Below are 55,318 nucleotides of genomic sequence, written 5' to 3'. Positions count from 1 at the left end.
GCATCGGGCCAGTTCCAGTCGGTGATCAGAACCAGATCATACAGCGGATCGGCCCGCCGAAGGCTTTCATGGCTGAACCCGTGCGGCGCCCGCACATGCCGGTTGTAGTCCGGGTCGGCGCCGTCATCCGACCACAGGTCGCGCGGCCCGATTGGCAGGGCCCAGGGGGCGGGTGGCGCGACCCGGTCGGGGCGGTACAGCATACCGACGATCCGCAGAACACCGGTCGGGGTGGCACCGTCGCCTTCGCGTTTGGCGTTGGTCAGCCCGCCTTTGCCGATCGAGCAGGGGAACGTCTTGCCGCGAAACCGCAGGCCGCGCCGGGACAGGACCAGATCGTTCGGGTTCACAGCAGATGGCCTGACTTGGCCGCCTTGGTCGCCAGATAGCCGCGATTATGCGCGGTTTCGCCGACCTTTAGCGGCACCCGTTCGGTAACGGCGATCCCGGTGCGCTCCATCATCGCGATCTTGGCGGGGTTGTTGGTCAGCAGCCGCACCGAACTGAAGCCCAGTGACTTCAGGATGTCGGACCCGAGGCGGAAGTCGCGCTCGTCATCCTCGAACCCAAGCCGGTGGTTGGCCTCGACCGTGTCGAACCCCTGATCCTGCAGGAAATAGGCGCGCATCTTGTTGGCGAGGCCGATCCCGCGGCCCTCCTGGTTCAGGTACAGCAGAACGCCGTGGCCCTCGGCTCCCATTTGAGCCAGGGCGCCGCGCAGCTGCGGGCCGCAATCGCATTTCAGGCTGCCCATCAGGTCGCCGGTGAAACAGGCCGAATGCAGCCGCGCCAGAACCGGTTTCGAACGGTCCGGCCGACCGATTTCGATGGCATAGTGTTCTTCACCACCGTCCTCGGGGCGAAACACATGCAGCCGCCCGGCCTCGGAGACCTCCATCGGCAGGCGGGCCGCGACCACCTCGTGCAGGGGGCTGCGATCGGCCAGGTGCGGGGCGGCGCGGGCATGGTCGATGCAGGTCAGCCCATGGGACGCGGCAAACGCGTGCCCGTCTTCGACCGGTACGACAACCGCCGCCGGCAGCAGGCGCGCGGTCTTGGCCAGGGCGATGGCGATTCGGTGCAGGTTGGTATGGCCGCTCCGCTGGGTCATCAGCGGACCTTTCATCGGCGCATCAAGGTCGTCGGACGGGTCTGCCACCGCCTGCACCCAGGCAAGGTCGGCATCGGCGGGGATGACGACTCGGGCCAGATCGCCGTCATAGGCGCGCGCCTTCAGGGTCTCGGCCCGGCGGTTGGTGATGGCCACCACGGGCTGATCGCCCAGACCGCGCAGATCGGACAGCCGTTGCGGCCCCAGGGTCTCGGCCGCCGCGGCCACCACGCCACCGCCGCCGTCATCGACCAGCACCACGGGAACGCCCATGCGCAGATCCGCGCGCGCGCGCGCCAGCAATTCGGTGATGTCGGGAATCAGACTCATCGATGTTATCCTGTAACGTTTGCCGGTTGTCCTACCCCGTTCGAAAGGAAATGTGAAACATTTCCGGCCCATCAGACACGAGCGCGTGAGAGCATTGCAGCAAAACTTGTGGAATGCATATTCCAAGCTCAAGTGATGCAAAAGCACAAGGAGGACCGGGACATGGCGCAACTCAAGAAAATCCTGCTGGTCGATGACGACGAGGACCTGCGCGAGGCGCTGAGCGAACAGCTGGTGATGACCGAGGATTTCGACGTGTTCGAGGCCTCGGACGGGCAGTCTGCTTTGGAGCGGGCGCGCGAGGCGATCTATGACCTGGTGATTCTGGATGTGGGCCTGCCCGATACCGATGGGCGCGAGCTGTGCCGGTTGATGCGCAAGCAGGGGGTCAAAAGCCCGATCCTGATGCTGACCGGCCATGACAGCGACGCCGATACGATTCTGGGCCTGGATGCCGGGGCCAATGACTACGTGTCGAAACCCTTCAAGTTTCCCGTGCTTCTGGCCCGGATCCGCGCGCAGCTGCGCCAGCATGAACAATCCGAGGATGCGGTTTTTGTCCTGGGGCCGTACACCTTCAAGCCGGCGATGAAGATGCTGATCACCGAAGACGACCGCAAGATCCGCCTGACCGAGAAGGAAACCAACATTCTCAAGTTCCTGTACCGGTCCACCGACGGCGTGGTGCCGCGCGATGTTCTGCTGCACGAGGTCTGGGGCTATAACGCGGGGGTCACCACGCATACGCTGGAAACCCACATCTACCGCCTGCGTCAGAAAATCGAGCCGGACCCCTCGAATGCGCGGCTTTTGGTCACAGAATCCGGCGGATATCGCCTGGTGTCCTAACGATTGGTGGATTGATGTGGATCAAAGTGATACTCTGTAGACATCTTTAGGTTACTCTCAACCCGCGCATGTCCGGGTCATGACATGTACCTCCCTGTTGGACTGCCGGGCCTTTGGCCCGGCTTTTTTCGGATGGCACCCCGGCACATGCCGCGTTAGGTTGCCCCGGTCGCGACAAGGGAATCCCGATCATGCCTTTCACCCTGGCCACCTGGAACATCAACTCCGTCCGCCTGCGCGAACCGATCGTGCTGAAACTTCTGCAGGAAGAGTCGCCGGACGTGTTGTGCCTGCAGGAATGCAAGTCGCCGGTCGACAAGATCCCGACCGAGGGATTCGCGGAACTGGGCTACACCCACATGATCGCCCGCGGGCAGAAGGGCTATAACGGTGTGGCCATCCTGTCGCGCCTGCCGATCACGGATCTGGGTGACCGGGATTTCGCCGGGTTGGGCCATGCCCGCCATGTGGCGGGGCAACTGGAAAACGGGGTGATCATCCACAATTTCTACGTCCCCGCAGGCGGCGACGTTCCCGACCGCGAGGTGAACGAGAAATTCGGCCAGAAGCTGGACTATCTGACCGACATGCGCGACTGGTTCCACGCCGAAAAGCCGCAGAAATCCATTCTGGTCGGTGACCTGAACATCGCCCCGCGCGAGGATGACGTGTGGTCGCACAAACAACTGCTCAAGGTCGTGTCGCACACGCCGATCGAGGTCGCGCATCTGGCCGAGGCCCAGGATGCGGGCGGCTGGGTCGACATCACCCGGCAGGACATCCCCGAAGGCCAGTTGTACAGCTGGTGGTCCTATCGCGCCCGCGACTGGGATGCGGCTGACAAGGGGCGGCGCCTCGATCACGTCTGGGCCACGCCCGACATCTCGAATGCGGGTCATTCCAGCCGCATCCTGCGCGACGCGCGCGGCTGGGAGAAACCCAGCGACCACGCGCCGGTTTTTGCGACCTTCGATCTGTGATCCGCCCTGATCCGGTGCGACGGCCCTTGGTTTCCGCCGCGTCCGGTTGCATATAAGGGCCAAGACTGAATACCGGAGAGTGAGTGCCATGGAACTTCTGAACGGCGCAGGCAACCCCGCCGCCACCGATCTGATCAAGGACGGAACCGAGGCCACGTTCATGGCCGATGTCGTCGAAGCGTCGCAGGAAACCCCGGTGATCGTGGATTTCTGGGCGCCGTGGTGCGGCCCGTGCAAAACGCTGGGCCCGGCCTTGGAACAGGCCGTGACCGCCGCCAAGGGCGCGGTGAAAATGGTCAAGATCAACGTGGACGAAGCGCAGATGATCGCGTCGCAGATGCGCATCCAGTCGATCCCGACCGTCTATGCCTTTTTCAAGGGTCAGCCGATCGACGGGTTCCAGGGCGCGCTGCCCGGCTCCGAGATCAAGGCGTTCATCGACCGCGTGATCGAGGCCGCGGGCGGCCAGAGCCCCGGCGGGCAGCTGGACGAGGCCGTGGAAGCCGCCGAAGAGATGCTGGCCGAAGGCGCCGCGGTGGATGCCGCCCAGACCTTTGCCGCCATCCTGGGCGAAGACCCGAACCATGCCGCAGCCTATGGCGGACTGGTGCGGGCACATATCGCGATGGGTGATCTGGAACAGGCCGAGGCCATCCTGAACGGCGCACCGGCCGAAATCTCGACGGCGGCCGAATTGGAGGCCGCCCATGCCCAGTTGGAACTGGCCAAGCAGGCCGCCGATGCCGGCCCGGTGGCCGAACTGACCGCAGCGGTCGAGGCCGACCCCGACAACCATCAGGCCCGGTTCGATCTGGCGCAGGCGCTCTATGCCAACGGCAAGGCCGCCGAGGCGGTCGATCAGCTGCTGGAGCTGTTCCGCCGCGACCGCGAATGGAATGACGGGGCCGCCAAGACCCAGCTGTTGACGATCTTCGACGCGCTCAAGCCGAATGACCCGATCGTGCTGAACGGACGGCGCAGGCTGACCTCGATGATATTTGCCTGATCGCATATCAGAGCTAGAACACAATATATGATGCATCCCGCCGATCTGCCGGACACGGTGCCCGTGTTCCCGTTGCCCGGGGCCCTTTTGCTGCCCCGGTCCCGGCTGCCGCTGCATATTTTCGAGCCGCGCTACCTGCAGATGCTGGACGATGCCCTGAAAACCAAGGAACGGCTGATCGGCATGGTTCAACCGAACCCATGCCCCGGCGACGGGGCGCGGCTGCACCGCATCGGCTGCGCCGGACGCGTCACCCAGTTTTCCGAAACCGAGGACGGGCGCTATCTGATCACGCTGACCGGCGTGTCGCGGTTCCGCATTCAGTCCGAGGTCGAGGGGTTCACGCCCTATCGTCGCTGTGCCGTCACCTGGGAGGGGTTCGACCGCGACCTGGGTCAGGGCGAGGCGGATGCCGGGTTCGACCGGTCGGCCTTTCTGCGCTTGCTCGAAAGGTATTTCTCGGCCCGTGCGCTCTCGACGGATTGGGAGACGCTGAACGAGGCGGATGACGAATTGCTGGTCAATTCCCTGTCTATGCTTCTGGATTTCGACCCCGAGGACAAGCAGGCCCTGCTCGAGGCGCCCTGCCTGCGCACCCGGCGCGAAACGCTGGTCACACTGATCGAATTCTCGCTGCGCGGGGGTTCAAACGAGGAACAACTGCAATGACTGAAACGGAACCGGGATTCGACCGCCGCATGCTCGAGGCGCTGATCTGCCCGCAGACTCATACCACGCTGGAATATGACGCCGAACGGCAGGAGTTGGTCTCGAAAGCCGCTGGTCTGGCCTTTCCGATCCGCAACGGGATTCCGGTGATGCTGGTGGACGAGGCGCGCAAGCTGGACTAGATCGGCCGACCCTGCAGCAACTTGGGCAGGTCGCCGGTCAACCCGGCGGCCTCGCGCACGAAGCCGCGGCGCAGGCCGGGCAGGGAGCCGACGATGCCCATGCCGATGTCCCGCCCCAGCCGCAGGATCGGATTGTCGTTCGAAAACAGCTTGTTGAACACATCCGTCGCCATTGCCAGGGCCGCCGTGTCGAAGCGGCGCCATTCCTGGTAGCGCTCCAGAACCAGCACCGAGCCGATGTCCTCACCGCGTCGCCCGGCCAGTGTCAGCACCTCGGCCAGAGCGCCGACGTCGCGCAGCCCGGCGTTCAGCCCCTGACCGGCGATCGGGTGCATGCCATGGGCCGCATCACCCACCAGCGCCAGCCGCTCGGCGATGAAGAAATTGGCGATGGTCAGGTTCAGCGGATAGGTGAACCGATCGCCCTGCAGGCGGATGTCCCCCAGAAAATCGCCGAATCTGGGCCGCAGAACCTGAAGGTACTTGGCCTCGTCCAGCGCGTTGATGCGCTGCGCGGTGTCAGAGCGTTCGCTCCAGACGATCGAGCTGCGGTTGCCGGTCAGCGGCAGGATCGCCAGCGGTCCGGGGGGCATGAAGAACTGATGTGCGATGCCGTGATGCGGCAGGTCGTGTTCGATGGCACAGACCAGCGCGGTCTGGCCGTAGTCCCATCCGGTCCGCTTGATCCCGGCGCGGGCGGCGGTGCCGCTGCGGCGGCCGTCGCACCCCACCAAAAGCCGACCGGACAGGGCCGATCCGTCATCCAGCGTCACGGTTACGCCGCCAGGCCCGGTTTCCTGCGCAACCACGGTTTTGCCATCCACACGGGTGATCGCCGGTTCTGCCTCCATCGCCGCAAGAAACGCGCGCCGCAGGTGACGGTCCTCGATCATATAGCCCATCGGACCTTCCTCGATCTCGGCATGGTCGAAATGCATGAAGAACGGCGAGGGTCCGGCCCCCGCATGGCCATCGGTGACCTTGATCTCCAACATCGGCTGGGCATGGTCCGCAACCCGCTCCCAGACGCCGATCGCGGCCAGCAATCGTTGCGAGGCCAGCGCCAGCGCATAGGCACGCCCGTCGAACGCCGCGTTCTTGCGCACCTTCTCGGCCAGCGCGTCGATCACGGTAACGCTGTGCCCGGTTTGCGCCAGCGCCAGCGCCAGGGCGGGGCCGTTCAGTCCGCCGCCCACGATCAAGATATCGGAAACCTGTGTCATGCGGTGCAATATGCGCGCCCTTTCGGGATTGTCCATGTGCAGTCCTGTCGCTACCGTCGCCGAAACGCGAATTTTTCCGACAAGGGGGCAAAGATGCAGGGCTGGCTGACCATGACGGCATGTGACCTGGGCCGGGGGATCGGCATGGGTCAGATCGATCCCGAGGAGCTGACCGAGGTCTATCTGGCGGCCATCGACGCCCATCCGCACCGCGACCGCATCTATGCCCGCGTCACGCATGACCGCGCCCGCGCCGAAGCCCGCGCGGCCAGGGAACGGGCGGCCCAGGGTCTGCGCCGCTCCCTGCTGGATGGGGTGCCGATCAGCTGGAAGGATCTGTTCGACACCGCCGGGATCGGAACCGAGGCCGGATCGGCCCTGCTGCGCGGCCGGGTGCCTGACCATGACGCAACCGTTCTGCGCAACGCGACGGCCATGGGCGCGGTCTGTCTGGGCAAGACGCATATGAGCGAACTGGCCTTCTCGGGGCTTGGCCTGAACCCCGTCACCGCGACGCCGCCCTGCGTGAATGACGAAAAGGCGGTTCCGGGCGGGTCGTCCTCGGGCGCGGCGGCGTCGGTGGCCTTTGGTCTGGCGGCTTGCGGAATCGGCTCGGACACGGGCGGATCGGTGCGCATTCCGGCCGCGTGGAACGACTTGGTTGGGCTGAAAACCACCTCGGGGCGGCTGAGCCTTGAGGGCGTGGTGCCGCTGTGCCTGCGGTTCGACACGGTCGGCCCGCTGGTGCGGTCGGTCGAGGATGCGGCGCAGATGCTGGCGCTGCTGGAGGGCGGAACGCCGACCGATCTGCGGGGTGCCAGCCTGAAGGGGCGGCGGTTTGCCGATCTGCAGACCATCGCGCAGGACGATCTGCGCGACGCGCCACGCCAGGCCCATGCCGAGGCGCTGGACCGCCTGCGCGATGCCGGGGCCGAGATCGTGCCGCTGGAGGTGCCGGAACTGGCCGAGGCGATGGGCCTGTCCGGTGTCCTTTACACCACCGAAGCCTATGGCCTGTGGCGCGACGTGATCGAGGCCAACCCCGAGGCGATGTATCCCGAGATCCTTGGACGGTTCCGCGCGGGCAAGGGCCATTCCGGCCCGGATTACGTGGCCGCGTGGTCGCGCCTGAAGGCCTGCCGATCGGCCTGGGACGCGGCCACCGCCGGCTTTGACGCGGTTCTGGCCCCCACCGCGCCGATCCTGCCGCCGGATCTGGATCGGCTGATGAACGACCATGACTACTACGTCACCGAGAACCTTCTGGCCCTGCGCAACACCCGGATCGGCAACCTGATGGGGCTGGCGGCGCTGTCGCTGCCCACCAAGACACCGTCCTGCGGGCTGATGATGCTGGGTTATCCGGGTTCGGAAGAGGCGCTTTTGCGGCTGGGTGCGGCGGCCGAGGCGGTTCTGACCTGAATGCCACAATCCCCTGATTCGGAACCTCTTTGTCTGGACGCGCGGGGGTTCGGCCTGTAATCTGCTGGAAAACCGGGGCGCCAATGATCCCGGTATCGAGGCAGCAGTCATGAATTTCCCCGAGCGGTTTTCGAACCTACCGGCCTATGCTTTTCCGCGTCTACGCGCCCTGCTCGACCATCACGCGCCGGGCGGCGATGTCGTGCATATGACGATTGGCGAGCCCAAGCATGATTTCCCGCCCTGGGTGACCGATGTCATCGTGGAAAATGCCGCCGGATTTCAGAAATACCCGCCGAACGAGGGGTCCGACGCGCTGCGCGGGGCCATCGCCGACTGGATCGACCGCCGCTATGGCGTGCGGATGGACCCCGAGACAAACATCATGGCGCTGAACGGCACGCGCGAGGGGTTGTACAACGCCGCCATGGCGCTTTGCCCCGAACAGAAGAACGGCCAGCAGCCGATCGTTTTGTGCCCCAACCCGTTCTACCAGGTCTACATGGTGGCCTCGATCTCGGTCGGGGCGCAGCCGTATTTCGTGCCGGCCACCGCGGCCACCGGGCATCTTCCGGACTATGCCGGCCTGCCAGAGGATGTGCTGAACCGCACCGCCGTGGCCTATATCTGTTCGCCCGCCAACCCGCAGGGTGCCGTCGCCTCGCGCGACTACTGGGCCGAGCTGATCCGGCTGGCCGAGCGGTACGATTTCCGCATCTTCGCCGACGAGTGCTATTCCGAGATCTACCGCGACGCGCCGCCCACCGGCATCCTGACCGTCGCGCGGGAGCTGGGCGCCGACCCCGAGCGGATCACGCTGTTCAACTCGCTGTCGAAACGCTCGAACCTGGCGGGGCTGCGGTCGGGGCTGATCGCGGGTGGGCCGGAAAGCATCAAGCGGGTCAAGCAGTTGCGCGCCTATGCCGGGGCGCCCTTGCCGCTGCCGTTGCAGGCCGCTGCGGCCAGGGTCTGGGCCGACGAGACGCATGTTCAGGAAAACCGCGCGCTGTATCAGGAAAAATACGCCATCGCCGATCAGGTGTTTGCGGGCGTTCAGGGCTATATGCCGCCCGAGGCGGGGTTCTTTCTTTGGCTGCCCGTCGAAGATGGCGAGCAGGCCGCATTGAAGCTGTGGCGGGAAACCGGGGTTCGGGTCCTGCCGGGCGCATATCTTTCACAAGGGGATCCGGGGCAGAACCCGGGCAAAGGCTTTATCAGGGTCGCGTTGGTGGCCCCAAAAACACAGATGCAGCGCGGGCTGATCACGCTCCGCGACTGCATCTATTCGTGAGGTACGAGGGCAGATGGCATCTTACAACGCGCGCAACCGCGACCCATTGTTGGACAGCACCACCCACGCCGCGATCGAGCGGCGCAGCAAGGAACTGATCGGGATCGCCCTGATTCTGGCCGGCCTGGCCGCCGCGGCGATGATCTGGTCCTACACGCCGGATGATCCGAACTGGATGGTCTCGACCGACGCGCCGGTGCAGAACTGGCTGGGCCGGTTCGGCGCCTCGATCGCCGCCCCGTTGTTCATGATCGTGGGTTGGGGCAGCCTTGGCATCGCGCTGGTGCTGGTCGGCTGGGGCGTGCGGTTCGCCGGCCATTTCGGCGAGGATCGCGCCGTGGCCCGCCTGATTTTCGGGCCGATCTGGATCGCCGTCCTTTCGGTCTATGCCGCAACGCTGGTGCCCGGCGCGGAATGGCGCGCGACGCACAGCTTTGGCCTGGGCGGTCTGTTCGGCGATACGGTGTTGGGGGCGCTGCTGACGCTGTTGCCGATTTCGTCGCATTTCATGGTCAAGTTGATGTCGCTGGCCATGGCGGTCGGCATGCTGGCGCTGGGCGTTTTCGTGCTGGGCTTCACCAAATCGGATGTCCGGCGCGGGGTCCGGGCTTTCCTGCTGGGTCTGGTGGTGGCCTATGACATGGCGCTGACCGCGCTGGGGCAGGGGGCCTCGGCCACCGCCCGCGCTGCGCAGGCGCGCCGGGAAAAATGGCAGGAACGCCGGGCGACGCAGGCCGCCGGTGCCGCGTTCGAGGATGACCTGGCCTATGCCGACCCGGTCTTTGAAGAGCCCGAGATCGCAGCCCCCGAGCCCGTCAAGACGGGCCTGCTTGCACGCATGCCCGGCCTGATCCGCCGCCCCGAGCCGATGCCCGAACCCGAACTGGTCGACCCGGAACCCGTCACCGGATATGACGAGATGCCGGGCGAGGACCGGATCCGCTCGAAGATTTCCGCGGTGATCCGAAACCGCAAGGTCGCCACCGGAGAAATCGCGCCCGAGCCCGATCCGAACCGCCCGCTGACCAAGGGGCGCGGCCGTGGCCCCGATCCGCTGATCCTGAACGCGCCGCGTGCGGGAACCCTCCCACCCGAGCCTCCGCTGACTGCGGACGCGCTTCCACCCGAGCCGCCGTTGACCGGTCACCCGGCCCAGCCTTCTGCGGAAATGGAGACGTTCGCGGAAGACCCGCTCTCGGCCTATGCGCCCGAGGATATCGACGACGACCAGGTGTTCGAGGATGCCTCGGAACCAGTCGCCCCACCGCGCCCGGCAATGAAGATCCCGGTTGCCGAACCGCGCAAGCCGGTTGTGGCGCAACCCGTCCGGCGCAACGTCCTGCCGTCGCGGCGGGCTCAGGCCGAGGCCCAGCCCAGCCTGTCCTTCGAAGAGCGGCATTCGGATTTCGAACTGCCGCCGCTCAGCCTGCTGACCAACCCGGCCGGCATTCCGCGCCATCACCTGAGCGACGAGGCGCTGGAGGAGAACGCGCGGATGCTGGAAAACGTGCTGGACGACTATGGCGTCAAGGGCGAAATCGTCAGCGTGCGCCCCGGCCCCGTCGTCACCATGTACGAACTGGAGCCCGCGCCGGGCCTGAAGGCCAGCCGCGTCATCGGTCTGGCCGATGACATCGCCCGGTCGATGTCGGCGCTGTCGGCGCGGGTGTCGACGGTGCCCGGGCGCTCGGTCATCGGCATCGAACTGCCCAACGAGAACCGCGAGATGGTGGTCCTGCGCGAAATCCTGGCCAGCCGCGATTTCGGCGACGGCAACCACGCGCTGCCGCTGGCGCTGGGCAAGGATATCGGCGGTGAATCCGTGGTGGCCAACCTGGCCAAGATGCCCCACCTGCTGATCGCGGGGACGACCGGCTCGGGCAAGTCGGTGGCGATCAACACGATGATCCTGTCGCTGCTGTACAAGCTGACACCGGACGAATGCCGCCTGATCATGATCGACCCCAAGATGCTGGAACTGTCGGTCTATGACGGCATCCCGCATCTGTTGTCTCCGGTCGTGACCGACCCGAAAAAGGCGGTGGTCGCCCTGAAATGGGTCGTGGGCGAGATGGAGGACCGTTATCGCAAGATGTCCAAGATGGGCGTGCGCAACATCGCCGGCTACAACGGTCGCGTGAAGGACGCGCTGGCCAAGGGCGAGATGTTCAGCCGCACGGTCCAGACCGGGTTTGACGACGAAACCGGAGAGCCGATCTTCGAGACCGAGGAATTCGAACCCAAGGCCATGCCCTATATCGTCGTCATCGTCGACGAGATGGCTGACCTGATGATGGTGGCGGGCAAGGAAATCGAGGCCTGCATCCAGCGTCTGGCGCAGATGGCACGGGCCTCGGGCATCCACCTGATCATGGCCACGCAGCGACCGTCCGTCGATGTCATCACCGGCACGATCAAGGCCAACTTCCCCACCCGGATCTCGTTCCAGGTGACGTCCAAGGTCGACAGCCGCACGATCCTGGGAGAAATGGGCGCCGAGCAGCTGCTGGGCCAGGGCGACATGCTGTACATGGCCGGTGGCGCCAAGATCACCCGCTGCCACGGGCCATTCGTGTCGGATGAAGAGGTCGAGGAAGTCGTGAACCACCTCAAGCAGTTCGGCCCGCCCGACTATGTCGGCAGCGTGCTGGACGGCCCGTCCGAGGACAAGGCCGACAATATCGATGCGGTTCTGGGCCTGAACACCGGCGGCAACACCAATGGCGAGGATGCGCTGTACGATCAGGCGGTTGCCATCGTGATCAAGGATCGCAAGTGTTCGACCTCGTACATCCAGCGGAAACTTGCCATCGGCTACAACAAGGCCGCACGGCTGGTCGAGCAGATGGAGGAGGAAGGCGTTGTTTCGGCGGCAAATCACGTGGGCAAACGCGAAATCCTCGTCCCGGAGCAGTAGGATATTCAATAACAAGGGCAAAGCGCATATCTGGGTGACATGAAACAGATTGCCTTCGCCCTTGCTTTTGCCCTGGCTGCCCCGGCGGCTTGGGCTGCCGACAAGCTGCCCTTGTCGCAGATCTCGAACTATCTGAACGGTCTGAAAACCGTTCAGACGACATTCACCCAGGTCAACGATGACGGATCGCTGAGCACCGGCAGGCTGTGGTTGCAGCGCCCCGGCAAGATGCGGTTCGAATATGATCCGCCCAACAGCGCGGTCGTGCTGGCCAACGCCGGCACCGTGATGGTGTTCGACCCCAAGTCGAACCAGCCGCCCGAGCAGTATCCGCTGAAGCGCACGCCGCTGTCGCTGGTTCTGGCGCGCAACGTGAACCTGTCACAGGCCGATATGGTGGTGGGGCATACGTTCGATGGCACCGCCACGGTCGTGACCGCACAGGATCCCAAGAACCCCGACGCCGGTCGGATCGAGCTGATGTTCACCAGCGATCCGATCGAACTGCGGAAATGGGTCATTCACGACAGCGCGGGCGGCCAGACCACCGTGTTGCTTGGGCCGCTGGACAGCAATGTGCGGGTCGACAGCGATCTGTTTTCGAACAAGGCGCGGCGCGGGTCAGACGATCGCTGACCCGCGGCGAGGTTCAATAATGGCAGTTCGACAACTGAGCCTGGTACATCCGCGCGCGTGCATCCACGTCATTGGCGACGTTCAACAACCAGGTCTTGCCGTAATGGCTGCCGCGGGCATATCCGGTGTGCCCTTCGTGATAGGCCAGGTACTGGTTGCGCGCATCGGCGGGCGAGATCCCGTTCCGCTCGCGGCTTTTGTTCATGTACCAGCCCACGAAATCCGACGCGTCGCGGATGCGGTCCCGTTTGGCCCGACGCTTGCCGGTTTCACGTTGATATTGCTCCCACGTGCCATCCAGCGCCTGGCTGTAGCCATATGCGCTGCTTTGACGACCCATCGGGATCACGCCCAGCACGTATTTGTGCGGGGTCCGCGCGTCATGGCGATAGCGGCTTTCCTGATAGATGGTGGCCATCTGGACATGAACGGGCACGCCCCATTTGCGCTCGGTGCTTTTGAACGCCTTGATCATGTCGGGCCGCTCGCGCGCGATGGCGCAGGCGTCGTCAAGATTTGTCGGCGGACGCTGCCCGCCGCCACAGGATGCCAAAAGCAGCACCCCGAAGAGTACGAGAAGTTTTCTGCTCATGTGCCTCGTGCCTTTTTGGCTATTCTAGCGCAGATTGAAGGCCGGGGAAACGACAATCGTCGCGGAATCTCCGCTGGAAATGGGCGCTGATCAACGGGTTGACCGGGTGTTCAGCCACTTTGCGGCAGGGGACTGTCACTATTGCCGCCACAGACTGTTTCCTGCAGATTTGGATCAATTATTGGCATTTCCGCCCCGAAACGGGTAGAAAGGTATGTGGGGGCAAAAGAAATGTTGAAGACGCAAGCCAAGTACTGTCTGGGTCAGGTGGTGCGCCACCGGAAGCATCCTTTTCGAGGGGTGATCTTCGACGTGGATCCCGAGTTTTCCAACACCGAGGAATGGTATCAGGCCATTCCCGAGGAAAGCCGCCCGGTCAAGGATCAGCCATTCTACCACCTGCTGGCCGAGAACGACCAATCCTTTTATGTTGCTTACGTTTCCGAACAAAATCTGGTGGAAGACCAGTCGGGAGAACCGGTGGATCACCCCGATATTCCCAATATGTTCGGGCCGTTCCAGGATGGTGCCTACCCGCTGCATTTCCAGCTGAACTAGGCTGCGCCGAGGGGCTGAGAACGTCAGAACCCCAGGGCGCACCCATCCTTTCGCGGGTCGCTTGCGCCTTCCAGAATGCCGTCGCTTCGGATTCTGATCGCTTGGGCGCCCCCCAGTGGCGTTTCTGTAATCGTCACATTGTGCCCAAGATCTGCCAATTGTTTCCTTGTTCTGTCTTGATATCCCGGCTCCATTTTCAGAACGCCGCCGTCGGCAAAGGCTCTGGGCGCGTCGATGGCGGTTTGAAGGTCCAGCCTGAAATCGGTCAGGTTTGACACAAGCCTGGCGTGCCCGGTCGGTTGATAGGCGCCGCCCATCACGCCGAAGGGCATGGCGGGCTCACCGTCGACGCACAGCATGCCGGGGATGATCGTGTGCATGGGGCGTTTTCCGCCGCCCATTTCGTTGGGGTGGCCGGACTGCAGGGTGAACCCGGCTCCTCGGCTCTGCAGCAGGATGCCGAACCTTTCCGAGGCGATCCCCGAGCCGAAACCGTTGAAGATGGAATAGATCAGCGAAACGGCCATCCGGTCGCGATCCACGACCGTGACATAGACCGTGTCCTTGTGAACGGCCTCGACGATCGGGGCGGCCGACGGCATGGCCCGATTGGGGTCGATCCGGTCGGCAAGCTCTGCGGCGGTCTTCGGGTCCAGCATCCAATCCAGTTGCTGCGACCGGTCAGGGTCCGCGATGAAGCGGTTGCGCGCCTCGTAGGCCAGCTTGGTCGCTTCGGCTTCGATGTGAACGCGGGCGGCCCCCCACGGGTCCATTTTGGCGATATCGAAATGCCGAAGGATGTTCAGCAGCAGAATGGCCGTCGCGCCCTGTCCGTTGGGCGGGTGCTCCAAGAGTTCGACGTCCTTGTAGGTTCCGCCGATGGGCAGCGTCGGTGTGCAGGTCGTCCGTTCGAAATCCTCGCCCGTGTGGACACCGCCAAGATTTTGCAGCGTGGTCAGCATGTCGTCGGCGATTTCGCCGGTATAGAAGGCATCCCTTCCGTCGCGGGCAATCCGGCGCAGAACTTCGGCCTGGCCGGGGGCGCGGAACATTCGCCCCACCTGCGGGGCCTTGCCGTCGATCAGAAAATGGCTTCGGGCGGCCCCTTGAAGGGTTCCGGCGTCGCGCGCCCAATCATGGGCGACGCGCGGCGCAACCGGTATGCCGACCTCGGCATAGTGTATGGCGGGCTTCAGAATCTCATCGAGCCCCAACCGGCCCTCGGTGCGGGAGAGATGACAGAATGCGTCCACGGCCCCGGGGATCGTCACCGCATGCGGGCTGGTCAGCGGAACGGCGTCAAAGCCCTGCTGCCGCAGGCGCTCGGCCGAAGCGGCCGCCGGTGCGCGGCCCGATCCGTTCAATGCGTGGACGTCGCTCTCGCCGGCACGGTTGTACAGAACAAAGCAGTCGCCGCCCAAACCCGTCATCTGCGGCTCGCAGATGCCCAGAAGCACGGCGGCGGCAATGGCCGCATCCATGGCGTTTCCGCCTTGGCCCAGTATGTCCAGGGCGACCTTGGCGGCCAGGGGATGCGAGGTCGCGCACATTCCGTCGGTTGCCAGAACCTCGGACCGGCCGGGAAAATGAAAGTCGCGCATGATGCCCCCTGCGGTTGTCGCGACGACACTAGTCGGCTGTGCATCTTTGTCCATAGGGGGGAGGGGGGAAGTCCTCGGCGCCATTCACTGGGTGGGGGCTGTGACAGTGGCGCCGAGGGAAGCTATCTGAGCTACCCTTTTTGTATGATCCCGCTTTTGGGCGCAACAATGGTTCGATCTGGGCTTTATTGTGGCCGCTTTTCAGCCGGCGAGAAGGCGAAAGACAGCCTCAGGCGGTTTTCACCGTCGGTCCGATCGTACCGAACATTGTCGCAGAGCTGACGGATCAAGAACCAACCGAATCCGCCTTCGGGCAGATCCTCGCGTGCTGTCTCGACGCTGGCCGGAATGCCGTCCGGGATGCGCAGTCCGGGCAGAGGTCGGCCACGATCGGTGATCAGGATGCTCAGGCCGTTTCGATCCATCGTGGCCCGCACCTGCACGCGGCCTTGAGGATTGCCGGCATAGGCGTGCTCGACGACGTTGTTGATGGCCTCGGCCAGCGCGATCTTCACGTCGCAGTTGCGCTGATGCGGCACGCCAAGCGCGGCGAGGCTGCCATGCAGACAGGCGATTGCGGTGCTTGCATCGGCCTCGTTGGCGGCAAAGCTCAGATCCATTCCGCCGTTCTTGCAGTTGACAGTCACGCAATCTCACCCAATGTGCCGTTTCACTCCGATTGCGCGGCCAGCGCGTCGTCCAGGTTGGGAAACAGTCGAAAGACGGTGTCCATTCGGGTCAGCCGAAAGACCTTTTCGACCACCGGCTGAAGCCCGGCCAGATCCAGCCTGCGATCGCCGCCCAGTTGCTTCATGGATGCGACGATCGCGCCCAGCCCGCTCGAGTCGATGAACTCTACCGCCGACAGGTCCAGGATCACGCGCCGCGCGCCGGAGTCGGTTTCAAGGCGCATGTTCTCCTTGAACTGAATCGCCATGGCAGCATCGATTCGGTCTGCATCGACCCGGATCACCTGAGTTTCGCCGGTCGTATTGCTGCTCAGTGCCAAAAGGCCACCCTCCACAATTGAAAGTCGATCGTAGAAATACGCTAGACGGCAATTCTTACGATTCTGTATCCAAGGGCCCAACACAGGAGGAGTCGCATGAAAGAGGTCGTGATCGCCGGGGCCGCCCGGACCCCGATGGGTGGTTTCCAAGGAATGTTTGACGGGGTGCCCGCGGCCGAATTGGGCGGTGTTGCCATCCGCGCTGCGTTGGACAACGCCAACACGCAGACCGTGGATGAGGTTCTGATGGGCTGCGTCCTGCCCGCCGGGCAGGGCCAGGCGCCGGCGCGTCAGGCCGGGTTCGCGGCGGGGCTGGGCCAAGAGGTTCCGGCCACGACGCTGAACAAGATGTGCGGGTCGGGCATGAAGGCCGCCATGATGGCGTTTGACCAGATCGCGCTGGGCCATGCCCACCTCATGGTCGCCGGCGGCATGGAGAGCATGACCAACGCGCCCTATCTGCTGCCCAAGATGCGCGGCGGCGCGCGGATCGGGCATTCCCAGGTGATCGACCACATGTTTCTGGACGGGCTCGAGGACGCCTATGACAAGGGCCGCCTGATGGGCACCTTTGCCGAGGATTGCGCCGAAGCCTATCAGTTCACCCGCGAGGCTCAGGACGAATACGCGCTGAAATCGCTGTCGAACGCGCTTGAGGCGCAGGCCAGCGGTGCGTTCGACGGTGAAATCGCGGCGGTGACGGTCAAGACCCGCAAGGGCGAGGTCACTCAGGACGCGGATGAACAGCCCCAATCGGCCCGCCCCGAGAAGATCCCGACGCTCAAGCCCGCCTTCCGCAAGGACGGTACCGTGACGGCGGCCAACGCCTCGTCGATCTCGGACGGCGCCGCGGCGCTGGTTCTGGCGTCGGCGGATGTGGCCGAGGCTCGCGGCCTGAACGTGCGCGCGCGCATTCTGGGCCATGCCAGCCACGCCCAGGCGCCGGGCCTGTTCACCACCGCCCCGGTTCCGGCCGCGCAGAAGCTGCTGGAGCGGATCGGCTGGAGCAAGGATGACGTGGACCTGTGGGAGGTGAACGAGGCCTTTGCCGTCGTACCCATGGCCTTCATGCACGAAATGGGGCTGCCACGCGACAAGGTGAACGTGAATGGCGGGGCCTGTGCCCTGGGTCACCCCATCGGGGCTTCGGGCGCGCGGATCATGGTCACGCTGCTCAACGCATTGGAAAAACGCGGCCTGCGGCGCGGCGTGGCGGCCATCTGCATCGGCGGGGGCGAAGGCACCGCGATCGCCATCGAACGGGTTTGACCCTTCGCCCGTTTGCACATAGTGCGTAGGTGACTTGAGCCTCAGGCTCGGCAGGGGGCGGCGCCCCCAGCACCGTGTTTACGACAGGCCCGACCATGACCGCAGACTATGACACCCTTGCCAAGACCATCGCCGCGCTGACCGAAGGCGAGACCGATCCGATCGCGCTGATGGCCACCGTCACCTGCGAGGTGCATCACGCCGATGATCGTTTTGACTGGACCGGTTTCTACCGCGTCACCGAACCCGGAGTGCTGAAGATCGGGCCTTATCAGGGCGGACACGGATGCCTGGTGATCCCGTTTTCGCGCGGGGTCTGCGGGGCGGCGGCGCGCACCGGCGAGGTACAGCTGGTTCCGGATGTGGACGCGTTCGACGGCCATATCGCCTGTGCGTCCTCGACCCGGTCGGAACTGGTTTTGCCGGTGCGGGACGGCGCGGACCGGATCATCGCCGTGTTCGACATCGACAGCGACCAGCCCGATGCGTTCACCCAGGCCGATGCGGATGCGCTGTCGCAAATCCTGGCGCAGGTCTTCGGGCGGATCTGAGGCTTATTCCGGCTTGATGCCGGTCGCTTCCAGCTTGGTGTCCGGCTCCACGTGGATGACGGTGCGGGCCTCGGGCAGCTTCTCGGCGATGGCGTCCTCGATCGCGTCGCAGATGTCATGCGCCTCGCCCACCGACATGTTGCGGTCCACCACAAGGTGAAATTCGATGAACACCGCCTTGCCGGCCCGGCGCGTGCGCAGGTCGTGGATCTGCAGCGCGCCTTGGGACGAGTTGCGCACGGCCTCTTCGATGATGTCCGTGTCGTCTCTGTGGGCTGCGGAATCCATCAGGTCGCCGGCCGAATGGAAGATGACCTTCCAGCCCTCGCGCAGGATGTTTGCGGCGACCACGATGGCCAGCAGTGGATCGAGAACGGCCCAGCCCGTCAGCAGCACCAGCACAAGCCCCAGCAAGACCCCGGCCGAGGTCCAGACATCGGTCATCAGGTGGCGTCCGTTGGCCGTCATGGCCGGTGACCGCCGCCGCCCGCCCGCCGCGATCAGCACCCGCGCCCAGATCAGGTTCAACACCATGGCCGCGGCGTTGACGGCCAACCCGACCGGACCAAGCTGATCGAGATGCGGGGCGAACAGCGCGCCCCAGGCTTCTTGCAGGATCAGGATCGCGGCCAGCACGATCAGGGTGCCTTCGGCGATGGCCGAGAAGTTCTCGGCCTTGTGGTGCCCGAACGGGTGGTTGGTGTCGGCCGGGCGCTCGGCCATGCGGATGGCAAACCACGCCAGCAGTGCGGCCACGACATTGACCAGCGATTCCATCGCGTCGGAATACAACGCGACCGATCCGGTCAATCGCCAGGCCCAGATCTTGAGCGCCAGCACCAGCAACGCGACGGCCACCGACCCGACGGCCAGCGATTGAGAGGAAGTTCTGTCGATCATGCCGCAGCTTTGCCCGATCCGGCCCGCGATTGCCAGTTCAAGCCGCGCCGTGCGTCAGATACAGCCACGCTGCGGCGACCTGCAGCAGCACGATGGCATACAGGCTGATCCTGATCCGCGATTTGCGGGTCTTGTGGTTGAACACCCAACTGCCCAGCAGCGCGCCGGGGCTGCCGCCCAGCAGGGCCAGCCGCAGCAGCCACCGCTCGGGCACGCGCCGCCTGCGCCGGCGCGCCTGCAGCTTGTCCCAGCCGAAAACCACAAGGGTTAGCCCGTTGATGGCCCACAGATATGCGATGGCGATCCACATGTCCGCGCCTTACCCGAGTGGCCCCATGTTCGGAAGTGAAAAATTGCTTGGTTTTTTCATCGATTCGGGTGATCGTGAAAATCAACGCGAAAATTTCACGAGGGTGACGTGGACGATCAGGGGCAGACCGGGGCAACATTGGGGGCCGACATCCGGGCCTTGCGCAAATCGCGCGGGCTGACGCTGACGGATGTGGCCAGGCGGCTGGATCGGTCGGTTGGCTGGCTCAGTCAGGTCGAGCGCGATCTGTCCGAGCCGTCGATTTCCGACCTGCGCCAGATCGCGGAATGTTTGGGCGTGCCGATGTCGATGCTGTTCGCGCATACAGGCGTAACACCGGACGAGCTGGGCTATGTCGTGCGCGCCGGATCGCGCCGTCCGATGGGCTCGGGCGAGGAAGGGCTGATCGAGGAATTGCTCTCGCCCGATCTGACCGACGATTTCGAGATGGTGCATTCGACCTTTCAGCCCCGTTCGCGGATGCAGACCCCGGCCGACCGGCCGACGCAAGAGGTGGGCTACATGATTTCGGGCCACCTGGATCTGACGATCGGCGGGCGCAGCTTCACCGTTGGGCCGGGCGACAGTTTCCGCATCAAGCACGAACCCTATCACTGGGCGAACCCATATGACGAACCCGCCGTCGCCATCTGGGTCATCGCCCCGCCGGTGTACTGATGAGCTTTGAGGCCTGGACCATATTCGCGCTGTTCTGGGTGGTGTTCGTCACCACGCCGGGGCCGAACGCGGTCAACTGCATCTCGAACGGGATGAGCCTGCCCTTGCCCAAGGCGATGCTGGGGGTGCTGGCGATCCTGACGCAGGCCGGCGCCTTCCTGATCCTCTCGGCGCTGGGGGTGACGGCGCTGATCGCGGCCTCGCCCACCGGGTTCTTCATCGCCAAGCTGATCGGGGCGGGGTTCCTGATCTATGTCGGCGTGCGCGGCTGGATCAACGCCGGGCAGCCCGCCCCCGCAGCCGAACGTCCGGCGCGGCATGTCTATCTGCACGCGCTGGCGGTGGCGACGATCAACCCCAAAAGCGTCGCGGGCTATCTGGCCGCCTTTTCGCAATTCGTGCAGCCGGACGTGCCGATCTGGCAGCAGATGGCCGTGATCGTGCCGACCGCGCTGACCGTCACCACGCTCAGCTATACGGGCTTCACCCTGCTGGGTGCGCTGATGGGCAAGGCGGCGCTGGGGGCGGTGTTCAACACATGGGTGCGCCGGGTCATGGCCACCTGTTTCATCATCTACGGGATCTTGCTGGGCACCAGCACGACCCCGGCGGGAAAAACGTGATGCCGCGCGCGGCAGTCTGACAGGGAGCAAAACCAATGAGTGATTTTCCGACAAAGGCCCGCGTGGTCATCATCGGTGGCGGCGTGGTGGGGGCCTCGTCGCTGTACCATCTGGCCAAGAAGGGCTGGACCGACTGCGTTCTGCTGGAAAAGAACGAGCTGACCGCCGGCTCGACCTGGCACGCGGCGGGCAACGTGCCGACCTTCTCGACCTCGTGGGCGATCATGAACATGCAGCGCTATTCGACCGAACTGTATTCGCGCCTGGCCGACGAGGTCGATTACCCGATGAACTACCACGTCACCGGCTCGATCCGGCTGGCCCACAGCAAAGAGCGGATGCAGGAATTCGAACGCGCCGCCGCCATGGGCCGCTATCAGGGCATCCCGATGGAGATCTGGACGCCGGAACAGGCCAAGGAGCGGTACCCGTTCCTGGAACTGCATGATCTGGTCGGGGTTCTGTATGACCCGACCGACGGCGATATCGACCCGGCGCAGCTGACCCAGGCGCTGGCCAAGGGCGCGCGCGACATGGGGCAGAAGATCATCCGCTTCTGCCCGGCCACCGGCGTCACCCAGCACGAGGACGGCACCTGGACCGTGCATACCGAAAAGGGCGACATCGACTGCGACTATGTCGTCAACGCCGCCGGCTACTACGCACAGCGCGTGGGCGAATGGTTCAAACCCTTCGGCGGCCGCACCGTGCCCGCGATGGTCATGAGCCACCAGTACCTGCTGACCGAGGAAATCCCCGAGGTCGAGGCTTGGTCGAAGAAAAACGGCGGCAAGTTGCCGCTGCTGCGCGACGTGGATGTCTCCTACTACCTGCGGCAGGAGAAGAACGGCTTCAACCTCGGCCCCTACGAGCCCAACTGCAAGGGGCACTGGATGACCGAGGACGACCCGATGCCCGAGGACTTCAGCTTCCAGCTGTGGAACGACGATCTGGACCGGATCGAGGACATCGTCACCGACGCGATGGAGCGGGTGCCGCTGATGGCGACCTCGGGCGTGGGCCGCGTGATCAACGGGCCGATCCCCTATGCGCCCGATGGCCTGCCGCTGATCGGGCCGATGCCAGGGGTCAAGAACGCCTTCGAGGCGCACACCTTCACCTTCGGCATCGCCCAGGGCGGTGGCGCCGGCAAGGTGCTGGCCGAATGGATCGTGGACGGCCACACCGAATGGGACATGTGGGCCGTCGATCCGCGCCGCTACACCGACTACACCGGTCAGGACTACTGCAACCAGAAGGGCATGGAGGTCTATGGCAACGAATACGCCATGCACTTCCCCCATCACGAATGGCCCGCCGCGCGCGACAAGAAGCTCTCGCCGGTGCATGCCAAGGTCAAGGAACTGGGCGGTGTCATGGGGGTCTACAACGGCTGGGAGCGCGCCAACTGGTTCGCGCAGCCGGGGGATGACACCTCCGAGGAAAGCACCCACACCTGGGGCCGCTCGGGCCCGTGGGAGCAGCGCATCAAGGAGGAGTGCGAGGCCGTGCGCGACCATTGCGGCGTGCTTGACCTGCCGGGTTTCTCGCGCTTCGTCGTCAAGGGCGAGGGCGCGGCCGAGGCGCTGCGCGGGCTGGTCACCGGCGGCTTGCCCAAGGTGGGGCGGATCAACCTCGTCTACATCGCCGACGACCGCGGCCGCATCCTGACCGAGATGTCCTGCATGCGTCTGGGCGAGGATGACTTCGTGATGATCACCGCCGCCACCGCGCAATGGCATGACCGCGACATCCTGATGAACGCGATGCCCGCAGGCGTCACCGTCGAGGACGTGACCACCACCCGCGACACGCTGATCGTGACCGGGCCGAAATCGCGCGAGATCCTGTCGGGCCTGACCGATGCCGACCTCTCGCTGGGCTGGCTGACCCATCAGGCCGCCACCGTGGCGGGGCAACCCGCCCACCTGATCCGCGTCTCCTTCGCCGGTGAACTGGGCTGGGAGGTGCATGCGCTGAACGAGCACATGCCCGCGATCTATGACGCGATCCTCGCTGCCGGGGCCAGGCCGTTCGGCATGTATGCGCTGAACTCTCTGCGCATCGAAAAGGGCTATCGCGCGTGGAAGGGCGATCTGAGCACCGACTATTCGCTGCTGGAAGGCGGGCTGGAGCGCTTCGTCAAGTTCGACAAGCCGCAGGATTTCCCGGGCAAGGCCGCGTTGCTGGCCGAAAAGCAGCAGGGCGTCAAGAAACGCTTCGTCACCCTGATCGTCGAGGCCGGGGATTGCGACGCGCCCTACATGTCCTGCATCTGGAAGGATGGCGAGATCGTGGGCGAGACCACCTCGGGCGCCTGGGGCTATCGCGTGAACGCCTCGATCGCGCTGGGCATGGTCCGCAGCGATCTGGCGGTGCCGGGCACCGAACTTGAGGTCGAAATCTATGGTCAGAAATGCCGCGCCGTGGTTCAAGAGGACAAACCCCTCTGGGACCCCGAGAACGAAAGCCTGCGGGCCTGACCCCCGGCCCGGCCCGCCATTGCCGAAAGGACACGACCGATGAGCAAGACCATGCAGGGTGTCTATCTGACCCGGCACGGCGGGCTAGAGGCGCTGGAATGGCGCGAAGACATCCCTGTTCCGGCCCCCGGGCCGGGGCAGGTGCTGGTGCGGGTCGCCGCGGCCGGCGTCAACAACACCGACATCAACACCCGCATCGGCTGGTATGCCCCCGAGGTGACCGGCGCGACCGACGCGGTGGATCAGGATGTCGAGGCCGGAGGCTGGGGCGGTGCCCTTTCGTTCCCGCGCATTCAGGGGGGCGACCTGTGCGGCATCGTCGAACAGGTCGGCCCCGGTGCCGGCTTCAAACCGGGCCAGCGCGTGACCTGCCCGATCAACCTGCCGCGGCCGCGCCCCGGCAACCCGACGGGGTTCATCGCGCTGGGCTCGGAAATCGACGGGGCCTTTGCGCAATATTGCCTGCTCGAGGCCGATGACCTCTATGACGTCACCGCCTCGCCCCTGTCGGACGTGGAAATCGCCGCTATTCCTTGCGCGTTCGGCACGGCCGAGAACCTGCTGACCCGTGCGGGCGTGACCGCAGGGCACAAGGTGCTGATCACCGGCGCTTCGGGCGGCGTGGGGCTGGCGGCTGTGCAGCTGGCCGCCCTGCGCGGGGCCTCGGTTGCGGGCGTCACCAGCGCCGCCAAGGCGGACACCGTCCGGGCGCAGGGGGCCTCGGAAACCTTCGAGCGCAACGCGCCGCTGCCGCAGGACAGCTTCGACGTGGTGATCGACGTGGTCGGCGGCCCGGCTTTTCCCGGCCTGATCCAAGCGCTGAAACCGGGCGGCCACTATGCCGTCTCGGGCGCCATCGCCGGGCCGATCGTGCAGGCCGACCTGCGCGAGATCTACCTGCGCGACATCACCATCCACGGCTGCACCCATCAGGCTTTCGAGGTCTTTGGCCGGCTTGTCGAACTGATCAATGCAGGCCGGATCCGTCCGCTGGTGTCGAAAACCTACCCCCTGCGCGCCATCGCCAAGGCGCAGGAAGATTTCCAGTCCAAGGCCTTTCCCGGCAAACTGGTGCTGATCCCGTGAGGAGGCGCGCATGACCGATATCACGCTTCTGGATGGCTCGGTCGGGCAGGAACTGGTGAAACGCAGCGGCGACCGGGCGACGCCGCTCTGGTCCACGCGGGTGATGATCGACCACCCCGACCTGGTGGGCGAGGTTCACGCGGATTACTTCCGGCGCGGGGCCACCATCGCGACCACCAACACCTACGCCGTGCACCGCTCGCGCCTTCTCAGGGTGGACATGGAAGACCAACTGCCCATCTTGATCGACACCGCGCTGGCCCAGGCCGAACGCGCCCGCGCCCAGTTTCCACAGGGCCGTATCGCGGGCGCTCTGGGGACTTTGCTGGCCTCCTACCGCCCGGACCTGAACCCCGACCCGGCCGAGGCGGCGGGAAAGTTCCGCGAACTCGTGCAGTTGATGGCCGACCGCGTCGATCTGTTCCTGATCGAAACCGTGTCCTCGGTGCAGGAGGCCGAGGGCGCGCTGCGCGGCACCCAAGCCTGCGGCAAGCCGGTCTGGCTGGCGCTGACCGTGACGGATGACGACGGCACCCGCCTGCGCTCGGGCGAGGCGCTGGGCGACATTGCGCCCTTGGTGGACCGCTACGACCCCGAGGCGGTGCTGATCAACTGTTCCCGTCCCGAGGCGATCCCGGCGGCGCTCGAGATCATCAAGGGGCTGGGGCGGCCCTTCGGCGCCTATGCCAACGGCTTCACCCGCATCTCCGAGGGTTTTCTGCAGGACGCGCCCACGGTGGATGCGCTGGAACAGCGGCAGGACCTGGGGCCAGAGGCCTATGCCGATCACGCCATGGGCTGGGTGGCGCAGGGGGCCACGATCCTCGGCGGCTGCTGCGAGGTCGGCCCCGACCACATCGAGGCACTGGCGGGCCGCCTGCGCGCGGCGGGGCACCGGATCGTCTGAGGAGGAAGGGCTTGGCAGAGCGGACGGCACCCTATCCCGAACGGCAATGGCAGGTGGACATCCTTGTCGCCGACGGTTTCGTGCTGACCGAACTGGCCGGGGTGGCCGACGTGCTGCGCATCGCCAACCGGGTCTGCCCGGTGCCGCCCTTCACCTATACCTACCGCTCGCTCAGGGGCGGCACGATCGCCTGCCGCGCCGGGGCCTGGGTCGAGACCGAGCCGGTGATCCGGCAGCCTTGGGCGGATTACCTCTTCGTCATCGGCAACACCGACCCCGACCACCCCGACCTGTCGCTTGCGCGGGTGATCTCGGACTATACCCATCGCGGCGCGCAGGTGTTTCTGCTGGCCGAGGCCGCCAGCCGCTACATCAAGGACAAGGGCGCCGAGGACCACGCGACGCATTGGGAAAACGCCTCGTTCCTGCGCGAGCGCGGGGCGGGTTTCGACGCCAAGTTCTCGATCGCGACCGAACACGGCCTCGTCGTCACCTGCGCCGGAATGGGCGCGACCGTGGACGTGACGCTGGCGCTGATCGGCCGGCATGTCTCGGGCGCGGCCAAGATGACCGTCGCCGACATCATGCTGCACGAAAACATCCGCGATTTCGGCTCGATGCAGCCCTTCTCGGGGGTCAAGACCACCACCACCGGCGACGACAAGCTGGACCAGTGCATCAAGATCATGCAGGCCAATATCGAAGACCCGGTGCCGATCAACGAGATCGTCGCCGCACTCGGCCTGTCGAACCGCTCGCTCGAGCGCAAGTTCAGGACTTATCTCGGCGCCACGCCCAATGGATTCTATCGCGAAATGCGTCTGGCCAAGGCCAACAACCTGCTGCTGAACACCACCCTGAGCGTGCGCGAGATCGGGCTGGCCTGCGGGTTCCCGAACGGGTTCTCGACCATCTACAAAAGCGTCTACAGCGTCACCCCCTTCGCCATGCGACGTCGGAGGCGGGCACCCGGCTCACGGTGATTATCGCCGATTTCGTGACGTTTTTGATGGATTTCCTGCCGCCTTCCCGTGGCAGACTTCGCGCAATACCCAAGATTCGGAGACATCGGCATGGTTGATCTTCCCAGCAAGGCCCGCGTGGTCATCATCGGCGGCGGCGTGATCGGATGCTCGGTCGCCTATCACCTGACCAAGAAGGGGTGGAAAGACGTGGTGCTGCTCGAGCGCAAGCAGCTCACCTCGGGCACCACCTGGCACGCGGCCGGCCTGATCGCGCAGCTGCGCGCCACCGCCAACATGACCAAGCTGGCGAAATACAGCCAGGAACTCTATGGCGCGCTCGAGGAGGAAACCGGCGTCGCCACCGGCTTCAAACGCTGCGGCTCGATCACCGTGGCCCTGACGGACGAGCGCCGCGAAGAGATCTATCGCCAGGCCGCCATGGCCCGCGCCTTAGGGGTCGAGGTCGAGGAGATTTCGAACGAGCGCGTGGCCGACCTGTATCCGCATCTGAATCTGGATGGGGTCAAGGGCGCGGTCTATCTGCCTCTGGACGGGCAGGGCGACCCGGCCAACATCGCGCTGGCGCTGGCCAAGGGTGCCCGTCAGCGCGGCGCCATCGTCAAGGAACGGGTCAAGGTCACCGAGATCGCAAAGCAGGGCCGCAAAGTTACCGGCGTGGACTGGGTGGCCGATGACGGCAGCGCCTCGGGCCATATCGAGTGTGACATGGTGGTCAACTGCGCCGGCATGTGGGGTCATCAGGTGGGCCGCATGGCGGGCGTGAACGTGCCGCTGCACGCCTGCGAACATTTCTACATCGTTACCGAGAACATCGACGGCCTGACGCAGCTGCCGGTGCTGCGGGTGCCGGACGAATGCGCCTATTACAAGGAGGACGCCGGCAAAATCCTGCTGGGCGCCTTCGAGCCCAACGCCAAGCCCTGGGCGATGGACGGTATCCCCGACAGCTTCGAATTCGACCAGCTGCCCGAGGATTTCGACCATTTCGAACCGATCCTCGAGGCCGCCTGCAACCGCATGCCGATGCTGGCCGAGGCAGGTATCCACACCTTCTTCAACGGCCCTGAGTCCTTCACGCCCGACGATGCCTATCACCTTGGGCTTGCGCCCGAGATGGACAATGTCTGGGTCGCCGCAGGCTTCAACTCGATCGGGATCCAGTCGGCGGGTGGCGCGGGCATGGCGCTGGCCGAATGGATGGATTCGGGTGAAAAACCCTTTGACTTGGGTGACGTGGACATCAGCCGGATGCAGCCCTTTCAGGGCAACAAGCAGTATCTGTTCGAGCGGTCCAAGGAAACGCTGGGCCTGCTCTATGCCGACCACTACCCCTATCGCCAGAAGGCCACGGCGCGCGGCGTGCGCCGGACGCCGTTCCACCACCACCTGAAAGAACACGGGGCCGTGTTCGGCGAACTGGCCGGCTGGGAACGCGCCAACTGGTTCGCCAATGAGGGGCAAGAGCGCGAATACCGCTACAGCTGGAAGCGCCAGAACTGGTTCGAGAACTCGGCCGCCGAACACCGCGCGGTGCGCGAGAACGTGGGCATGTATGACATGTCTTCCTTCGGCAAGATCCGGGTCGAAGGCCCCGACGCGCAGGCCTTCATGAGCTATGTCGGCGGCGGCGACTATGCGGTACCCGTGGGCAAGATCGTCTATACCCAGTTCCTCAACCGCCGCGGCGGGATTGAGGCCGACGTGACCGTCACCCGCCTTTCCGAGACCGCCTATCTGTTGGTCACCCCGGCAGCGACACGCCTGGCGGACCAGACATGGATGATGCGTCACGCGGGGAACTTCAACGTGGTCATCACCGATGTCACGGCGGCCGAGGGCGTTCTGGCGGTGATGGGCCCGAATTCACGGGCCTTGCTGGAGAAAGTCTCGCCCAACGATTTCTCGAACGCGGCAAACCCCTTCGGCACGGCGCAGGAAATCGAGATCGGCATGGGCCTCGCCCGTGCCCACCGCGTGACCTATGTGGGCGAGCTGGGCTGGGAGATCTACGTCTCGTCCGACATGGCGGGCCACGTCTTTGAAACGCTGCACGAGGCGGGGCAGGACATGGGGCTGAAGCTGTGCGGCATGCACATGATGGACAGCTGCCGGATCGAAAAGGGCTTCCGCCATTTCGGCCACGACATCACCTGCGAAGATCACGTGGTAGATGCCGGGCTGGGTTTTGCCGTCAAGGTGGACAAGGGCTGCGATTTCATCGGCCGAGAGGCGGTGATCGCGCGCAAGGAAAGCGGCCCGAAATCGCGCCTGGTGCAATTCCGCCTGACCGATCCCGAGCCGTTGCTGTTCCACAATGAACCGATCATTCGGGACGGTGAATATGTGGGCTATCTCAGCTCAGGCAATTATGGCCACATGCTGGGCGGCGCCATCGGTTTGGGTTACGTGCCCTGCGAGGGGGAAAAGGCCGCGGACGTGCTGGCCTCGACCTACGAGATCGACGTGTGTGGAACGAAAGTCCGGGCGGAGGCGTCGCTCAAGCCAATGTATGATCCCAAATCCGAACGGGTGAAAGTGTGACCACGGGGTTAGGTGGGGGCTCTGCCCCCGACGCCTTCGGCGACTCCCCCGGGATATTTGGGGCCAGATGAAGAAAAGGCGGCCCACTTCATCTGGCTCAAAATATCCCGGAGCGCGAGGCAGAGCCTCGCAAAATATTCTTAAGACAAGGCTGTATGTGTCGTGTCCGATCAGGATCCGTGATGGTTGACGCAACAGAAATCCGTATTTCCTTCGCCGCGCAACCTGCCATATGAACCGGGTACAACGCTCGGAGAAACTGCATGGCACAGCCCGCATTCACCACCGACTCCGCCGACACGCCCAAAGGGCTGGCCCTTGCCGTTACGGCCTATCTGCTGTGGGGGTTCCTGCCGCTTTACATGAAGGCCATGGCGCACATTTCTCCGGTCGAAGTGGTGGCCCATCGGATCATATGGTCGGTACCTGTTGCAGGGCTGCTGATGATCGCGCTCGGTCGGACTGGAGATCTAAAGGCTGCTCTGCGTGATCCGGGCATGTTGGGAATGGCTTGCCTGACAGCTGCGCTGATCTCGGTGAACTGGGCGATCTATGTCTGGGCCATTGCCAGCGGCAACGCTTTGGATGCTGCGTTGGGGTATTACATCAACCCGCTGTTCAGCATTGCGCTGGGAGCGATCCTTTTGCGCGAATCCTTGACACGTACTCAAAAGATCGCCGTTGGCCTTGCGGCCTTGGGCGTGCTGGTTCTGATCTTCGAGGCTGGACGCCTGCCCTGGGCGGCCTTGGGACTGTTGGTCAGCTGGGGGTTCTATGCCTTTTTCAAACGGTCTCTGCCTATCGGGCCGAATCAGGGGTTTCTGCTTGAGGTTCTGATCCTGTTGGTGCCGGCGCTGGCCTATGTGACTTGGCTGGGTGCCATGGGCGAAGGGCATTTTGGTTTGGTGGCCAGCGACACGTTGCTTTTGGCGGGGGCGGGGATCGTCACGGCGGTGCCTCTGCTGGTCTATGCCAACGGGGCCAAGCTGGTGCGGCTGTCGACCATGGGCATCCTTCAGTACATTGCGCCGACGATGATCTTCGTCACCGCGATCACCGTTTTCGGCGAGCAGGTCGACCGGGGCCGGATGATTGCATTTCCGCTGATCTGGTCGGCGCTCGTGGTGTATTCGCTGCCGATGATCCGACAGGCGCGCGGTCAGGTCTGATCGAGGATCGGCCGAGCCAACTGCTGCGCCCAGAGAGCATAGGCCTTGGGGCCGGGGTGATACCCGTCCGGTGCGGCCAGGGCCGGATCGTCCGGCAGAGTCAGGGCCAGGTGCCGCGCCTGCGGATACCGGCTTACGACCTGTTGCAGCCCGCTGTCCAGACGCGCCGCTTGTCGGCCCAACACCCAGGCCAAAGGCTGTGGCAAGGCCGGGAAGCGCTCCATCTGTGGGACGCCAGTTGCGATGATGCGTCGGACGCTCAGGTTGCGGGTGAGGCAATCAAACAGATTGGATTGGTGTTGCTGGAACTGTCTGGCCGTCACGCCACGGGTCACGTCATTCACCCCAAGCGCGGTGACGGCAACGTCGAAGGCATCGGTCACGTCGCGCAGCGCCTCGATCGTGTCCCGCGTGGTGTGACCGGTGGTCGCGATCAGGCGCCACTCGACGCTGAAATGCGATTCAAGCTGGCGGATCAATTGCCCCGAGAGCGCCTGATCCTGGGTGCCGGCGCCGACGCCCGCCGCCGAGCTGTCGCCAGCAATCAGCAGGCGTAGACGGGGCCCTTTTCCGTGACGCCCCTGGCGTGGCCCCGACGGCTCGGGCAGGCGCAGCGCGCGTCGGCGCACCAGCAAGGCCTGCGCCACCAGCAGCGGAAGCAGCGGCAGTCGGGCGATCTGATCCACGCCAACAAGGGCGGCCATGGTCAGCCCAACGCGGATTTGAATTCCAGGAACCGGGGGTCGGTCATCACCCGTGCCATCATCGCCTCGCGCAGCGCGCCGATGGACTTGTAAGGGCGCATGACCACCTCGAAGGTCTGGATCAGCCCGTCGTCGTTCAGGGTGATCAGGTCCACGCCCACCGCGTCCAGGTCGCCGACCTTGCGCTGGAACTCCAGCGCCCAGTCCTTGCCCCCGCCCATGATCCGGCGATAGCGGAACTGGGAAAACACCTGGCCCACATGGCCCAGCACCGCCGCCACCGGCGCGCGTCCGGTCCAGGTGCTGTAGTAGGTCGGCGGCATGAACCGCACATCTTCGGCCAGCAACTCGTGGATCAGGGTTTCGTCGCCCTTGGCGACCACCTCCTGCATGCGTTCGATCGTCGGGTGCATCTCGTCTCCTCCGCTTGGGGGTGAGAGTTGCGCGAACGGCCCCCCATCGCAAGGACGACGTTGCGAGAACCCGCGCCCTGCGATAGGCAGCGCGCATGAGCGATACATACGATCCGCCCCGAACTCCGCTGGACGTGCTGCACGAGGACGCGCAGGTGATCGTCGTCAACAAGCCGGCGGGCCTGCTGTCGGTGCCCGGGCGCGGGGCGCATCTGGCCGACTGCCTGCTGACGCGGGTTCAGGCGGCCTTTCCCCAGGCGCTGCTGGTGCATCGGCTGGACCGCGACACATCGGGGGTGATGATCTTTGCCCAGACGCCGCATGCGCAGAAATACCTGGGCCAGCAGTTCGAGGCCCGGCAGACCCGCAAGACCTATGTCGCGCGGGTCTGGGGTCGGGTCGAGCCCAGGACCGGAACCGTCGATCTGCCGTTGATCGTGGATTGGCCGAACCGTCCGCGGCAGATGGTCTGCCATGAAACCGGCAAGCCAGCTGTGACCGATTGGCGCGTGGTCCGGCACGACGGCGACACGACCCGCATCCGCCTGTTTCCCAAGACCGGACGTTCGCACCAGCTGCGTGTCCACATGCAGGCGCTGGGCCATCCGATTCTGGGCGATCCGTTCTATGCCGAAGGGCCCGCGCGGGACTTTCCGCGCCTGATGCTGCATTCCGAGGAACTGCGCGTCAAACACCCCGAGGATGGCGTGTCGATGAAATTTCGCGCTGCGCCCGATTTCTGACCGGTCAGGCCTGGCTGGCAGGTATTCGCCGATCTCGCGATTTTGTCGCTTGAGCCGGGTTGCGGCGCGCATGATATAATGTCGTCAACGAAGTAGCCCGACAAACGGGTACAGGAGCAGAAGGTGATTCCATGACGATTTCCAGATTCGCGCTGCCGCTGGGGCTGAGCGCTACCCTTGTTTTGGGCGCGTGTACCGATCCGGGAACCCTGCGGGTGCAGGACGACCCGAACCAGAACGCCAAGCAGGGCGCCATTCTGGGCGGGCTGATCGGGGCGGGCGTGGGGGCCATCGCCAATGATTCCAACCCCGGACTGGGCGCATTGGCCGGGGCGGCCATCGGTGCCGCGGGGGGCGGGTTGATCGGCAACCAGTTGGACAAACAGGCCGCCGAGCTGCGCCAGCAACTGGCCAATGACGGCATCACCATCGTGAATGCCGGTGACCGGCTGATCGTCACCGTGCCCAACGACATCACCTTCGATACCGACAGCGCCACCGTCCGGCCGGCATTGCGGGCCGATCTGGTGCGGGTCGGACAGAATCTGGTGAACTATCCCAATTCCAACGTGCAGGTCATCGGCCATACCGACAGCGATGGCGATGCGGGCTACAACCAGGCCCTGTCGGAACGCCGCGCGAATGCGGTTGCCGACATCCTGCAGGCCAACGGGGTCAGCTATGCGCGCATCACCACCATCGGGCGGGGTGAAAACCAGCCCATCGCCTCGAACCTGACGCCCGAGGGCAAGGCTCAGAACCGCCGGGTCGAGATCGTGATCGTGCCCAGCGGGAACGCCTGACACGCGACAGACACCACGATGGGGTCGCGGCGCGCGACCCTTTTTTGCACATTGACTGCGCGTCAGGCGGGCTTTGGTTTGCGGCCGGAATTGCTAATCTGCAACCAGACACGATGACGGAGTTTCCCAATGTCCGACCCTATCCTTCTGGGCCTGTCCGGCGCGTTGCGCCAGAACGCCACGAACCGCAGGCTGCTGCGCGAGGCCGCCCGGCTGTTCAACCCCGGTACGTTCATCGAGGCGGATCTGAACCTGCCGCTCTATGATGGCGACCTCGAAGACAGCGCCGGGATACCGGACAAGGTGCAATTGCTGGCGGATCAGATCGCCCGGGCGCATGCGGTGGTGATCTCGACACCCGAATACAACAAGGGGCCGTCGGGCGTGCTGAAGAACGCGCTGGATTGGGTCAGCCGTACCAAGGGGCGGCCCTGGGCCGACAAACCGGTGGCGGTGATGTCGGCGGCGGCGGGTCGGGCCGGGGGCGAACGGGCGCAGATGATCCTGCGGTCGTTCATGGTGCCGTTTCAGCCGCGGGTTCTGGTGGGGCCGGAACTGCACCTGGCCGACAGTTCGAACGAATTCGACGGTCAGGGGCGACTGATCAGCGATCGGTACGAGGCGACGCTGCGCGAGTTGATGCAGAAGTTGCGGGCCGAAGCCGGGTTCTAGGCCAAAGGGCCATCTTGCCGGCCGCATGGGCGCGGCCTAGGGTGCCGCCATGACCGACCGTTCCGCCGAAACCCGAACCGACGTGATGGACCCGGCCCGCGCCACGGCCTTGCAGATTGCGTTGGGTCAAACCGCATCGATCGAGGCCGGCTCGGCGCTGCCGCCCTTCTTTCACCAGCTGTATTTCTGGTCCCCGCGCCCGCCGTCCGAACTGGGGCGTGACGGGCACCCGGCCGTGGGCGGAGGGTTGATCCCTGATCTGGGGCTACCTCGCCGGATGTGGGCGGGCGGGCGGCTGCGTTTTCACGCGCCGCTGCGCGCGGGCGTCATGGCCGAGCGCCGCTCGGTGCTTGAGCAGGCCACCACGAAAACCGGCCGCACCGGGCCTTTGGGCTTTGTCACCCTGCGCCACGAGATCCGGCAGGGCGATACCCTGTGCCTGACCGAGTGGCAGGATCTGGTCTATCGCGAGGATCCCGCAGCGGATGCGCGCAAGCCGATTCCGCCCGTGGCGCGGACCGACGAGACCGATGCGCGCGCCGTCACGTTCGATTCGACGCTGCTGTTCCGCTACTCGGCGCTCACCTTCAATGGCCACCGCATCCACTATGACCTGGACTATGCCCGCGATGTCGAAGGCTATGACGGGCTGGTGGTGCATGGCCCGTTGCTGGCGCAGCATCTGATGCTGCTGGCGACCGATCTGCTGGGGCCTCTGGCCGAGTTCTCGTTTCGGGCCTCGTCGCCACTGATGCATTTCGAACAGGCCATGTTGTGCCGCAACGGAGATGATCTCTGGGTGCGCGGGCCGGACGGGCGGCAATGCATGCAGGCCCGAGCCGTCGCGCGGTCAGAATGACGCCTCGGGGCGGAAACCTTCGGGGATGGTGTCGCGGTCTTCCAGAACCAGATCGGCCATGACTTGGGCCACTTTGGGGGCCATGCCGAACCCGATCTTGAACCCGCCATTGGCGACGAACTGACCCTTATGCAGCGGATGCGCGCCCAGCATCGGCGCGCGGCTTTTGCTGCGGGGGCGCACACCGGCCCAGCGTTCGATCACCTCGGCCCCGTGCAGCACCGGAACCGCGCGCAGGGCGCGTTCGATCACGTCGTCCAGGGCGGTGTCGGTACTTGTGGGGTCGTCATAGTCGCGCTCGGATGTCGATCCGATCGCCAGCGTCCCGTCGGCATGGGGCACGATGTGGATCGCATCGGCAAACAGCTGGGGCACGTCGCCCGCGTTGAAGCGCAGCAAGGCGGTCTGCCCCTTGACGCCGGATCCGACGGTCCTGCCGAAGGCCTGCGACAGCTCAAGCAGCCCGGCCACGCCGGTGGCATGGATCACCCGGCCCCGGTCGGGCGCTTCGGCAGCGACCTCGACCCCCATCGTGGACAGCGCCGCCACCAGCGCGGCACAGGCCCGGCGCGGGTGCATCCGCGCGCTGAGCGTGTCGTGGATGACAAATCCGGTGGGGCTGGGCGGACACCAGGCGCCGACCTCCTCGACCCGCCGCACCGTCCAATCGGCGCGACCCTGCCACAGGGTGCGGGCGGTTTCGGCGCGTTGATGCGCCAGGTCCAGTCCGCGCTGGTCGGCAATCGGCTGCAGCCGCCCCAACCGGGCATAGCCGGGTGACACGCCGCCGGTGGCCTCGACCTGTCTCCAGAAGGGTTCGGCCATCAGCAGGCTTTCGAACTGAAACGCCTTTTTGTCGTTCCAGTTTTCCGGCACATGTGGCGCTAGCGCCCCGACCAGCCCGCCGCTGGAGCCGGCGCCCGGGCCGAACGGGTCAACGACCTGAACCCTGGCTCCGCGCCGGGCGCAGGTCCAGGCGATGGACAGGCCGAAAATCCCGGCGCCGCGGATCGTCACATCGACCATTGCCAAACCTCTTTCCCTTGTTCAGTGTCGCGCCGCCTAGCTACAGGATTCCCTCATGGCAGACCAGCGCGCCGAATTGTCGTGGACGGACGAAACCATCCCGGTGTCGAACCGGTTCGACGACCCGTATTTCAGCCTGCAAAACGGGCTGGAAGAAACCCGCCACGTCTTTCTGGCGGGCAATGACCTGCCGGCCCGGTTCGCCCCGGGCTTTCACATCGCCGAGCTGGGTTTTGGCACCGGTCTGAACATGCTCACGGCCTGGGCCGCGTGGGAGACCTCGGGGCAGAACGGCCCGCTGACCTTCACCAGTTTCGAGGCGTTTCCAATGGATCCGTCCGACATGGCGCGCGCGCTGGCGGCTTTTCCCCGGATCGCGCCCTGGGCAGGCCGGTTTCTGGACGCGTGGCAGGGCGGGACCTGTGACCTGGGGTCGTTGCGCCTGACGGTGATCGAAGGGGATGCCCGCCAGACGCTTCCGGGGTGGAGCGGCCAAGCGGATGCATGGTTTCTCGACGGGTTTTCGCCGGCCAAGAACCCCGAGTTGTGGCAACCAGACCTGATGCGGCAGGTGGCCGATCACACCGCCCCCGGAGGCACGGCGGCCACCTATACGGCAGCTGGTTTCGTGCGCCGCGGCCTGCAGGAGGCCGGGTTCGCAGTTGCCCGCGCGCCGGGCTATGGCCGCAAGCGGCACATGACCCGGGCGGTGAAACCATGAGCCAGCAGAACAACGTGAAGGCCGGCATTGCCCTGATGATCGTCGCGACCATCGTGTTTGCCCTGCAGGACGGGATCTCGCGTCACCTGGCGGGCACCTACAACACCTACATGGTGGTGATGATCCGATACTGGTTCTTCGCGCTTTTCGTGCTGGCGCTTGCGGCGCGGGCGCCGGGCGGTCTGGCCGCTGCGGCGCGGACCCGGCAGCCGGGGTTGCAGATCCTGCGCGGCCTGCTGCTGGCGGGCGAGATCTGCGTGGCGGTCTATGGGTTCACCATTCTGGGCCTGATCGAAAGCCAGGCGGTGTTCATCTGCTATCCGCTTCTGGTGGCCGCGCTCAGCGGCCCGGTTCTGGGCGAGACGGTCGGCTGGCGCCGGTGGGCCGCGATCGGGGTGGGGTGCATCGGCGTTCTGATCATCCTTCAGCCGGGGATGGGCGTGTTCAACCCCTGGGCGGTGATCCCGCTGATCTCGGCGTTGATGTTCGCGGTCTACGGGTTGCTGACGCGCTATGTCGCCCGTCAGGACAGCACCGCCACCAGCTTTTTCTGGACCGGCGTGGTGGGCGCCGTATTCATGACCGCAATCGGCCTGTGGTTCTGGGAGCCGATGGTGCCGCGCGACTGGCTGTGGATGGGCCTGTTGTGCGTGACCGGGGTTCTGGGGCACTGGCTGCTGATCAAGTGCTATGAGATGGCCGAGGCCAGCGCGGTGCAGCCCTTTGCCTATTTCCACCTGATGTGGAGCGCCATCCTGGGGATCACGATCTTTGACGAAACCCTGCGCCCTGCCGTGGTGGCGGGCGCCGCTTTGGTGGTGGCCGCGGGGCTGTTCACCCTATGGCGCGAACGCCGCCAGGGTTGATCCGGTCAGTTCCCGCGAAAACGGGATCGGCAGCGCCGGCTTGCCCAGCCGCGCGCGATAGACGGGCAGGCTTTCCGTCACCCGCATCACATAGTTGCGGGTCTCGGAAAACGGAATGGTCTCGATCCAGTCGACCATGTCCACCTCGCCACGCAGCGGGTTGCCATAGCGCTCCATCCACGAGATCGGCCGGTTCGGCCCGGCATTGTAGCCGGCGGCCATCATCACGACGTTTCCGTCGAATTCCGCCGCCAGTTTGGCAAGGTAGTTGGCCCCCAGCTTGGCGTTGTACTGCCAGTCCGCGGTCAGCCGCGGGGTCTTGTGCCCGCTCAGAATGCCCAATTCCTGCGCCACCAGCTTGGCGGTGGCGGGCATCACCTGCATCAGGCCGCGCGCACCCGCGCCGCTGACCACCACCGGGTCGAACTCGCTTTCGCGGCGGGCGATGGCCAGCACCATCTCTTCGGCCATCGGCAGGCGCATGTCGGCCACGGGGTGCATCGGGTAATAGGCCGCGGGCAGAACCACGCCCTTGGTCGCCGCGCGCTTGGCGATCATCACGGCCAGGTGCGGCTCGTTCAGCTCGATCGCCAGGTCGCCCAACTGGCTGGCCTGAACCGGGTCCAGCCCCTCGACCAGGTGGGTCAGGAACCGTTCGGCAAGGTCGCGTTCGCCCGCGCGCAGCAGCAGCAGCCCGGCCTGCAGAACACTGGAACTGGCGAAATCGGCCTGTTTCCAATGCGGGGCCCGGCGCGGGTTGGCCAGATCGTCGTCGAACGGGCGGCCGATCTGTTCGGCCGCCAGCAGCCCGTAGAACGATGTCTGATAGTCAGCGCCCAGGGCAAAGGCTTCATAGGCTTTCTCGGCGTTGCCCTGTGCGGCATAGGCCCGGCCCAGCCAATACCCGCCCCGGCCCATCGAGATCGGCGATTGAACCGCGCCGAGGAAATTTCGGAAATGCCGCACCGCCGTGTCGGGGTCGTTCAGCCTGCGCAGGGCCAGAAACCCCGACAGCCATTCAAGATCGGCATAGCCATAGCCCATCTCGGGGGTCATGTGGTGGTTGGCGGCAATGGCATAGGCACGGTTCGCATCGCCCTGACGCATCTCCAGCCGCGCCAGCCGGCGCCGCCCCTCGGCCCATTTGTCGGGCTCGCCCAGGGCCTCGGGGCTGGTCGAGCGGGCCAGCATCAGGTCGATGGCGCTGTCGTCCAGTTCCTTGCGGTCACGCCACACGAACCGGTCGAAGGCCAGCCCCGGATCATCGGCCAGCGCCTTGGGCACCGCGGCGATCTTGGCATCCACGCCGGGCGCGCGCTTTTGCAGGGCGATGCGGGCCTCGGCCAGTTTGCGATAGTCGCTGCCCACCAGCGGCAGCATCTGGGCCGCGCTGATCAGGTGCCCGTCCCACAGCATCCGGTCCAGCCGGGCCTGATGATGCGGTTTCAGCAGTTTGCCGAAGTTTTCGACGTAATCCTTCTGCAGGCCCTCTCCCATCGGCATGGTGCGCCACGCGGTCACGATATCGGCCTGCGCGTCGCCGTCCCGTCCCTTCGCCATCAGCGCGATGGCGTGGTTCAGGGCGCCTTCGGCCGTTTGCGGAGGGGTGTCTCGGTAGAATTTCAGAACCCGGTCGGGGTCGGCTCCGGTGAAGGTCGGCTCGCTTTTGCGGCGCAGCCATGCCAGTCCGGGCCAGTCGGGCCGCCGATCAAGAAACACCAGAACGTCGCCCGAACTGCCGAACCCCTGGCGCAGCCAGTGCCACACGATGATGTCGCGCGAAACCGATCCGCGCGCGCCCGAGACGCGCAGGGCTTCGTTCCAATCTCCGGCGCGCATTTCCGCCAGTCCGGCCCGCAGGTCGGCCACGCTGTCGGCGCGCGCGTTTCCGATCGGCATCGTCATCGCCAGAATCGTCATGGCGATCAACGCCAGAATCCGTGTCATCCCTTGCATTTCCCGACCAACCGTGGATACAGCCATTCAGGATAAACCTTGCGCCGCCGGGATCAACTCCGGAAACCCCGTTTCGGGGGCCAGCGGCGTGAATACAGACATATGCACCTCAAGGAGCGTTTCATGTTCAAAGGCTCGATGCCAGCACTCGTCACCCCGTTCCGCAACGGCGAGTTGGACCTGGATACGCTCAAACGTCTGGTGGAGTGGCAGATTCAGGAGGGCTCGACCGGGCTGGTGCCAGTTGGCACCACGGGCGAAAGCCCGACGCTGAGCCACGAGGAACACGAAACCGTGGTGGCCGAGGTGGTCAAGGCCGCCGCGGGGCGCGTGCCGGTGATCGCGGGGGCCGGGTCGAACAACACGGTCGAGGCGATCCGCTTCGTACGATTCGCGCAGAAGGTCGGCGCCGATGCCGCCTTGGTCGTGACGCCCTATTACAACAAGCCCACCCAACGGGGGCTGTTGACCCATTTCCGCGCCCTGCACGACTGCGCCGACATTCCGATCATCATCTACAACATCCCCGGCCGGTCGGTCATCGACATGACCCCGCAGACGATGGGTGAACTGGCCCAGCTGCCGCGGATCGTCGGGGTCAAGGACGCCACCGGCGATCTGGCCCGGGTCAGCCAGCAGCGCGCCACCTGCGGTACCGATTTCATCCAACTGTCCGGCGAGGACGCGACGGCGCTGGGCTTCAACGCCCATGGCGGGGTCGGCTGCATCTCGGTCACGGCGAACGTGGCGCCGAAACTGTGTGCCGAGTTCCAGCAGGCGACACTGGCCGGCGATTACGCCACGGCGCTGGAGTACCAGGACCGCCTGATGCCGCTGCACGAGGCGATCTTCATCGAACCGGGCCTCGTCGGGGCCAAATATGCGCTCAGCAAGCTGGGCCTGTGCTCGGAAGAGGTACGCTCGCCGCTGACGACGCTGGAGGACGGCACGAAGCTGGCCATCGACGCGGCGATGCGTCACGCGGGCCTTCTCTGATCCGGCGCGGGCGATCTGCCCGCCTGCCTCGGGAATCTCTGGTCAGCGCTTGCCGTAGTACAGGCCGACCACGTGCTCGGCCTGGGCGAAGAACAGCCATCGCGAAGCAGCGACGCCGACCAGGTGCGACAGCACCGCCAGCGCGGCGAACAGGTGGTTGAACGGCTGCACCAGCAGCAGCACGGGCAGAACGAAGGCTAGGCCGAAGGAAATCACCCGCAGTTTTTCGGCATGTTTGCGCCCGACGACGTGCACGAATTCCCGCAGCAGATAGTTGGTGCCCGTATGCGGCGGCTCGAAGGCGCGCACGGTGCCGCGGTCGCCCAGACCGGTGGCCGTGGCGAGCGTGGTGCCCGCGTTCGCGAAAGCCCGGTCGCCCTGACGCCAGTACAGGATCTGGATCAGGGCCGCGATCAGCAGCAGCGGAATGGCCAGCGCCGTCTGCCCCGCCAGAAGCGCCCCGCCCGCCAGGCTGAAGCTGAGAAACATGGCCGGGGTCAGCTTCATGTTCCAGCGCGGGATCGTCTTGAGCTGCGTGTAGATCATCGAGGTCGTGAATACGGTCGCCAGCGACAGCAGCGATCCCAGCAGGCCCGGCCCGGCCCAACGCTGGCCGAGGAAAATCACGCCGATGGCGTAAATCCCCATGACCATCAGGGCCAGAACCGCGCACCAGCCCTCGCGGCTGAGCCAGCTGGTCTTCCATTGGGTGAACGCCTTGAGCGCGCGTTCGGGGTGGCCCAGGTGAAAGGTCGAGGCCAGAAGCCCGCCCACCGCCAGCGCATAGGCGATGGCGAAGAACACGAACGCCACCCAGCCGGACACATCCGGCAGACCCAGGCCCAGAAAGAACAACAGGCCGAAGCCCAGCCCCGACAGGGTTGTGAACAGAATGACGGAAGGTGCGGGATGCATGTCAGAGCTTCTCCAATGCCTTGTCCAACCAGCCAAGGAAGCCTTTGGGTTCTTCGGCGACCGGCGCCAGCAGGGGCGCCAGGATGTCGATTTGCTCTTCGACCGTATCCTTGGGGCGGGGTGGCAGGTATTTGTTGACGGGTTTGGTGCCCATTTCGGGCATCAAGTCCATGCCGCCGCGTTCGTCCACCAGTTGGCTGACCGCGCTGTCGGGGTCGCCCAGGTCGCCGAAATGGCGGGCGCCTGCGGGGCAGGTCCGCACGCAGGCGGGAACGCGGTCTTCTTCGGGCAGGTTGTCGTTGTAGATGCGATCGACGCACTGGGTACATTTCTTCATCACGCCTGCTGCGGCGTCCAGTTCGCGCGCGCCATAGGGGCAGGCCCAGGCGCACAGACCGCAGCCGATGCAGTCGCTTTCATTGACCAGCACGATCCCGTCCTCGACCCGCTTGTAGCTGGCACCGGTGGGGCAGACGGTGACGCAGGGGGCATCCTCGCAATGCAGGCAGGATTTGGGGAAATGGATCAGCTGGGCGGCGCCTTCGGGCGGCTGCACCTCGTAGGCGTGCACGCGGTTGAGGAAGGTGCCCGAGGGGTTGGCGCCATAGGCGTCCTGATCGGACAGGGGGGCACCGTAGTTCTCGGTGTTCCAGCCCTTGCAGGAGATCACGCAGGCGTGGCAGCCGACGCAGGTATCCAGGTCGATGACCAGGCCCATCTTTCGTTCGGTGGAATTGGGGAGTTGGGTCATGGCGTCTGCTCGTGTTCCGGGCCGGGGGAAGTGAGGGGGCCAGCCCCCTCTTGAGCCTGGCGGCTCAATTCACCCCCGGGATATTTCGGGCCAGATGAAGGATGGGGCAGGGTCATTTGCCGACCTTCCACGCGAGATCCCTGGGGCCGGTGCAGACCGGAGATTTGATTGGCGGGAAATCCGGTTGGCTTTGGGCGTCTGCCGGTGCTTCGGCTTTTTCGATCTTGACCTTCAGGTCGAACCAGGCGGCCTGCCCCGTGATCGGGTCGGAATTGGCCCAGCGCAGGCCGTCGCCCTTGGGGGGCAGCAGTTCGTGGATCAGGTGGTTGAGCAGGAAGCCCTTGGTTGCCTCGGGCGCGTCGGGCTGCAGGGCCCAGGCGCCCTTGCGTTTGCCGATGGCGTTCCATGTCCAGACGGTGTTTTCGTTGAGCGCGGCCATCTCCTTGACCGGCACGACGATTTCGCCGTGTGGGGAGGTGACGCGGGCCCAGTCGCCGTCTTTCAGCCCGTGCTCTCGCATCAGTTTGGTCGGGACGTAAAGCGGGTTGCGCCCATGCAGTTGGCGCAGCCACGCGTTCTGGCTGCCCCAGCTGTGATACATGGCCATCGGGCGCTGGGTCAGGGCGTTGATGCTGTAGCCCTCGTTTCCGGTCTGGTCGGTTTCATACCAGATGGGCAGTGGATCCATCTTGTGTCTGATCCGGTCGCGCAGGTGGTCGGGCGGCTGGCGGTCGCCGTGGCCTTCGGCAGCCAGCTGGAATTTGCGCATCGGCTCGGAATAGAGTTGGAACAGGTAGGGTTGCGGGCTGTCATACAGGCCCATTCCCACCGCCCAGTCCTGATACGCCGTGTTCCAGGGTTTGTAGTAGAGCGCCGCATCGGGAATGTGTTCGACGAAGAACCCACCGTTTTCGATGTAGCGGTTCAGTTGGTCGGGGTTCACGTCGCCGCGCCCGACCTGCGAGCCATCGGCACCGCGGAAGCCGGCCAGCGGGCCGATGCCCGGTTTGCGCTGGTGGTTGACCATGTAGTCGGCATAGTCGGTCCATTTCGGGCTTCCATCCGCGTTGGTGAAGCCCGGCAGTTTCATGCGGTTGGCCAGTTCGATCAGAACCGATTGAAAGCCACGCACGTCGCGGTCGGGTTCAATGACCGGCCAGCGGATCGCGTCGGCGGCGGCGTCGGCCTCGCAGATCGGGCGGTCGAGCAGCGAAATGCAGTCGTGACGCTCGAGATATGTGGTGTCGGGCAGGATCAGGTCGGCATAAGCCACCATTTCCGAGGAATAGGCGTCGGAATAGATGATGCGCGGGATGGCATATTTGCCGTCTTCGTTCCGGCGGGTCAGCATCTCGATCACGCCGCTGGTGTTCATGGTCGAGTTCCACGACATGTTCGCCATGTACATGAACAACGTGTCGATCTTGTAGGGATCGCCCGCCGCCGCATTCGAGATCACCATGTGCATCAGCCCGTGGGCCGACATCGGATTTTCCCAGGTGAAGGCCTTGTCGATGCGCTGCGGCGTGCCGCAGTCGTCCAGCAGAAGATCCTCGGGGCCGCGGGGAAAGCCGAGATGCGGACCATCCAGCGGTCGGCCGGGGCGGCGATCACCATGCGGTGTGGGGTGGGCCTCGACGGGTTTGGGATAGGGCGGTTTGAACCGGAAGCCGCCGGGAACCTCGACCGTGCCTAGCAGGATCTGCAGGCTGTGCAGCGCGCGGCAGGTCTGAAACCCGTTGGCATGGGCCGAAATGCCGCGCATGGCATGGAAACTGACCGGCCGCCCCACCATTTTGCTGTGCGTCTCGCCTCGGAAGTCGGTCCATTCCTGGTCCAGCTCGAACGCCTCGTCAAAGGCGACGCGGGCCAGTTCGGCGGCGATGGCCCGGATGCGTTGGGCCGGGATGCCGCAGGTGTCGGCGACGGTTTCCGGCGCATATTCATCGCTGAGGTACCGTTCGGCCATGAGGTGGAACACCGGCCTGTGGGTGACGCCGTCGCGTGTGTATTGCGCCGACAGGTCGGGGCGCACGCCGGGTGTGTCGAATGCCGCCGGCTGCCCGGTGACGCGGTCGATCACCAGCGGCTTGCCGTCGGGGTCGCGCAGGAACAGACCCTGTTCGGGGCCTTCCTGGGCATTCACCAGAACCGGCGCGTTGGTATAGCGGCTGAGATAGTCCAAATCGATCTTGCCGGCTTTCATCAGCACATGGATCAGCGACAGGATGAAAAGCCCGTCGGTGCCCGGAGTTATCCCCACCCAGTCGTCGGCAACCGCATTGTACCCCGAGCGGACGGGGTTCACGCCGATCACGCGAGCGCCGCGCGCCTTAATCTTGCCGATCCCCATCTTGATGGGGTTGCTGTCGTGGTCCTCGGCCACTCCGAACAGCATGAACAGCTTGGTATGGTCCCAATCGGGCTGTCCGAATTCCCAGAAAGCCCCCCCCATCGTATAGATGCCGCCTGCCGCCATGTTGACCGAACAGAACCCGCCATGCGCGGCATAGTTCGGAGTGCCGAAATTCTGGGCCCAGAACGAGGTGAAGCTTTGGCTTTGGTCGCGCCCCGTGAAGAACGCCAGTTTCTGAGGGGCGGTTTCGTGCAATTCGTGCAGCCAGCCGACGGCGGTGCTGATCGCCTCGTCCCACTCGATTTCGCGGAATTCACCCGAGCCACGCGGCCCGACGCGACGCAGCGGTTTGCGCAGCCGGGACGGGGCGTTCACCTGCATGATCCCCGCGCTGCCCTTGGCGCAGAGCACGCCCTTGTTCACGGGGTGGTCGCGGTTGCCCTCGATATAGGCGACCTTGCCATCCTTGAGGTGCACGTTGATCCCGCAGCGGCAGGCGCACATGTAGCAGGTGGTCTTGCGGACCTCGTCCGAAACTTCGGGTGACGTATCCAGATTTGGTTGGCTCATGTGTTTCCCTGTGGCTCATGGCCGCCAATTTCTCGCGGGCGGTTCTGTCTTGGCGCTACTCTAGGCAATTTCCCGTCCCGATCCAGAGGCTTGCGTCGTTCGGGCCGGTGCGTCAACATGCGGATCACCGCCCGTGGCCCGGGCGATGATCAGGTTTCAGGCGACCGGTCGCGTCAGGCGCCGGTCTGCGGCCGCATGTCGTCGCGGCTGATGCCGGCCACCGCCACCGGCTTTTTCATCGCGTCGCGGCGGAACGGTTCGCCCAGTTCCTGGTTGATCAGGGCTTCGATCAGGGTGGTGATGCCGTTTTTCTGATCTTCGATCGCCTGCGCCAGCGCCGCGGTCAGTTCGTCCATGGTGCGGGCCACCACGCCCTTCAGGCCACAGGCTTGCGCGATGCCGGCATAGGAGACGTCGGTGTCCAGTTCGGTGCCCACGAAATTGTCGTCGAACCACAGGGTCGAGTTGCGCTTTTCCGCGCCCCACTGATAGTTGCGGAACACGATCTGGGTGATGGCAGGCCATTCCTCGCGGCCGATCGCGGTCAGTTCGTTCACCGCGATGCCGAAGGCGCCGTCACCGGCAAAGCCCACGACCGGCACGTCCGGACAGCCGATCTTGGCGCCGACGATGGCCGGCAGGCCATACCCACAAGGCCCGAACAGGCCGGGTGCCAGGTATTTGCGGCCCGCCTCGAAGGACGGATAGGCGTTGCCGATGGCGCAGTTGTTGCCGATGTCCGAACTGATGATCGCCTCTTTCGGCAGCGCGGCCTGAATGGCGCGCCAGGCCATGCGGGGGCTCATCCAGTCGGGCTTGGCGGCGCGCGCGCGCTCGTTCCAGGTGGTGCCCGGGTCGTCGTCCTCGTGGTCCATGCTGCTGAGTTGCTGGGCCCAACGCGACTTGGTCTCGGCGATCTTCGCCTTGCGCGCCTCGCGGCCGTCGTCGCCCGCGGTATCGCTCAGCTGGTTCAGGATGCCGGTCGCCACCTTGGCCGCGTCACCCACGATGCCCACGGTGACCTTCTTGGTCAGGCCGATCCGGTCGGGGTTGATGTCGACCTGGATGATCTTGGCGTCAGCCGGCCAGTATTCCATGCCATAGCCCGGCAGGGTCGAGAACGGGTTCAGGCGGGTGCCGAGGCACAGCACCACGTCGGCCTCCTTGATCAGTTCCATCGCCGCCTTGGACCCGTTGTAGCCCAGCGGGCCGGCGAACAGAGGGTGGCTGCCGGGGAAGGCGTCGTTGTGCTGATAACCGACGCAGACCGGCGCATCCAGACGCTCGGCCAGCGCCTTCGAGGCCTCGATCCCGCCCTTGGACAGCACCACGCCGGCGCCGTTCAGGATAACGGGGTTCTTGGCGTTCGACAGCAGCTCGGCCGCCTGCGCCACGGCGGTTTCACCGCCCGAGGGGCGCTCGAACTCGACGATGGCGGGCAGTTCGATGTCGATCACCTGGGTCCAGAAATCACGCGGGATGTTGATCTGGGCCGGGGCGCTGGCGCGTTTGGCCTTCATGATCACGCGGTTCAGAACCTCGGCCACGCGGGACGGGTCTCGGACCTCTTCCTGATAGGCGACCATGTCCTCGAACAGCTTCATCTGCTCGACTTCCTGGAACCCACCCTGACCGATGGTCTTGTTTGCCGCCTGCGGGGTGACCAGCAGCAGCGGCGTGTGGTTCCAATAGGCGGTCTTCACGGCGGTGACGAAGTTGGTGATGCCGGGGCCGTTCTGGGCGATCATCATCGACATCTTTCCGGTGGCGCGGGTGTAGCCGTCGGCCATCATGCCGGCCGATCCTTCGTGGGCACAGTCCCAGAACATGATCCCGGCCTTGGGGAACAGGTCCGAGATCGGCATCATGGCCGAGCCGATGATTCCGAACGCATGTTCGATCCCGTGCATCTGAAGGGTTTTTACAAAGGCCTCTTCCGTGGTCATTTTCATCTGGGCGATCTCCGAACAGGGGTGAAAACAGGCAGGCGCGACGCCTGGGTCGCCTTAGGTTTTGGCGCAATGCCGGCCACCGGGTTAGGGCCAGTCGGGAAATCGGCTTAGGTCCAGAGGGTGGTCAGCTTGCCTGAATGGCCTCGGCGATCCTGGCGATTCCGTCGGGGATGCGGTCGGACGAAATCGAGGAGTACCCCAGCCTGTAGAAGTTACGCGGACGGTGCGGGTCGGAAAAAAACGGCGCTCCGGGTTCGATGTGAACGCCCTGCTTCTGCAACTGCCGCGCCAGTTCGGCGGTATCGACATGGTCGGGGGCCCGCATCCACATCGACGAACCGCCGAACACCCCGCGCCCGGCGACGGTCAGCCCGTGCCGCTCGATGGCCTCTTCCATGGTCTGGCGGCGCTGCAGCAGGGCCTTGGACATACGGCGGATCTGGGCGTCATAGTGGCCAAGCGACAGGAAATAGGCCGCGGTGCGTTGGATGTGGCCTGGCGGATGCCGGAATACCAGCGACCGAAGGGCACGCGCCTCGCGGATGAAGGCCTCGGACCCGACCATGTAGCCCAGCCGCAGGCCCGGAAACAGCGATTTGGAGAAACTGCCGACATAGATCACGCGGCCGTCCCTGTCCAAGGACTTGAGCGCCGGAGACGGGGCGCCCAGAAAGGCCATCTCGAATTCATAGTCGTCTTCGACGATCATCGCGTCCAGCGCGCGGGCGCGTTCCAGCAGGTCGTGGCGCCGGGCCACGGGCATCGTTGCCGTGGTGGGGCATTGGTGGCTGGGCGTGGTGTAGATGACATCGGTGTCATCGGGAATGGCGTCGGGCGGCAGCCCGTCCTGATCGACGCGCAGCGCCGTCATGGTGGCATCCGAGCAGCGCAGCAGCTCATGCAGCGCGTAATAGCTGGGGTCTTCGATCGCCGCCTTGCGCCCGTGTCCCAGAAGGATGCGCGAGGTCAGCCACAGCGCGTTCTGCGCGCCCAGCGTAATCAGGATTTCCTCGGGCCGGGCCGCGATGCCACGGCGCGGCAGCGTGTGGCGGGCGATGAATTCGACCAGCAGCGGGTCGTCCTGATCCACATAGTCGCCGGTCAGGGAATCGAAATCCTTGTGCCCCAGCGCCCGCACCGCGCACAGCCGCCAGTTGGCATGGTCGAACAGGGTGCGGTCGGGCTGACCGTAGATGAACGGATAGCGGTAGTCCCGCCAGTCCTGCGGTTTGGTCAGAACGTCACCGTCCGAAAACCGGCGGGCCAGCGCCCTGTCCCAGTCGACGGTCTCGGTGCTGCGCCGGACGGGCGTGTATTTCGGCGGCACCGGAGCGTTCTCGGATACATAATAACCCGACCGCCCCCGGGCCGTCAGATAGTCATTCGCCAGCAGCTCGGTATAGGCCAGCGTCACGGTGATGCGGCTGACGCCCAGATGCGCGGCCAGCTTGCGCGACGAGGGCAGCTTTTCGCCCACGTGAAACCGCCCCGACAGGATGCCTTCGGCGATCATCTGCTGGATCTGCGCCTGCAGCGTGCCTTGCCCGTCCGGCTTCAGAAAGAAGGTGTCAACTGAAATCCCCATGCCTCGTTATAGGGTGGACCTAAAGCGCGCGCAATCTGGCCTTATCCCTGATCGTTTTCTTCCGACATTGACATGCCCACGATGATAATTCTATAAAACTAGAAATCTAGTTTAATGGAGATTCGAGAATGTGGGAAAAAGCGGCAGCAGGGTTTTCGGCCATGGGGTCCGAAGCCCGATTGCAGGTGCTCAAGACCCTGGTGCGCGCCGGCCAAGACGGGCTGAGCGTCGGAGAGATCCAGAGCCGGACCGGCATCGCCCCGTCGACCCTGGCCCATCACCTGCGGTTTCTGGCCGCCGGTGGCGTGGTCGAGCAGGAAAAGGTGGGGCGGACCACGATCAACCGGGCCTGTTTCGACGAACTGAAAACCCTTGCGCAGTTCATTCTCAGCGAGTGCTGCGCGGACCAGCAAGGAAAGGCCGCCAACGATGGCTGAGTTGACGCAGACCCCAAAGGCGGCGGGCAAGAGCCTGACCGACTATCTCAAGACCCCCTGGGCGGTGATCGCGGTGATCCTTGCCTTGGTTGCCCTGCTGGACCCTGGCAACTGGGTCAATGTCGTCAGCTTTGCCCTCAGGGCGCTGGCGCATACCGGTCAGTACATCCTGTTCGCGGTGCTGCTGCTGGCCTATCTCAAGGCCACGGGGGCGGAAACGATGGTGGCCCGCGCCTTCGAGGGGCGCGAAACCCGAATGATCTTTCTGGCCGCCCTGTTCGGTGGGCTGGCGCCGTTCTGTTCCTGCGAGGTGATCCCCTTCATCGCCGGGCTGCTGGCGCTGGGCGCGCCCTTGTCGGCGGTGATGGCCTTCTGGCTCAGCTCGCCTCTGATCGACCCGCCGACGCTGTTGATCACCGCCGGTGCTCTGGGCTGGCCCTTTGCCGTCGGCAAGGCCGTGGCCGCTGTGGCCCTGGGCCTGTTCGGAGGCTTTGCCGTGCGCTTTGCGATGCGCCGGGGGGCATTTGCCCGGCCGCTGCGCCGGTACGAGTCGGCCGGATGCTGTGGCTGCGGCCCGAAGCAAAACGAAAAGCCCGTGTGGACGTTCTGGCAGGTGCCCGAACGCCGCGCCCGGTTCCGGGCCGAATTCGTGCAGAACGCCCTGTTCCTTCTGAAATGGATGGCCTTTGCCTATGTGCTCGAGGCGCTGCTGGTCAGCTATGTTCCGGCGGACCTGATCGCGCGCGCGGTCGGGGGCGAGGGCGTGGTTCCGATCGTGATCGCGGCTTTCGTGGGCATGCCCGCCTATCTGAACTCGTATGTCGCGCCTCCGCTGCTGGCCGGGCTGATGGAGCAGGGGATGAGCGCCGGCGCGGCCATGTCGTTCATGATCGCGGGCGCGGTCAGCTCGATCCCGGCCATGGCCGCGGTCTGGTCGCTGGTCAAACCGCGTGTCTTTGCGGCCTATCTGGGCCTTGGCATCAGCGGTGCGATCGCGGCCGGCATCCTGTTTCAGATGCTGTGAAACACGTGCCACCCGGACACGCTCCGGATGGCATAACCGTCTGCGGACTTAGCTGCCCGCACAGTATTTCGGCAGTTTGAACCGGTATCTCGGTTCGCCGGTATCCACATAGACGCGCTTTTCGATGCAGGCGGTCGTGCCGACGGTCTGCGCGATCGGGGCTTCGGTCGCCGTGATCGAGGCGGCAGACCCATCCGGCAGGCGCACCGAGGCGATCACCCCGTTCTTCAGGTCACCGTTGATCGGTGTGGCCGACAGGACCGGCACGGTCAGGAAGGCCTCGTGTTCATGCCTGCCGTCGCCGTTCAGCAACAGCAGGGCTGCCGCCACTCCGATGACGCTGACACCACCGAGAATGACCAGCCCCCTGGTTTTCATGAAAGCATAGATCGAGACCGCCCGGTGCGGCCCGACGACTTTGGACAGTATGTTCAGCATGATCCGTTCCGATGAAAAAGGCCCCGTACCTGTGCGGTCGGGGCCAAAATCTGCTTAGGTGCGATGATCTTCCTCGTCGTCTTCTTCGGCGCCGCCCTTGGGCAGGTTGAAGAAGCTGTCGGCATCGACGATCGGTTCTGCGTCCTTCTCGTCTTCATCATCGGACAGCGAGAAGGTTTCCAGCCCCTCGATCGCCGTGGGGATCTTGGGCGCGGCGTCCATCTCCAGCGACTGTTCGGTCGAGACCAGCTTGCGGCGCTCGTCATCGCTCATCACGCCACCTTCGGCGGCCTTCTTGGCGGCGGCCTTCTGGACGGCGGCATCCAGTTCGGACTGTTTGCACAGGCCCAGAGCCACCGGATCGATCGGCTGCATGTTGGCGATGTTCCAGTGGGTGCGCTCGCGGATCGACTGGATCGTCGGCTTGGTGGTGCCGACCAGTTTCGAAATCTGGCCGTCGGACAGTTCCGGGTGGAACTTGACCAGCCACAGGATCGCGTTGGGGCGGTCCTGCCGCTTGGACAGCGGGGTATAGCGCGGGCCGCGGCGCTTTTCCTCGCCGGCGGCGGCCGGGTTGAACTTGAGCTTCAGCTTGTGCAGCGGATTCTTCTCGGCCTTGTCGATCTCTTCCTGGGTCAGCTGGTTGTTGGCGATCGGGTCGAACCCTTTGACGCCCGCGGCCACATCGCCATCTGCGATGCCCTGAATTTCCAGCTCGTGCATGCCCACGAAATCCGCGATCTGCTTGAAGCTGATCGTGGTATTGTCCACCAGCCACACGGCGGTCGCCTTGGCCATCAGGGGTTTTGCCATGAGCCCGTCTCCTTTGAATACATCTGTCCCGTCGCCGGAATTCGGCGGCCCCGAGGTTTGGGGGCAGGTTTCCGTTGTCGGGGAACTCGGGGCGTATATAGTCGCGCAAAAGCCGAAAGGGAAGAGGCGAATGCGTTGGGTGGTTCTGTGGGCGTTCAGTGCGGTGGCCGCGCTGGCCGAGGGCGAGAAGGCCGGGGAATTCGACTATTACGTGCTGTCGCTGAGCTGGTCGCCCAACTGGTGCGCCCGCGAGGGTGACGCGCGCGGGTCCGACCAATGCGATGCGCGCCACGATCACGGCTGGATCCTGCACGGGCTGTGGCCGCAATTTCACCAAGGCTGGCCGTCTTATTGCCCCACGCCCAAAGCACCGCCATCCCGCGCGATGACCCGACAGATGCAAGATATTCAGGGCAGTTCGGGCCTGGCCTGGCACCAGTGGAAGAAACACGGCACCTGTTCGGGTCTGTCTGCGGTGGACTATTACGCGCTGTCGCGGCAGGCCTATGAGCGTATCAATCGCCCCGCGGTGTTCCGCAAGCTGGACAAGCCGGTCAAACTGCCGGCACGCGTGGTCGAGCAGGCCTTTGTCCAAGCCAACCCGGGGTTGGAGCCGGACATGATCACCGTCACCTGCAACAGCGGATACATCGAAGAAGTGCGCATCTGCCTGTCGCGCGAACTGGACCCGGTGCCTTGCGGGCGGGACGTGATCCGGGACTGTACCGCCTCGGACGCCGTGTTCGATCCGATTCGCTAGAGCTTCTTGTTCTGGCAGTCCCGGGCATAGTCCAGCGCCTTGGCGGTGCCTTTCAGGTCGATCGCCAGAACCCGCTCGCCCGCCGGGTTGTAGACCGTCATCGTCTTGTTCCGGGCGATGGCGGTAACAAAGTCGCGGTCGGTGAAGAACACGGTCGCACCGGGCACCCGGTCCTGCTTGAACCCGATGGCGGTGGCATCAAAGCTCTTGCCGTCCAGCTCGAACCGGATCGGATAGGATTTGCCGGGCTCGATGTCGCCCCACCCCTTGTGGAAAACGGTGAAATAGCCCCGGTTGTCCAGCGCGTCATAGCCCAGCCGCACCACCGACAGATCCTGATACACCGTCTGGATCAGGCAGCCATTGCCCAGATTGGGGTCCATCATGATGTTCCAACCTTCGACGAACCCCTTGTCGATCAATTGCTGTGACCAGGCAGAGGTGGCGGCGAAGGCGGCAAGAACGAGCGCGATGACGCGGGGCATGGTCGGAATCTCCGGGCAAACAGGGTTCAGGTCCGCAGGTTAGAGAAGTATCTTCGGATTTCAATCGGATCGCGCCTCGATCCGGGGGTTTTCGCCCTGCCGGGGGACCTGTACACCCGGCGATCCCGCCCATAGAGTTCGTGCGATCTCGTTGGACAGGACCCGCAGGATGAAACTCGCCACCGCCGCATACCCTCTCAGCTGGCTGGACAGCTGGGCGCAGTACGAAGACAAGCTGGCCGACTGGGTTGCGCAGGCCACCGGACAGGGCGCGCAGTTGCTGGTGTTCCCGGAATACGGTGCAATGGAGCTGTCATCTCTGGACGGCGCCGAGGTGGCCGGCGATCTGGAACGGTCGATCCGGGCCGTTTCCGACCGGATGGAAGAGGTCTACACCCTGCACCGGCGCCTTGCTGTCAAGTACAATGCGTACATCCTGGGCGCGTCCGCGCCGGTGAATGCAGGACAGGGCCGCCCCGTGAACCGGGCCGCGTTCTATGCGCCCTCTGGCGGTCAGGACCACCAGGACAAGCAGATCATGACCCGATTCGAGCGCGACCCGTGGAACATAGCGCCGGGCGGGCCGCTCAAGCTGTTCGACACGGCGCTGGGCCGGATCGGGGTTCTGATCTGCTATGACAGCGAGTTTCCTCTGCTCGGCCGCGCCCTGTCCGAGGCGGACCTCATCCTTGTTCCGTCCTGCACCGAGGCCCTGTCGGGCTATTGGCGCGTTCGCATCGGTGCGATGGCGCGGGCGCTGGAAAACCAATGCGTGACCGTGATGGCCTCGGTGGTCGGCGACAATGACTGGTCCGAGGCGGTCGACAGGAACACCGGCATGGGCGGTGTGTTCGGCCCGCCCGATGTGGGCTTCCCCGAGACCGGCGTTCTGGCACAAGGCCGCTTGAACCGGCCGGGCTGGACCTATGCCGAGGTCGATCTGGACGCGATCGCCCATGTACGGGCTGACGGCGGGGTTCTGAACCGGTCGCACTGGTCGGAACAGGATCCCCGCGTCGAATCGGTCACATTGTCGCGCCTTTAGGCGATTCCGCCCTTGAAAAATTGGCAAAAGGGGACCATTTAAGCGCACACCCGCGGATTCCGCGGGACAACGCAACAATGGAGACGACATGGCCAAGGAAGATACGCTCGAATTTCCCGGTGTCGTGAAGGAACTCCTGCCCAATGCGACGTTTCGGGTCGAGCTGGAAAACGGCCATGAAATCATCGCACATACGGCGGGCAAGATGCGCAAGAACCGCATCCGCGTTCTGGCCGGCGACCGTGTTCAGGTCGAGATGACCCCCTATGATCTGACCAAGGGTCGGATCAACTACCGCTTCAAGTAACGCCTGCCGCAATGGCGTTCATCCTGGGATCGGGCAGCCCCAGACGGCTGGACCTGCTGGCGCAGCTTGGCGTGCAGCCCGATACGATTTCCGCCCCCGACATCGACGAGACGCCGCACAAGGGGGAATTGCCTTTGCGGTATTGCGCGCGCATTGCCCGCGAGAAGGTGCATGCCGTTCAGGCGGCCCCGGACGATATCGTCTTGTGCGCCGACACGACGGTTGCGCTGGGCCGACGCATCTTGGGCAAGCCCGAGGATGCGGGACAGGCGGCCGAGTTCCTACTTGCCCTGTCGGGGCGTCGCCACCGGGTGATCACCTCGGTCGCGGTGCGTCGCGGTGATCGGGTGCTGCAGCGTGACGTGGTCAGCCAGGTCAAGGTCAAGCGTCTTTCGGACATGGAAATCAACGCCTATCTTGCCACCGGCGATTGGCAGGGCAAGGCCGGTGCCTATGCCATTCAGGGGCCGGCAGGGGCGTTCATTCCCTGGATCTCGGGGTCTTTCACCGGGATTGTCGGGTTGCCCCTGGCGGAAACCGCCGGACTGCTGCAAGGCATCGGCTACCCTCTGTATCGCGAGGCATCATGAAAGGTCGAACGATCATCCTGGATCACATTCAAGGCCGCGAAGCCGCGGCCCTGATGGTGGATGGCAAACTGGACGATTTCCTGATCGCCGCCGATGCGCCCGCCCCTGGAACCATCTACCGGGCCCGGGCCGAGCGGCCAGTCAAGGGGCAGGGCGGAATGTTCCTGAGCACCCCGGATGGTCCGGCGTTCCTTCGGCAGATCAAGGGACTGGCGCCGGGCGAGATGCTGCTGGTGCAGGTCACGGGCTATGCCGAGCCGGGCAAGGCCCTGCCGGTGACGAACCGCATCCTGTTCAAAAGCCGCTATGCCATCGTCACGCCGGACGCGCCCGGACTGAACATCTCGCGCTCGATCCGCGATGATGATGAGCGCGACCGGCTGCTGGTGATCGCGCATGAGCAGATGGACGGCAGCCCCTTCGGTCTGATCCTGCGCTCCGGTTGCCAGGGCGCGGATGCCGATGAAATCGCCGAAGACATCGCCGCCATGCGAGCGCTGGCCGAACAGGTCGTGAACGACACCGGAGACGCGTCGGAAACGCTGTCTCAGGGCGACGGGCCGCATGTCCTCGCCTGGCGCGAATGGGTGGAGCCGGCCGAGGTCTCGACCCGGGCGGGCGGGTTCGCGGACCACGGCGTGCTCGAGGCGCTGGACGCCGCCCGTGGCGCATCCCATCCTTTGGCGGGGGGGGCGCATATGTATATCGAGCCCACCCGGGCGTTGGTGGCCGTGGACGTGAACACCGGTTCGGATGGTTCGCTGGCTGCGGGGACAAAGGCCAATTTCGCCTGCGCCAAGGAGCTGCCGCGCGCCCTGCGCGTGCGCGGGCTGGGCGGGCAGATCACGCTGGACCTTGCGCCGATGCCCAAGAAAGACCGGCGCGGGTTCGAATCCGCACTCCGAGCCGCTTTCAAGGCGGACAGCGAAGAAACGATCCTTGCCGGCTGGACGCCGCTGGGGCATTTCGAATTGCAGCGCAAACGTGGCCGCATTCCTTTGTCGGAGGTCCTGAAGTGAACTGTCCGATTTGCGGAGAAGATACGGTCAAGCCGTTTCGTCCATTTTGCTCGAAACGCTGCGCTGACATCGATCTGGCCAAGTGGCTGAACGGCTCCTATGCGGTTCCGTCGCAGCGCGAGGATGACCTGGACGATGAGATTCAGGATGCTGGCGAATTCAAGGATCGCCCGCACTGAAAAAATCTGAAAAAGCCTCTGGACACCGCGTTTGGCAAGTCATAGAAGGCCTGCACCCAACGGTAAACGCCGTTCCCGTGCCCGGGTAGCTCAGGGGTAGAGCAGTGGATTGAAAATCCTCGTGTCGGTGGTTCGATTCCGCCCCCGGGCACCACTTCAACCCAATGAAATAAAACAGAAATTCGCCACTTCGAGCGCTGCGCTTTTGTGCTGAGAATGGTCGAATCCCGGCTTGGGGCAACACTGGGGCAACAAATCCGAGTGATGCATCCAGGGCAAACGCACGTGTCAATCGGCATTCAAAACTGACCCTGTATCGGCATCCAATTTTGACCCCCTTTGGTGGTTAGCAGGCCCGACGCTGCGTAGTCTCCAATTAACGCAGCAGTGGCGGGCCTGCGGGGTTTGGGATTGGCATTAGGCCCGGTTCTTGAAGCGCCAGCTTTCGTTGCCG

The 55,318-nt window shown here is 64.9% G+C and carries 56 protein-coding genes and 1 tRNA gene (1 of these 57 cut by a window edge); 36 read left to right on the top strand and 21 right to left on the bottom strand.

All coding sequences use genetic code 11. The features are described 5' to 3' along the window. Positions 1–350, bottom strand: partial view of a L,D-transpeptidase family protein gene (locus tag F3H26_RS07655; protein ID WP_188127721.1) — the 5' portion only. 151 nt of this gene lie to the left of the window's left edge; 350 of the gene's 501 nt are visible here — the first part of the coding sequence; it begins with the start codon at positions 348–350; its stop codon lies off the left edge, out of view. Continuing rightward, positions 347–1,441 carry a GTP cyclohydrolase II gene (gene ribA / locus F3H26_RS07650; RefSeq protein ID WP_149775465.1) on the bottom strand — a complete coding sequence of 365 codons (1,095 nt, stop codon included), beginning with the start codon at positions 1,439–1,441 and terminating at the stop codon, positions 347–349. Before ribA ends, F3H26_RS07655 begins: the two co-directional genes overlap by 4 nt. Positions 1,442–1,603: 162 nt before the next feature. Here ribA and F3H26_RS07645 point away from each other — a divergent pair, with 162 nt between their 5' ends. The 5 genes from F3H26_RS07645 to F3H26_RS07625 all read left to right on the top strand — a co-directional run bounded on the left by F3H26_RS07645 (position 1,604) and on the right by F3H26_RS07625 (position 5,127). Further along, positions 1,604–2,290: a response regulator transcription factor gene (locus F3H26_RS07645; RefSeq protein ID WP_149775464.1), complete on the top strand. Its 687-nt coding sequence runs from the start codon at positions 1,604–1,606 to the stop codon at positions 2,288–2,290. 191 nt (positions 2,291–2,481) lie between these two features. Beyond that, entirely contained in the window at positions 2,482–3,270 is a 789-nt protein-coding gene (locus F3H26_RS07640) for an exodeoxyribonuclease III (protein ID WP_149775463.1), read from the top strand. Between the two features lie 88 nt (positions 3,271–3,358). Next, on the top strand, positions 3,359–4,276 hold the full coding sequence (locus tag F3H26_RS07635) for a thioredoxin family protein (RefSeq protein WP_149775462.1): 918 nt from the start codon (positions 3,359–3,361) through the stop codon (positions 4,274–4,276). A gap of 27 nt (positions 4,277–4,303) precedes the next feature. After that, entirely contained in the window at positions 4,304–4,945 is a 642-nt protein-coding gene (locus F3H26_RS07630; protein WP_149775461.1) for an LON peptidase substrate-binding domain-containing protein, read from the top strand. Next, positions 4,942–5,127 (top strand): Trm112 family protein, encoded by a 186-nt coding sequence (locus tag F3H26_RS07625; protein WP_149775460.1) that lies wholly within the window; start codon positions 4,942–4,944, stop codon positions 5,125–5,127. The genes F3H26_RS07630 and F3H26_RS07625 overlap by 4 nt, the downstream gene beginning before the upstream one ends. On the opposite strand, the gene F3H26_RS07620 is transcribed toward F3H26_RS07625, so the two are convergent. After that, positions 5,124–6,350, bottom strand: a complete 1,227-nt coding sequence (locus tag F3H26_RS07620; RefSeq protein WP_149775459.1) for an FAD-dependent monooxygenase — start codon at positions 6,348–6,350, stop codon at positions 5,124–5,126. The two genes, F3H26_RS07625 and F3H26_RS07620, sit on opposite strands and share 4 nt — an antisense overlap. 93 nt (positions 6,351–6,443) lie before the next feature. On the opposite strand from F3H26_RS07620, the gene F3H26_RS07615 reads away from it, so the two are divergent. From F3H26_RS07615 to F3H26_RS07600, 4 genes are all read left to right on the top strand, one after another. Next, a complete protein-coding gene (locus tag F3H26_RS07615) occupies positions 6,444–7,772 on the top strand; it encodes an amidase (RefSeq protein ID WP_149775458.1) in 1,329 nt (442 codons plus the stop codon). A gap of 109 nt (positions 7,773–7,881) precedes the next feature. Then, positions 7,882–9,063 carry an aminotransferase class I/II-fold pyridoxal phosphate-dependent enzyme gene (locus F3H26_RS07610; protein WP_149775457.1) on the top strand — a complete coding sequence of 394 codons (1,182 nt, stop codon included), beginning with the start codon at positions 7,882–7,884 and terminating at the stop codon, positions 9,061–9,063. A gap of 13 nt (positions 9,064–9,076) precedes the next feature. Beyond that, the gene (locus tag F3H26_RS07605; protein ID WP_149775456.1) at positions 9,077–11,980 is read left to right on the top strand and encodes a DNA translocase FtsK; all 2,904 of its coding nucleotides are present in this window, start codon (positions 9,077–9,079) and stop codon (positions 11,978–11,980) included. Between the two features lie 39 nt (positions 11,981–12,019). Next, complete coding sequence (locus tag F3H26_RS07600; RefSeq protein WP_149775455.1) at positions 12,020–12,616, top strand: LolA family protein; 597 nt, start codon at positions 12,020–12,022, stop codon at positions 12,614–12,616. A gap of 13 nt (positions 12,617–12,629) precedes the next feature. Here F3H26_RS07600 and F3H26_RS07595 read toward each other — a convergent pair whose 3' ends face one another. Continuing rightward, positions 12,630–13,208, bottom strand: coding sequence for a transglycosylase SLT domain-containing protein (locus F3H26_RS07595; RefSeq protein ID WP_149775454.1), 579 nt, complete (start codon positions 13,206–13,208; stop codon positions 12,630–12,632). A gap of 231 nt (positions 13,209–13,439) precedes the next feature. Here F3H26_RS07595 and hspQ point away from each other — a divergent pair, with 231 nt between their 5' ends. After that, complete coding sequence (hspQ, locus tag F3H26_RS07590) at positions 13,440–13,766, top strand: heat shock protein HspQ (protein WP_149775453.1); 327 nt, start codon at positions 13,440–13,442, stop codon at positions 13,764–13,766. Positions 13,767–13,789: 23 nt separating this feature from the next. Here the strand turns inward: hspQ and F3H26_RS07585 are convergent, their stop codons facing one another. The 3 genes from F3H26_RS07585 to F3H26_RS07575 form a co-directional block, all read right to left on the bottom strand. Beyond that, positions 13,790–15,367 (bottom strand): gamma-glutamyltransferase family protein, encoded by a 1,578-nt coding sequence (locus tag F3H26_RS07585; protein WP_149775452.1) that lies wholly within the window; start codon positions 15,365–15,367, stop codon positions 13,790–13,792. A gap of 185 nt (positions 15,368–15,552) precedes the next feature. After that, positions 15,553–16,014, bottom strand: a complete 462-nt coding sequence (locus F3H26_RS07580) for an ATP-binding protein (protein WP_223162461.1) — start codon at positions 16,012–16,014, stop codon at positions 15,553–15,555. A 23-nt stretch (positions 16,015–16,037) separates the two neighbouring features. Continuing rightward, a complete protein-coding gene (locus F3H26_RS07575) occupies positions 16,038–16,376 on the bottom strand; it encodes an STAS domain-containing protein (RefSeq protein WP_149775451.1) in 339 nt (112 codons plus the stop codon). A gap of 96 nt (positions 16,377–16,472) precedes the next feature. On the opposite strand from F3H26_RS07575, the gene F3H26_RS07570 reads away from it, so the two are divergent. Both F3H26_RS07570 and F3H26_RS07565 read left to right on the top strand, forming a co-directional pair. Next, entirely contained in the window at positions 16,473–17,645 is a 1,173-nt protein-coding gene (locus F3H26_RS07570; protein WP_149775450.1) for a thiolase family protein, read from the top strand. 95 nt (positions 17,646–17,740) lie between these two features. Next, positions 17,741–18,196 (top strand): GAF domain-containing protein, encoded by a 456-nt coding sequence (locus F3H26_RS07565; RefSeq protein ID WP_149775449.1) that lies wholly within the window; start codon positions 17,741–17,743, stop codon positions 18,194–18,196. 3 nt (positions 18,197–18,199) lie between these two features. Here the strand turns inward: F3H26_RS07565 and F3H26_RS07560 are convergent, their stop codons facing one another. Together F3H26_RS07560 and F3H26_RS07555 are read right to left on the bottom strand one after the other, a co-directional pair. Further along, a complete protein-coding gene (locus F3H26_RS07560) occupies positions 18,200–19,096 on the bottom strand; it encodes a cation diffusion facilitator family transporter (protein ID WP_149775448.1) in 897 nt (298 codons plus the stop codon). Positions 19,097–19,133: 37 nt separating this feature from the next. Then, the gene (locus tag F3H26_RS07555) at positions 19,134–19,406 is read right to left on the bottom strand and encodes a DUF1294 domain-containing protein (protein ID WP_149775447.1); all 273 of its coding nucleotides are present in this window, start codon (positions 19,404–19,406) and stop codon (positions 19,134–19,136) included. A 108-nt stretch (positions 19,407–19,514) separates the two neighbouring features. On the opposite strand from F3H26_RS07555, the gene F3H26_RS07550 reads away from it, so the two are divergent. The 8 genes from F3H26_RS07550 to rarD all read left to right on the top strand — a co-directional run bounded on the left by F3H26_RS07550 (position 19,515) and on the right by rarD (position 29,879). Continuing rightward, on the top strand, positions 19,515–20,084 hold the full coding sequence (locus F3H26_RS07550; protein ID WP_149775446.1) for a helix-turn-helix domain-containing protein: 570 nt from the start codon (positions 19,515–19,517) through the stop codon (positions 20,082–20,084). After that, positions 20,084–20,707, top strand: coding sequence for a LysE family translocator (locus F3H26_RS07545; protein ID WP_149775445.1), 624 nt, complete (start codon positions 20,084–20,086; stop codon positions 20,705–20,707). Before F3H26_RS07550 ends, F3H26_RS07545 begins: the two co-directional genes overlap by 1 nt. A gap of 35 nt (positions 20,708–20,742) precedes the next feature. Continuing rightward, entirely contained in the window at positions 20,743–23,190 is a 2,448-nt protein-coding gene (locus F3H26_RS07540; RefSeq protein WP_149775444.1) for a GcvT family protein, read from the top strand. 39 nt (positions 23,191–23,229) lie between these two features. After that, a complete protein-coding gene (locus tag F3H26_RS07535) occupies positions 23,230–24,276 on the top strand; it encodes an alcohol dehydrogenase family protein (RefSeq protein ID WP_149775443.1) in 1,047 nt (348 codons plus the stop codon). Positions 24,277–24,286: 10 nt separating this feature from the next. After that, positions 24,287–25,183, top strand: a complete 897-nt coding sequence (locus F3H26_RS07530) for a homocysteine S-methyltransferase family protein (protein WP_149775442.1) — start codon at positions 24,287–24,289, stop codon at positions 25,181–25,183. An 11-nt stretch (positions 25,184–25,194) separates the two neighbouring features. Further along, positions 25,195–26,166, top strand: a complete 972-nt coding sequence (locus F3H26_RS07525; RefSeq protein WP_149775441.1) for a GlxA family transcriptional regulator — start codon at positions 25,195–25,197, stop codon at positions 26,164–26,166. A 90-nt stretch (positions 26,167–26,256) separates the two neighbouring features. Then, complete coding sequence (locus tag F3H26_RS07520) at positions 26,257–28,710, top strand: GcvT family protein (RefSeq protein ID WP_149775440.1); 2,454 nt, start codon at positions 26,257–26,259, stop codon at positions 28,708–28,710. Between the two features lie 263 nt (positions 28,711–28,973). Continuing rightward, positions 28,974–29,879 (top strand): EamA family transporter RarD, encoded by a 906-nt coding sequence (gene rarD / locus F3H26_RS07515; protein ID WP_149775439.1) that lies wholly within the window; start codon positions 28,974–28,976, stop codon positions 29,877–29,879. Here rarD and F3H26_RS07510 read toward each other — a convergent pair. Next, positions 29,870–30,583: an SGNH/GDSL hydrolase family protein gene (locus F3H26_RS07510; protein WP_149775438.1), complete on the bottom strand. Its 714-nt coding sequence runs from the start codon at positions 30,581–30,583 to the stop codon at positions 29,870–29,872. The two genes, rarD and F3H26_RS07510, sit on opposite strands and share 10 nt — an antisense overlap. A gap of 2 nt (positions 30,584–30,585) precedes the next feature. Continuing rightward, a complete protein-coding gene (locus F3H26_RS07505) occupies positions 30,586–30,996 on the bottom strand; it encodes a nuclear transport factor 2 family protein (RefSeq protein WP_149775437.1) in 411 nt (136 codons plus the stop codon). Positions 30,997–31,091: 95 nt separating this feature from the next. On the opposite strand from F3H26_RS07505, the gene F3H26_RS07500 reads away from it, so the two are divergent. From F3H26_RS07500 to F3H26_RS07485, 4 genes are all read left to right on the top strand, one after another. Further along, complete coding sequence (locus F3H26_RS07500) at positions 31,092–31,739, top strand: RluA family pseudouridine synthase (protein ID WP_149775436.1); 648 nt, start codon at positions 31,092–31,094, stop codon at positions 31,737–31,739. Between the two features lie 131 nt (positions 31,740–31,870). Then, positions 31,871–32,542, top strand: a complete 672-nt coding sequence (locus F3H26_RS07495; protein ID WP_149775435.1) for an OmpA family protein — start codon at positions 31,871–31,873, stop codon at positions 32,540–32,542. 129 nt (positions 32,543–32,671) lie between these two features. Further along, entirely contained in the window at positions 32,672–33,214 is a 543-nt protein-coding gene (locus F3H26_RS07490) for an NADPH-dependent FMN reductase (RefSeq protein ID WP_149775434.1), read from the top strand. A gap of 49 nt (positions 33,215–33,263) precedes the next feature. Beyond that, complete coding sequence (locus F3H26_RS07485; protein ID WP_149775433.1) at positions 33,264–34,073, top strand: FAS1-like dehydratase domain-containing protein; 810 nt, start codon at positions 33,264–33,266, stop codon at positions 34,071–34,073. Here the strand turns inward: F3H26_RS07485 and F3H26_RS07480 are convergent. Next, positions 34,065–35,099, bottom strand: a complete 1,035-nt coding sequence (locus F3H26_RS07480) for an NAD(P)/FAD-dependent oxidoreductase (protein WP_149775432.1) — start codon at positions 35,097–35,099, stop codon at positions 34,065–34,067. The genes F3H26_RS07485 and F3H26_RS07480 overlap by 9 nt on opposite strands. Before the next feature lie 55 nt (positions 35,100–35,154). Between F3H26_RS07480 and mnmD the strand changes: the two genes are divergently transcribed. Further along, a complete protein-coding gene (mnmD, locus tag F3H26_RS07475; protein WP_149775431.1) occupies positions 35,155–35,820 on the top strand; it encodes a tRNA (5-methylaminomethyl-2-thiouridine)(34)-methyltransferase MnmD in 666 nt (221 codons plus the stop codon). Continuing rightward, entirely contained in the window at positions 35,817–36,686 is an 870-nt protein-coding gene (locus F3H26_RS07470; protein ID WP_149775430.1) for a DMT family transporter, read from the top strand. The genes mnmD and F3H26_RS07470 overlap by 4 nt, the downstream gene beginning before the upstream one ends. Here the strand turns inward: F3H26_RS07470 and F3H26_RS07465 are convergent. After that, positions 36,660–38,633 (bottom strand): lytic transglycosylase domain-containing protein, encoded by a 1,974-nt coding sequence (locus tag F3H26_RS07465; RefSeq protein WP_149775429.1) that lies wholly within the window; start codon positions 38,631–38,633, stop codon positions 36,660–36,662. The two genes, F3H26_RS07470 and F3H26_RS07465, sit on opposite strands and share 27 nt — an antisense overlap. Before the next feature lie 132 nt (positions 38,634–38,765). On the opposite strand from F3H26_RS07465, the gene dapA reads away from it, so the two are divergent. Next, positions 38,766–39,638, top strand: a complete 873-nt coding sequence (gene dapA, locus F3H26_RS07460) for a 4-hydroxy-tetrahydrodipicolinate synthase (RefSeq protein ID WP_149775428.1) — start codon at positions 38,766–38,768, stop codon at positions 39,636–39,638. Positions 39,639–39,680: 42 nt separating this feature from the next. On the opposite strand, the gene F3H26_RS07455 is transcribed toward dapA, so the two are convergent. The 5 genes from F3H26_RS07455 to pdxR form a co-directional block, all read right to left on the bottom strand. Then, positions 39,681–40,553 carry a dimethyl sulfoxide reductase anchor subunit family protein gene (locus F3H26_RS07455; RefSeq protein ID WP_149775427.1) on the bottom strand — a complete coding sequence of 291 codons (873 nt, stop codon included), beginning with the start codon at positions 40,551–40,553 and terminating at the stop codon, positions 39,681–39,683. A 1-nt stretch (position 40,554) separates the two neighbouring features. Continuing rightward, positions 40,555–41,304 (bottom strand): 4Fe-4S dicluster domain-containing protein, encoded by a 750-nt coding sequence (locus F3H26_RS07450; RefSeq protein ID WP_149775426.1) that lies wholly within the window; start codon positions 41,302–41,304, stop codon positions 40,555–40,557. A gap of 112 nt (positions 41,305–41,416) precedes the next feature. Next, complete coding sequence (locus F3H26_RS07445; RefSeq protein ID WP_149775425.1) at positions 41,417–44,230, bottom strand: molybdopterin oxidoreductase family protein; 2,814 nt, start codon at positions 44,228–44,230, stop codon at positions 41,417–41,419. A 173-nt stretch (positions 44,231–44,403) separates the two neighbouring features. Beyond that, positions 44,404–46,182, bottom strand: a complete 1,779-nt coding sequence (xsc, locus tag F3H26_RS07440) for a sulfoacetaldehyde acetyltransferase (protein WP_149775424.1) — start codon at positions 46,180–46,182, stop codon at positions 44,404–44,406. Between the two features lie 124 nt (positions 46,183–46,306). Next, positions 46,307–47,767, bottom strand: coding sequence for a MocR-like pyridoxine biosynthesis transcription factor PdxR (gene pdxR / locus F3H26_RS07435; protein ID WP_149775423.1), 1,461 nt, complete (start codon positions 47,765–47,767; stop codon positions 46,307–46,309). Between the two features lie 128 nt (positions 47,768–47,895). Between pdxR and F3H26_RS07430 the strand changes: the two genes are divergently transcribed. Both F3H26_RS07430 and F3H26_RS07425 read left to right on the top strand, forming a co-directional pair. After that, a complete protein-coding gene (locus F3H26_RS07430) occupies positions 47,896–48,204 on the top strand; it encodes an ArsR/SmtB family transcription factor (protein WP_149775422.1) in 309 nt (102 codons plus the stop codon). Further along, the gene (locus tag F3H26_RS07425) at positions 48,197–49,228 is read left to right on the top strand and encodes a permease (protein WP_149775421.1); all 1,032 of its coding nucleotides are present in this window, start codon (positions 48,197–48,199) and stop codon (positions 49,226–49,228) included. The genes F3H26_RS07430 and F3H26_RS07425 overlap by 8 nt, the downstream gene beginning before the upstream one ends. A gap of 48 nt (positions 49,229–49,276) precedes the next feature. On the opposite strand, the gene F3H26_RS07420 is transcribed toward F3H26_RS07425, so the two are convergent. Together F3H26_RS07420 and F3H26_RS07415 are read right to left on the bottom strand one after the other, a co-directional pair. Next, positions 49,277–49,666, bottom strand: coding sequence for a hypothetical protein (locus F3H26_RS07420; RefSeq protein ID WP_149775420.1), 390 nt, complete (start codon positions 49,664–49,666; stop codon positions 49,277–49,279). A gap of 54 nt (positions 49,667–49,720) precedes the next feature. After that, positions 49,721–50,479 carry a DUF1013 domain-containing protein gene (locus tag F3H26_RS07415; protein WP_149775419.1) on the bottom strand — a complete coding sequence of 253 codons (759 nt, stop codon included), beginning with the start codon at positions 50,477–50,479 and terminating at the stop codon, positions 49,721–49,723. 130 nt (positions 50,480–50,609) lie between these two features. Here F3H26_RS07415 and F3H26_RS07410 point away from each other — a divergent pair, with 130 nt between their 5' ends. Next, on the top strand, positions 50,610–51,239 hold the full coding sequence (locus tag F3H26_RS07410) for a ribonuclease T2 family protein (RefSeq protein WP_149775418.1): 630 nt from the start codon (positions 50,610–50,612) through the stop codon (positions 51,237–51,239). Here F3H26_RS07410 and F3H26_RS07405 read toward each other — a convergent pair. Then, complete coding sequence (locus F3H26_RS07405) at positions 51,236–51,724, bottom strand: hypothetical protein (RefSeq protein ID WP_149775417.1); 489 nt, start codon at positions 51,722–51,724, stop codon at positions 51,236–51,238. The genes F3H26_RS07410 and F3H26_RS07405 overlap by 4 nt on opposite strands. A gap of 169 nt (positions 51,725–51,893) precedes the next feature. On the opposite strand from F3H26_RS07405, the gene F3H26_RS07400 reads away from it, so the two are divergent. The 6 genes from F3H26_RS07400 to F3H26_RS07375 all read left to right on the top strand — a co-directional run bounded on the left by F3H26_RS07400 (position 51,894) and on the right by F3H26_RS07375 (position 55,018). Beyond that, positions 51,894–52,769, top strand: a complete 876-nt coding sequence (locus F3H26_RS07400; protein WP_149775416.1) for a carbon-nitrogen hydrolase family protein — start codon at positions 51,894–51,896, stop codon at positions 52,767–52,769. An 88-nt stretch (positions 52,770–52,857) separates the two neighbouring features. Beyond that, positions 52,858–53,076 (top strand): translation initiation factor IF-1, encoded by a 219-nt coding sequence (infA, locus tag F3H26_RS07395; protein WP_005620785.1) that lies wholly within the window; start codon positions 52,858–52,860, stop codon positions 53,074–53,076. Positions 53,077–53,087: 11 nt separating this feature from the next. Further along, on the top strand, positions 53,088–53,666 hold the full coding sequence (locus F3H26_RS07390; RefSeq protein ID WP_149775415.1) for a Maf family protein: 579 nt from the start codon (positions 53,088–53,090) through the stop codon (positions 53,664–53,666). After that, complete coding sequence (locus F3H26_RS07385; RefSeq protein ID WP_149775414.1) at positions 53,663–54,685, top strand: ribonuclease E/G; 1,023 nt, start codon at positions 53,663–53,665, stop codon at positions 54,683–54,685. The genes F3H26_RS07390 and F3H26_RS07385 overlap by 4 nt, the downstream gene beginning before the upstream one ends. After that, positions 54,682–54,864: a DNA gyrase inhibitor YacG gene (locus tag F3H26_RS07380; RefSeq protein ID WP_149775413.1), complete on the top strand. Its 183-nt coding sequence runs from the start codon at positions 54,682–54,684 to the stop codon at positions 54,862–54,864. The genes F3H26_RS07385 and F3H26_RS07380 overlap by 4 nt, the downstream gene beginning before the upstream one ends. 79 nt (positions 54,865–54,943) lie before the next feature. After that, positions 54,944–55,018, top strand: a tRNA-Phe gene (locus F3H26_RS07375). The last annotated feature ends 300 nt before the right edge of the window (positions 55,019–55,318 follow it).

It is taken from the genome of Ruegeria intermedia, from assembly GCF_900129345.1.
GTDB lineage: Bacteria > Pseudomonadota > Alphaproteobacteria > Rhodobacterales > Rhodobacteraceae > Ruegeria > Ruegeria intermedia.
Note: the sequence above shows the minus strand (reverse complement) of the source record. Positions and strands in the feature narration are given on the sequence as shown.

Bases quoted from the DNA above. Each gene is read 5' to 3' on its own strand.
- F3H26_RS07480 (WP_149775432.1), bottom strand. From the start codon at position 35,099: ATGGTCGATGTGACGATCCGCGGCGCCGGGATTTTCGGCCTGTCCATC.
- F3H26_RS07410 (WP_149775418.1), top strand. From the start codon at position 50,610: ATGCGTTGGGTGGTTCTGTGGGCGTTCAGTGCGGTGGCCGCGCTGGCC.
- F3H26_RS07540 (WP_149775444.1), top strand. From the start codon at position 20,743: ATGAGTGATTTTCCGACAAAGGCCCGCGTGGTCATCATCGGTGGCGGC.
- infA (WP_005620785.1), top strand. From the start codon at position 52,858: ATGGCCAAGGAAGATACGCTCGAATTTCCCGGTGTCGTGAAGGAACTC.
- F3H26_RS07470 (WP_149775430.1), top strand. From the start codon at position 35,817: ATGAGCCAGCAGAACAACGTGAAGGCCGGCATTGCCCTGATGATCGTC.
- F3H26_RS07565 (WP_149775449.1), top strand. From the start codon at position 17,741: ATGACCGCAGACTATGACACCCTTGCCAAGACCATCGCCGCGCTGACC.
- F3H26_RS07520 (WP_149775440.1), top strand. From the start codon at position 26,257: ATGGTTGATCTTCCCAGCAAGGCCCGCGTGGTCATCATCGGCGGCGGC.
- F3H26_RS07640 (WP_149775463.1), top strand. From the start codon at position 2,482: ATGCCTTTCACCCTGGCCACCTGGAACATCAACTCCGTCCGCCTGCGC.
- mnmD (WP_149775431.1), top strand. From the start codon at position 35,155: ATGGCAGACCAGCGCGCCGAATTGTCGTGGACGGACGAAACCATCCCG.
- hspQ (WP_149775453.1), top strand. From the start codon at position 13,440: ATGTTGAAGACGCAAGCCAAGTACTGTCTGGGTCAGGTGGTGCGCCAC.
- F3H26_RS07425 (WP_149775421.1), top strand. From the start codon at position 48,197: ATGGCTGAGTTGACGCAGACCCCAAAGGCGGCGGGCAAGAGCCTGACC.
- pdxR (WP_149775423.1), bottom strand. From the start codon at position 47,767: ATGGGGATTTCAGTTGACACCTTCTTTCTGAAGCCGGACGGGCAAGGC.
- F3H26_RS07490 (WP_149775434.1), top strand. From the start codon at position 32,672: ATGTCCGACCCTATCCTTCTGGGCCTGTCCGGCGCGTTGCGCCAGAAC.
- F3H26_RS07420 (WP_149775420.1), bottom strand. From the start codon at position 49,666: ATGCTGAACATACTGTCCAAAGTCGTCGGGCCGCACCGGGCGGTCTCG.
- F3H26_RS07500 (WP_149775436.1), top strand. From the start codon at position 31,092: ATGAGCGATACATACGATCCGCCCCGAACTCCGCTGGACGTGCTGCAC.
- F3H26_RS07445 (WP_149775425.1), bottom strand. From the start codon at position 44,230: ATGAGCCAACCAAATCTGGATACGTCACCCGAAGTTTCGGACGAGGTC.
- F3H26_RS07570 (WP_149775450.1), top strand. From the start codon at position 16,473: ATGAAAGAGGTCGTGATCGCCGGGGCCGCCCGGACCCCGATGGGTGGT.
- F3H26_RS07545 (WP_149775445.1), top strand. From the start codon at position 20,084: ATGAGCTTTGAGGCCTGGACCATATTCGCGCTGTTCTGGGTGGTGTTC.
- F3H26_RS07450 (WP_149775426.1), bottom strand. From the start codon at position 41,304: ATGACCCAACTCCCCAATTCCACCGAACGAAAGATGGGCCTGGTCATC.
- F3H26_RS07585 (WP_149775452.1), bottom strand. From the start codon at position 15,367: ATGCGCGACTTTCATTTTCCCGGCCGGTCCGAGGTTCTGGCAACCGAC.
- F3H26_RS07455 (WP_149775427.1), bottom strand. From the start codon at position 40,553: ATGCATCCCGCACCTTCCGTCATTCTGTTCACAACCCTGTCGGGGCTG.
- F3H26_RS07495 (WP_149775435.1), top strand. From the start codon at position 31,871: ATGACGATTTCCAGATTCGCGCTGCCGCTGGGGCTGAGCGCTACCCTT.
- F3H26_RS07595 (WP_149775454.1), bottom strand. From the start codon at position 13,208: ATGAGCAGAAAACTTCTCGTACTCTTCGGGGTGCTGCTTTTGGCATCC.
- F3H26_RS07405 (WP_149775417.1), bottom strand. From the start codon at position 51,724: ATGCCCCGCGTCATCGCGCTCGTTCTTGCCGCCTTCGCCGCCACCTCT.
- F3H26_RS07505 (WP_149775437.1), bottom strand. From the start codon at position 30,996: ATGCACCCGACGATCGAACGCATGCAGGAGGTGGTCGCCAAGGGCGAC.
- F3H26_RS07625 (WP_149775460.1), top strand. From the start codon at position 4,942: ATGACTGAAACGGAACCGGGATTCGACCGCCGCATGCTCGAGGCGCTG.
- F3H26_RS07635 (WP_149775462.1), top strand. From the start codon at position 3,359: ATGGAACTTCTGAACGGCGCAGGCAACCCCGCCGCCACCGATCTGATC.
- F3H26_RS07430 (WP_149775422.1), top strand. From the start codon at position 47,896: ATGTGGGAAAAAGCGGCAGCAGGGTTTTCGGCCATGGGGTCCGAAGCC.
- rarD (WP_149775439.1), top strand. From the start codon at position 28,974: ATGGCACAGCCCGCATTCACCACCGACTCCGCCGACACGCCCAAAGGG.
- dapA (WP_149775428.1), top strand. From the start codon at position 38,766: ATGTTCAAAGGCTCGATGCCAGCACTCGTCACCCCGTTCCGCAACGGC.
- F3H26_RS07645 (WP_149775464.1), top strand. From the start codon at position 1,604: ATGGCGCAACTCAAGAAAATCCTGCTGGTCGATGACGACGAGGACCTG.
- F3H26_RS07600 (WP_149775455.1), top strand. From the start codon at position 12,020: ATGAAACAGATTGCCTTCGCCCTTGCTTTTGCCCTGGCTGCCCCGGCG.
- F3H26_RS07535 (WP_149775443.1), top strand. From the start codon at position 23,230: ATGAGCAAGACCATGCAGGGTGTCTATCTGACCCGGCACGGCGGGCTA.
- F3H26_RS07415 (WP_149775419.1), bottom strand. From the start codon at position 50,479: ATGGCAAAACCCCTGATGGCCAAGGCGACCGCCGTGTGGCTGGTGGAC.
- F3H26_RS07610 (WP_149775457.1), top strand. From the start codon at position 7,882: ATGAATTTCCCCGAGCGGTTTTCGAACCTACCGGCCTATGCTTTTCCG.
- F3H26_RS07555 (WP_149775447.1), bottom strand. From the start codon at position 19,406: ATGTGGATCGCCATCGCATATCTGTGGGCCATCAACGGGCTAACCCTT.
- F3H26_RS07530 (WP_149775442.1), top strand. From the start codon at position 24,287: ATGACCGATATCACGCTTCTGGATGGCTCGGTCGGGCAGGAACTGGTG.
- F3H26_RS07630 (WP_149775461.1), top strand. From the start codon at position 4,304: ATGATGCATCCCGCCGATCTGCCGGACACGGTGCCCGTGTTCCCGTTG.
- F3H26_RS07390 (WP_149775415.1), top strand. From the start codon at position 53,088: ATGGCGTTCATCCTGGGATCGGGCAGCCCCAGACGGCTGGACCTGCTG.
- F3H26_RS07620 (WP_149775459.1), bottom strand. From the start codon at position 6,350: ATGACACAGGTTTCCGATATCTTGATCGTGGGCGGCGGACTGAACGGC.
- F3H26_RS07400 (WP_149775416.1), top strand. From the start codon at position 51,894: ATGAAACTCGCCACCGCCGCATACCCTCTCAGCTGGCTGGACAGCTGG.
- F3H26_RS07485 (WP_149775433.1), top strand. From the start codon at position 33,264: ATGACCGACCGTTCCGCCGAAACCCGAACCGACGTGATGGACCCGGCC.
- F3H26_RS07510 (WP_149775438.1), bottom strand. From the start codon at position 30,583: ATGGCCGCCCTTGTTGGCGTGGATCAGATCGCCCGACTGCCGCTGCTT.
- F3H26_RS07465 (WP_149775429.1), bottom strand. From the start codon at position 38,633: ATGACACGGATTCTGGCGTTGATCGCCATGACGATTCTGGCGATGACG.
- xsc (WP_149775424.1), bottom strand. From the start codon at position 46,182: ATGAAAATGACCACGGAAGAGGCCTTTGTAAAAACCCTTCAGATGCAC.
- ribA (WP_149775465.1), bottom strand. From the start codon at position 1,441: ATGAGTCTGATTCCCGACATCACCGAATTGCTGGCGCGCGCGCGCGCG.
- F3H26_RS07560 (WP_149775448.1), bottom strand. From the start codon at position 19,096: ATGATCGACAGAACTTCCTCTCAATCGCTGGCCGTCGGGTCGGTGGCC.
- F3H26_RS07615 (WP_149775458.1), top strand. From the start codon at position 6,444: ATGCAGGGCTGGCTGACCATGACGGCATGTGACCTGGGCCGGGGGATC.
- F3H26_RS07385 (WP_149775414.1), top strand. From the start codon at position 53,663: ATGAAAGGTCGAACGATCATCCTGGATCACATTCAAGGCCGCGAAGCC.
- F3H26_RS07605 (WP_149775456.1), top strand. From the start codon at position 9,077: ATGGCATCTTACAACGCGCGCAACCGCGACCCATTGTTGGACAGCACC.